This is a genomic window from Methylocystis sp. L43 (assembly GCF_015709525.1).
Classification (GTDB): domain Bacteria; phylum Pseudomonadota; class Alphaproteobacteria; order Rhizobiales; family Beijerinckiaceae; genus Methylocystis.
In genome coordinates this window covers 112265-169935 of the sequence record NZ_JADNRA010000031.1, presented here as the reverse complement: position 1 = coordinate 169935, position 57671 = coordinate 112265, and the positions used below count along the sequence as shown (strand labels likewise).

General features: G+C 62.0%; 47 protein-coding genes (2 of these 47 running past the window's edge). 22 read left to right on the top strand and 25 right to left on the bottom strand.

The genetic code is table 11. The features are described 5' to 3' along the window. The 4 genes from IYX23_RS12270 to ispH all read right to left on the bottom strand — a co-directional run. Positions 1-777 carry the start of an OmpA family protein gene (locus IYX23_RS12270; RefSeq protein WP_246716736.1) on the bottom strand. The gene continues 975 nt to the left of window position 1, outside the view, so only the first 777 of its 1752 coding nucleotides appear in the window; the start codon lies at positions 775-777; the stop codon falls past the left edge of the window. Positions 778-968: 191 nt separating this feature from the next. Further along, the gene (gene rnhA, locus IYX23_RS12265; protein ID WP_196393018.1) at positions 969-1445 is read right to left on the bottom strand and encodes a ribonuclease HI; all 477 of its coding nucleotides are present in this window, start codon (positions 1443-1445) and stop codon (positions 969-971) included. After that, positions 1442-2407: a homoserine kinase gene (gene thrB / locus IYX23_RS12260; RefSeq protein WP_196393017.1), complete on the bottom strand. Its 966-nt coding sequence runs from the start codon at positions 2405-2407 to the stop codon at positions 1442-1444. The genes rnhA and thrB overlap by 4 nt, the downstream gene beginning before the upstream one ends. Positions 2408-2436: 29 nt before the next feature. Beyond that, entirely contained in the window at positions 2437-3405 is a 969-nt protein-coding gene (gene ispH / locus IYX23_RS12255) for a 4-hydroxy-3-methylbut-2-enyl diphosphate reductase (RefSeq protein WP_196393016.1), read from the bottom strand. 297 nt (positions 3406-3702) lie between these two features. Here ispH and IYX23_RS12250 point away from each other — a divergent pair, with 297 nt between their 5' ends. Next, positions 3703-4572 carry a DUF937 domain-containing protein gene (locus tag IYX23_RS12250; RefSeq protein WP_196393015.1) on the top strand — a complete coding sequence of 290 codons (870 nt, stop codon included), beginning with the start codon at positions 3703-3705 and terminating at the stop codon, positions 4570-4572. Positions 4573-4757: 185 nt separating this feature from the next. Continuing rightward, on the top strand, positions 4758-6146 hold the full coding sequence (locus IYX23_RS12245) for a glutamate--cysteine ligase (protein WP_196393014.1): 1389 nt from the start codon (positions 4758-4760) through the stop codon (positions 6144-6146). Between the two features lie 27 nt (positions 6147-6173). On the opposite strand, the gene IYX23_RS12240 is transcribed toward IYX23_RS12245, so the two are convergent. Next, complete coding sequence (locus IYX23_RS12240) at positions 6174-6497, bottom strand: hypothetical protein (RefSeq protein WP_196393013.1); 324 nt, start codon at positions 6495-6497, stop codon at positions 6174-6176. Positions 6498-6755: 258 nt separating this feature from the next. Then, positions 6756-7511, bottom strand: a complete 756-nt coding sequence (locus IYX23_RS12235; RefSeq protein ID WP_348643655.1) for a 16S rRNA (uracil(1498)-N(3))-methyltransferase — start codon at positions 7509-7511, stop codon at positions 6756-6758. 122 nt (positions 7512-7633) lie between these two features. Here IYX23_RS12235 and IYX23_RS12230 point away from each other — a divergent pair, with 122 nt between their 5' ends. Both IYX23_RS12230 and ubiA read left to right on the top strand, forming a co-directional pair. After that, the gene (locus IYX23_RS12230; RefSeq protein WP_246716735.1) at positions 7634-8095 is read left to right on the top strand and encodes a hypothetical protein; all 462 of its coding nucleotides are present in this window, start codon (positions 7634-7636) and stop codon (positions 8093-8095) included. Further along, positions 8092-9048, top strand: coding sequence for a 4-hydroxybenzoate octaprenyltransferase (gene ubiA / locus IYX23_RS12225; protein ID WP_196393011.1), 957 nt, complete (start codon positions 8092-8094; stop codon positions 9046-9048). The genes IYX23_RS12230 and ubiA overlap by 4 nt, the downstream gene beginning before the upstream one ends. A gap of 38 nt (positions 9049-9086) precedes the next feature. Here ubiA and IYX23_RS12220 read toward each other — a convergent pair whose 3' ends face one another. Genes IYX23_RS12220 through IYX23_RS12205 form a run of 4 tightly spaced genes read right to left on the bottom strand, consistent with a single transcriptional unit; the run spans position 9087 to position 12439 of the window. Continuing rightward, entirely contained in the window at positions 9087-9290 is a 204-nt protein-coding gene (locus IYX23_RS12220) for a hypothetical protein (RefSeq protein WP_018408807.1), read from the bottom strand. Between the two features lie 49 nt (positions 9291-9339). Further along, positions 9340-10527: an ABC transporter permease gene (locus IYX23_RS12215; protein WP_348643654.1), complete on the bottom strand. Its 1188-nt coding sequence runs from the start codon at positions 10525-10527 to the stop codon at positions 9340-9342. Next, a complete protein-coding gene (locus IYX23_RS12210; RefSeq protein ID WP_196393010.1) occupies positions 10524-11453 on the bottom strand; it encodes an ABC transporter ATP-binding protein in 930 nt (309 codons plus the stop codon). The genes IYX23_RS12215 and IYX23_RS12210 overlap by 4 nt, the downstream gene beginning before the upstream one ends. Continuing rightward, positions 11450-12439 (bottom strand): HlyD family efflux transporter periplasmic adaptor subunit, encoded by a 990-nt coding sequence (locus IYX23_RS12205; protein ID WP_196393009.1) that lies wholly within the window; start codon positions 12437-12439, stop codon positions 11450-11452. The genes IYX23_RS12210 and IYX23_RS12205 overlap by 4 nt, the downstream gene beginning before the upstream one ends. Before the next feature lie 177 nt (positions 12440-12616). Between IYX23_RS12205 and IYX23_RS12200 the strand changes: the two genes are divergently transcribed. The 6 genes from IYX23_RS12200 (at position 12617) to IYX23_RS12175 (ending at position 19726) form a co-directional block, all read left to right on the top strand. After that, positions 12617-14293: an electron transfer flavoprotein-ubiquinone oxidoreductase gene (locus tag IYX23_RS12200; RefSeq protein WP_196393008.1), complete on the top strand. Its 1677-nt coding sequence runs from the start codon at positions 12617-12619 to the stop codon at positions 14291-14293. A gap of 104 nt (positions 14294-14397) precedes the next feature. After that, positions 14398-15189: a YdcF family protein gene (locus IYX23_RS12195; RefSeq protein ID WP_196393007.1), complete on the top strand. Its 792-nt coding sequence runs from the start codon at positions 14398-14400 to the stop codon at positions 15187-15189. Between the two features lie 396 nt (positions 15190-15585). Next, entirely contained in the window at positions 15586-16254 is a 669-nt protein-coding gene (locus IYX23_RS12190; RefSeq protein ID WP_246716732.1) for a hypothetical protein, read from the top strand. A gap of 142 nt (positions 16255-16396) precedes the next feature. Further along, positions 16397-17128: a response regulator gene (locus IYX23_RS12185; RefSeq protein WP_196393006.1), complete on the top strand. Its 732-nt coding sequence runs from the start codon at positions 16397-16399 to the stop codon at positions 17126-17128. 2 nt (positions 17129-17130) lie between these two features. Continuing rightward, positions 17131-18423: an ATP-binding protein gene (locus IYX23_RS12180; RefSeq protein WP_210330592.1), complete on the top strand. Its 1293-nt coding sequence runs from the start codon at positions 17131-17133 to the stop codon at positions 18421-18423. A 46-nt stretch (positions 18424-18469) separates the two neighbouring features. Beyond that, positions 18470-19726, top strand: a complete 1257-nt coding sequence (locus IYX23_RS12175) for a glycosyltransferase (protein WP_246716731.1) — start codon at positions 18470-18472, stop codon at positions 19724-19726. 185 nt (positions 19727-19911) lie between these two features. Here IYX23_RS12175 and IYX23_RS20270 read toward each other — a convergent pair whose 3' ends face one another. After that, a complete protein-coding gene (locus tag IYX23_RS20270; RefSeq protein ID WP_246716727.1) occupies positions 19912-20292 on the bottom strand; it encodes a hypothetical protein in 381 nt (126 codons plus the stop codon). 45 nt (positions 20293-20337) lie between these two features. Between IYX23_RS20270 and IYX23_RS12170 the strand changes: the two genes are divergently transcribed. Next, entirely contained in the window at positions 20338-21243 is a 906-nt protein-coding gene (locus IYX23_RS12170) for a glycosyltransferase family 1 protein (protein ID WP_246716726.1), read from the top strand. Positions 21244-21469: 226 nt separating this feature from the next. Here IYX23_RS12170 and IYX23_RS12165 read toward each other — a convergent pair whose 3' ends face one another. From IYX23_RS12165 to IYX23_RS12155, 3 genes are read right to left on the bottom strand one after another with little or no spacing between them, the layout of a single operon-like run. Continuing rightward, positions 21470-24553 (bottom strand): efflux RND transporter permease subunit, encoded by a 3084-nt coding sequence (locus IYX23_RS12165; protein ID WP_196393003.1) that lies wholly within the window; start codon positions 24551-24553, stop codon positions 21470-21472. A 16-nt stretch (positions 24554-24569) separates the two neighbouring features. Further along, positions 24570-25751, bottom strand: a complete 1182-nt coding sequence (locus tag IYX23_RS12160) for an efflux RND transporter periplasmic adaptor subunit (RefSeq protein WP_196393002.1) — start codon at positions 25749-25751, stop codon at positions 24570-24572. Then, positions 25741-27435, bottom strand: a complete 1695-nt coding sequence (locus IYX23_RS12155; protein ID WP_246716725.1) for an efflux transporter outer membrane subunit — start codon at positions 27433-27435, stop codon at positions 25741-25743. Before IYX23_RS12155 ends, IYX23_RS12160 begins: the two co-directional genes overlap by 11 nt. 244 nt (positions 27436-27679) lie before the next feature. Here IYX23_RS12155 and IYX23_RS12150 point away from each other — a divergent pair, with 244 nt between their 5' ends. The 7 genes from IYX23_RS12150 (at position 27680) to IYX23_RS12120 (ending at position 36734) form a co-directional block, all read left to right on the top strand. Continuing rightward, positions 27680-28369 carry a TetR/AcrR family transcriptional regulator gene (locus IYX23_RS12150; protein ID WP_196393001.1) on the top strand — a complete coding sequence of 230 codons (690 nt, stop codon included), beginning with the start codon at positions 27680-27682 and terminating at the stop codon, positions 28367-28369. Positions 28370-28765: 396 nt separating this feature from the next. Further along, entirely contained in the window at positions 28766-28888 is a 123-nt protein-coding gene (gene kdpF, locus IYX23_RS12145; protein ID WP_196393000.1) for a K(+)-transporting ATPase subunit F, read from the top strand. 31 nt (positions 28889-28919) lie between these two features. After that, on the top strand, positions 28920-30629 hold the full coding sequence (gene kdpA, locus IYX23_RS12140) for a potassium-transporting ATPase subunit KdpA (RefSeq protein WP_196392999.1): 1710 nt from the start codon (positions 28920-28922) through the stop codon (positions 30627-30629). A gap of 12 nt (positions 30630-30641) precedes the next feature. Next, the gene (gene kdpB / locus IYX23_RS12135; protein ID WP_196392998.1) at positions 30642-32708 is read left to right on the top strand and encodes a potassium-transporting ATPase subunit KdpB; all 2067 of its coding nucleotides are present in this window, start codon (positions 30642-30644) and stop codon (positions 32706-32708) included. A gap of 12 nt (positions 32709-32720) precedes the next feature. Then, the gene (kdpC, locus tag IYX23_RS12130) at positions 32721-33320 is read left to right on the top strand and encodes a potassium-transporting ATPase subunit KdpC (protein WP_196392997.1); all 600 of its coding nucleotides are present in this window, start codon (positions 32721-32723) and stop codon (positions 33318-33320) included. 28 nt (positions 33321-33348) lie between these two features. Then, positions 33349-36048, top strand: coding sequence for a sensor histidine kinase KdpD (locus tag IYX23_RS12125; RefSeq protein WP_196392996.1), 2700 nt, complete (start codon positions 33349-33351; stop codon positions 36046-36048). Continuing rightward, on the top strand, positions 36045-36734 hold the full coding sequence (locus IYX23_RS12120; protein WP_196392995.1) for a response regulator transcription factor: 690 nt from the start codon (positions 36045-36047) through the stop codon (positions 36732-36734). Before IYX23_RS12125 ends, IYX23_RS12120 begins: the two co-directional genes overlap by 4 nt. Before the next feature lie 63 nt (positions 36735-36797). Here IYX23_RS12120 and IYX23_RS12115 read toward each other — a convergent pair whose 3' ends face one another. The 9 genes from IYX23_RS12115 to IYX23_RS12075 all read right to left on the bottom strand — a co-directional run bounded on the left by IYX23_RS12115 (position 36798) and on the right by IYX23_RS12075 (position 52150). Beyond that, positions 36798-37466 carry an ATP-binding cassette domain-containing protein gene (locus IYX23_RS12115; RefSeq protein WP_196392994.1) on the bottom strand — a complete coding sequence of 223 codons (669 nt, stop codon included), beginning with the start codon at positions 37464-37466 and terminating at the stop codon, positions 36798-36800. Next, positions 37463-38542, bottom strand: coding sequence for an ABC transporter permease DevC (gene devC, locus IYX23_RS12110; protein ID WP_348643656.1), 1080 nt, complete (start codon positions 38540-38542; stop codon positions 37463-37465). The genes IYX23_RS12115 and devC overlap by 4 nt, the downstream gene beginning before the upstream one ends. An 89-nt stretch (positions 38543-38631) precedes the next feature. After that, entirely contained in the window at positions 38632-39651 is a 1020-nt protein-coding gene (locus IYX23_RS12105) for an HlyD family efflux transporter periplasmic adaptor subunit (protein ID WP_196392992.1), read from the bottom strand. A gap of 51 nt (positions 39652-39702) precedes the next feature. Then, positions 39703-41070 carry a glycosyltransferase gene (locus tag IYX23_RS12100; protein ID WP_196392991.1) on the bottom strand — a complete coding sequence of 456 codons (1368 nt, stop codon included), beginning with the start codon at positions 41068-41070 and terminating at the stop codon, positions 39703-39705. After that, positions 41061-41981, bottom strand: a complete 921-nt coding sequence (locus tag IYX23_RS12095) for an SDR family NAD(P)-dependent oxidoreductase (RefSeq protein WP_196392990.1) — start codon at positions 41979-41981, stop codon at positions 41061-41063. The genes IYX23_RS12100 and IYX23_RS12095 overlap by 10 nt, the downstream gene beginning before the upstream one ends. A gap of 43 nt (positions 41982-42024) precedes the next feature. Next, positions 42025-42939 carry a ChbG/HpnK family deacetylase gene (locus IYX23_RS12090; protein ID WP_196392989.1) on the bottom strand — a complete coding sequence of 305 codons (915 nt, stop codon included), beginning with the start codon at positions 42937-42939 and terminating at the stop codon, positions 42025-42027. Positions 42940-43156: 217 nt separating this feature from the next. Continuing rightward, positions 43157-44188, bottom strand: coding sequence for a 3-oxoacyl-[acyl-carrier-protein] synthase III C-terminal domain-containing protein (locus tag IYX23_RS12085; protein ID WP_196392988.1), 1032 nt, complete (start codon positions 44186-44188; stop codon positions 43157-43159). Between the two features lie 55 nt (positions 44189-44243). Next, complete coding sequence (locus tag IYX23_RS12080) at positions 44244-50603, bottom strand: type I polyketide synthase (protein ID WP_196392987.1); 6360 nt, start codon at positions 50601-50603, stop codon at positions 44244-44246. Positions 50604-51364: 761 nt separating this feature from the next. Then, positions 51365-52150 (bottom strand): response regulator transcription factor, encoded by a 786-nt coding sequence (locus IYX23_RS12075; RefSeq protein ID WP_196392986.1) that lies wholly within the window; start codon positions 52148-52150, stop codon positions 51365-51367. Between the two features lie 790 nt (positions 52151-52940). Here IYX23_RS12075 and IYX23_RS12070 point away from each other — a divergent pair. After that, complete coding sequence (locus IYX23_RS12070; protein ID WP_196392985.1) at positions 52941-53333, top strand: hypothetical protein; 393 nt, start codon at positions 52941-52943, stop codon at positions 53331-53333. Between the two features lie 10 nt (positions 53334-53343). Here IYX23_RS12070 and IYX23_RS12065 read toward each other — a convergent pair whose 3' ends face one another. Together IYX23_RS12065 and IYX23_RS12060 are read right to left on the bottom strand one after the other, a co-directional pair. Then, positions 53344-54150 carry a DUF3108 domain-containing protein gene (locus IYX23_RS12065; RefSeq protein ID WP_246716723.1) on the bottom strand — a complete coding sequence of 269 codons (807 nt, stop codon included), beginning with the start codon at positions 54148-54150 and terminating at the stop codon, positions 53344-53346. 115 nt (positions 54151-54265) lie between these two features. Beyond that, positions 54266-54682, bottom strand: coding sequence for a hypothetical protein (locus IYX23_RS12060; protein ID WP_196392983.1), 417 nt, complete (start codon positions 54680-54682; stop codon positions 54266-54268). A 95-nt stretch (positions 54683-54777) separates the two neighbouring features. Here IYX23_RS12060 and sseA point away from each other — a divergent pair, with 95 nt between their 5' ends. From sseA to glnA, 3 genes are all read left to right on the top strand, one after another. After that, positions 54778-55653 (top strand): 3-mercaptopyruvate sulfurtransferase, encoded by an 876-nt coding sequence (gene sseA / locus IYX23_RS12055; RefSeq protein ID WP_196392982.1) that lies wholly within the window; start codon positions 54778-54780, stop codon positions 55651-55653. A gap of 182 nt (positions 55654-55835) precedes the next feature. Beyond that, a complete protein-coding gene (locus IYX23_RS12050; RefSeq protein WP_014890136.1) occupies positions 55836-56174 on the top strand; it encodes a P-II family nitrogen regulator in 339 nt (112 codons plus the stop codon). Between the two features lie 110 nt (positions 56175-56284). Continuing rightward, positions 56285-57671 carry the 5' portion of a type I glutamate--ammonia ligase gene (gene glnA / locus IYX23_RS12045; protein WP_196392981.1) on the top strand. 23 nt of this gene lie beyond the right edge of the window, so the window shows 1387 of its 1410 coding nt (coding positions 1-1387); it begins with the start codon at positions 56285-56287; the stop codon falls past the right edge of the window.

Here is a 57671-nt window from a genome sequence, read left to right as displayed (position 1 = left end):
GCTGACCGCGGCGCCGGCGCCGGCCGCGGCCGCCATCGCGACGACCTGTTTGCGTAGATCGTCGCTGGGCAGGTGGCCGGAGAGACTGATGACGCCATCACGCGCCGCCGCTGAAAACACATAGGGAGAAACACGCGGCGGGGATACTTCCACCTTTACCGCGCTCGCGCCGAACGGCGACGCCTTGAGCGCGGCGAGCGCATTGTCGTAATCGGCCGCGCTGCGCGCTTCGCCGGAAACAGCCAGAGTCGCGTCGGTCATCGTCGTCGTCGCGGGATCGAGTTCGGCGAGGCGGCGCACGGCGAAAGACGCGAGATCGGGGAAGGATTGCGGCGCGCCGTCGGCATAGGCGGCGGAGTCCGACACTTCCAGGCCTAGGGCGGCGATCTCGGCGCGCAGCCTTTCGCGCGCGCCCGTCGGCGGGACGGCGCCCGAGATTATGGCCTTGCCGCCGCGGCGTTCGAGTCTCAGCACGAAGGGCGTCGCGCGCGAGAGAGGCTGCGTCGCATCGATGATGCGCCGCGCCGGCGTTTCAACGCCCAGCGCCGTCAAAAGCTGAGCTTTCACGTCAGGCGACAGCGAAATGCCGGCGAGGACGGCGTCGCGGCCCGCGACGCGGACCTCCGGCCTGTCGATCGCGTCAGGCGACTGCGCGACTCGCGACAAGATCGCAGCGCGCAGATCGTCCTCTAGACGAGGCGTCACCGCGCCCTGCGCAAAATAGGCCAGTCCAAAAAGGACCGGCAGTCCAATCCACCATTTTTTGGGAAGGTGCATCGACGTCTTGCCCCCCATCGAAGAGAGAATCAGCAAAGACGCGCTTAACTAACCGCACATGGTCGTTTTGCGCGGCGACGTGTCAATATGATGGCAAACAAAAATGGGGAACGCGGCCGCGCCGCGCTCCCCGAAGGCGAAGAAGAGTCCTGGTCGACTTTGAGATAGGGTTCGCGGTGGGATCGGCAAGACTATTTCGATGAAGCGCGTGCGCTTGCAGGCGGCCGGCCGGGGAGGAACGGCGCCATGCCGGCGCGCGCCAATTCGTCGGCGCGCTCGTTCATGTCATGGCCCGAATGGCCTTTGACCCAGTGCCAGTCGACGTCGTGCCGCTCCGCCGCCGCTTCCAGCCTTTGCCACAGATCGACGTTCTTGACCGGTTTTCGGTCGGCGGTGCGCCAGCCGCGCGCTTTCCAGCCGTCGATCCACGAGGTGACCCCGCTGCGCAAATATTGCGAATCGGTATGGAGATCCACCGAGCAAGGGCGAGTCAGAGTCTCAAGCGCCATGATGGCCGCCATCAGCTCCATGCGATTATTGGTGGTGAGCGGCTCGCCGCCGTTGATCTCTTTTTCGCGATCGCCAAAGCGGAGAATCGCGCCCCAACCGCCCGGCCCCGGATTTCCCGAGCAGGCGCCATCCGTCCAAATCTCGACGCCGCGCGTCATGAATTGAGGCCATAGACGCGCGCGTCAGGGGCGGATTGGTGAAACCGAAGCTTGACGAGATATTCGCGCGGGTCCTTGGGACGCACCAGCGCGCCCGGCGGCACGTTGAGCCAGTCGACGTAGCGCGTAAGCAGGAAACGCAGCGCGGCGCCGCGCGCCAGCGTGGGAAAGGCCGCGATCTCGGCGGTTGAAAGCGGCCGGAGCCGCCGGTAGGCCTCGAGCAGCGCAGCGCCCTTGTCCGGTTGATAGCGAAGCTCGGCGTCAAAGCACCAGGCGTTCAGGCAGATCGCCAGATCATAGGCGTAGGCGTCGGTGCAGGCGAAATAGAAGTCAATCAGCCCCGAGATTCGCTCGCCGAGAAAAAAAACATTGTCGGGGAAGAGATCGGCGTGAATGACTCCGCTCGGCAGGTCCCGCGGCCAGTTTCGCTCCAGATGATTGAGCTCCGCGTCGACGAGCGCGCGCAATCCGGTCGCGACCTCTTCCGCTCGCGATGCGCACGTCGAAAATAGCGGCCGCCATCCTTCGACAGAAAGCGCGTTGCGGCGCCGCTGCGCGAAATCGGCGCCGGCGAGGTGCAGTTGCGCGAGAGTCGCGCCGAGCGCGGCGCAATGCGCGGTCTCCGGATGGTGGATCGAATAGCCGTCCAGAAAAGTGACGATGACGGCGGGTCGGCCGGCGAGGCGCCCCAGCGCGAGCCCGGCGCGGTTCTTCACCGGCAGCGGGCAGGTCACGCCCCGCGCCGCGAGATGCTCCATGAGGTTCAGGAAGAATGGCAAATCGGCTTCGGCGACGCGCTTCTCGTAAAGCGTGAGGATGAAACTGCCGGCGCCGGTATGGAGATAATAGTTGGAATTTTCGACGCCCTCGGCGATGCCTTTGCAGGAGAGCAGCGGCCCGAGATCATATGTCGCGAGAAAAGCGATCAGCTCCTCGTCGTCAACCTGCGTGTAGACGGCCATGTGCGCCGACCGTTCACTGCGGGCCGCCCTCAGGCGATCGCCCGCAGCTCCTTGGGCAGAGGAAAGGACACGTTCTCATCGGCGCTGGAGATGGTCTCGACGACAATGTCGTAGCGTTCGGCGAAGGCGTCCATGATTTCCTCAACCAAAACCTCGGGCGCGGACGCCCCGGCCGTGATGCCGAGCGACGATATGCTGCCAAAAATCTCCCAGTCGATCTCGCCCCGGCCCTGCACGAGCTGCGCGGGCGCGCCGGCGCGCTCGGCCACCTCGCGCAGCCGCTGCGAGTTCGACGAGTTGGGCGAGCCAACCACGATCACGGCCTCGACATGCGGGGCGACCTCCTTCACCGCAGCCTGGCGGTTCGTCGTCGCATAGCAGATGTCTTCCTTGTGCGGGCCAATGATCTTTGGAAAGCGCCGCATCAGCGCGCTGACGATCTCCTGGGAGTCGTCGAGCGACAGCGTCGTTTGCGTCACATAAGCCAGATTCGTTTCGTCATCGAGTTTGAGCCGCCCAATGTCTTCCACGGATTCGACCAGCACCACCGCTCCGTCCGGCAGCTGTCCCATCGTGCCCACGACCTCAGGATGGCCGGAATGTCCGACGAGCAACACCCGGCGGCCGCGCCGCCAGTGAATTTCGGCCTCTCGATGCACTTTGGTGACGAGTGGACAGGTCGCGTCGATGGCGAGGAGTCCGCGTCCCGCCGCCGCGGCCGAAACTGCTTTGGCGACCCCATGCGCCGAGAAGATCACCGGCGCGTTCGTGTTCGGAATTTCGTCGAGCTCCTCGACGAAAACCGCGCCCTTCGCCTTCAGCGATTCGACGACGTAGCGATTGTGAACGATCTCATGGCGCACATAAACGGGCGGCCCAAACTTGGCCAGCGCCCGCTCGACGGCGTCGATTGCGCGCACGACGCCGGCGCAAAATCCACGCGGCGAGCAAAGCAGTATCTTGAGCGGCGGCTTGGTTGGCCGGGGGTGAACGTTCATCTTCGCGCCTTTTGGCAGAGGCGGCGCGGAAGCGGCGAGCCGCTCAAGCGCCAAACGCGGCCATCCGGATCACCCGGCTGAATGCCGGCAAGCAATGTCGCGCATGCGCGACGGTGTCAAGGCGCCGGCGCAGCGCGCATCCGCTGCGGGAACCCATCGGCGAACGCGGACAATGCGTTGCTAATTTCGGTGCGCCGCAACAAGTTTCCAGCTCCGCAGTCGATTGGCGAGACCGCCGGACTGTGACACCATGACGGCGGGCTCGGCGTCCGGGCTCGCGTGAACGGAGCTGCGCGCATGTCCTATCTCGACGAGATTTTGCAGTCCGCGCAAGGCGGCCAGTTGGTCTCCAATCTGGCTCAGCGCTTCGGCCTCTCCGACGAACAGATGGACCGCGCCATCAAAGCCCTGGCTCCCGCGCTCGAAGTGGGCCTGAGCAACGCCGCGGAACAGCCGGCGCTGTTCGAAAAGGTTTTGGGCGATATCGCGTCCCCGCTGCGCGCGGGCGCCTTCGACGACCCTGGCGCCGCGCAGGACGCGGACTCTCTCGCCCAGTCGCGACAGCTGCTCGCCGATCTCTTCGGCTCGCCGGCGGCCGCTGGGCAGGTCGTGCAGGTCGCGGCCCGCGAGTCGGGGCTGCGTCCGGACATTCTCTCGCAATTGCTGCCGGTGCTCGTTTCCGTGCTCATCGGCGGGTTATTCAAAAATGTGAGCAACCGGGGCCTCGGCGGCGTGCTCGGCCAGCTGGTCAGCTCAGGCGCGCTCGGCTCCATTTTGGAGCAGATGCTCGGCGGCGCGCGCACGCCGCAGCCCGAACCCGCGCCGATGCCGACGCCTCGAGGCGGCGCAACAGGCGGCGGCGGACTGCTTGGCGGACTTCTGGGGTCGATCCTGGGCTCCCTGCTCGGCGGCCGCCGCACCGCGCCGGATTCTTATGGCGGACCCACAAGCGACGCCGGCGGCCTGGGTCGCGGCGGCCCGCTTGACCTCGACCGGGGCGCCGGGCGCTCTCAAGGCATGCCCGAGGACATGGACCAGGCGTCGATTCAGCAGGCGATCGAAGAGATCCAGAAGACGCTGCAGATCGGACGCAGCAGCGGCGGCGAAAACGCCGGCGCCCGCTCGGACTTCGAAAGCATTCTCGGCCAGATGTTCGGCAAGCGCTGAGAGGCTGGCCGGCCAAGCTCGGAACACCCGCCCAAGTTCGAGACCTTGACGCCCATCGCGGCGGGGACGGCCGGAGGCTTGCGCAACGCCCGCTTTCCTGCAATCCATCGGCGCGATTCCTTCACCCGCGAGTCGCGTCCGCGCCGCAGTCGCGCATCTCCTCTAACACGGAAAACTCCCCGTAGATGGCCCGCGACGTATCCGATACGACGCCAATCACGTCGCGCAACATGCTGGTGGAATGGCTCGAATCCGGCTCCAAGACCGGCGTCGCCCCGCTGCTTATCGGCACGGAGCACGAGAAGTTCCCCTTCTATGCGGCCGACGATTCGCCGGTCCCCTATGAGGGCGCCGGCGGCCGGGGCGGCGTGCGCGCGCTGCTTGAGGGCTTGCGCGACACGCTCGGCTGGGCGCCCATCCTCGACCGGGACGCGCTGATCGGTCTCTATCAGTCCGACGGCGGCGGCGCGATTTCGCTCGAGCCGGGCGGACAATTCGAACTTTCCGGGGCGCCGCTGGCCGACGTTCACGCCACGCATGACGAGCTTGACGCGCATTTCGCCGCCCTTGCGCCCGTGGCCCGCGCGCTTGGCGTGCGCTTCCTCGATCTGGGCGCAAGCCCCAAATGGTCGCGCGCGGAGACGCCGACCATGCCCAAGCAGCGCTACGCCATCATGCAAGCCTACATGCCGAAAGTCGGCGCGCTCGGGCTCGACATGATGTTTCGCACGGCGACCGTGCAGGTCAACATCGACTTCGTCGACGAAGCCGACATGGTGCAAAAAACGCGTGTCGGCCTCGCTTTACAGCCGCTCATCACCGCGATGTTCGCCAACTCGCCATTTCTCGACGGCAAGCCCACCGGCCGGCTGTCGCAACGCTCCTATATTTGGCTCGACACCGATCCGAACAGAACCGGCATGCTGCCCTTCGCCTTCGAGAAGGGATTCGGCTTCGAACGCTATGTCGACTATGCGCTTGACGTGCCGATGTATTTCGTCAAACGCGGCGACGTCTATCACGACGTGGCGGGAGCCAGCTTTCGGGACTTATTGGGGGGCCGGCTTCAGCAGCTGCCCGGCGAGCGCGCCACAATGTCCGACTGGGCCAATCACCTCTCGACGATCTTTCCGGAGGTGAGATTAAAGACCTATCTCGAAATGCGCGGCGCGGACGCAGGCCCGCGCGCCCATTTCACCGCCCTTCCCGCGCTTTGCGCCGGCCTGTTCTATGACGCCGCCGCGCTCGATCAGGCGCGCGAACTGACGAAGGGGTGGAGCGCCGCCGCGCGTCAGGCGCTGCGCGCGGATGTGCCCGGTCTGGCGCTCGATGCGAGAATCGAGGGCCGCAGCCTGCGCGATGTTGGGCGCGACGTTCTCGCGCTGGCGAAAGGCGGCTTGCGCCAACGCGCCCGCCTCGACGCCAAAGGGCGCGACGAGAGCGTTTTTCTCGCGCCCCTGGAAGCGATTATCGAAGACGGACGCACCTTGGCCCAGCGGCGCTTGGACGCCTATTACGGCGGGTGGGGACAGTCGATCGACGCCGCCTTCACCGATTGCGTGCTGCCGCAATAATATTGGGAGCCGGCGCCGACGCGACGGTTAGCGTGGGAAGAGGTCGTGCAGCCCGAAGGGCGCCATCGGCGGCAGCGAGGAGCGCGCAGCAGCATGCTGCATGCCGTCACGACGCATATCCGTGTAACCCAATGGGGCGACAGGGGTGCGAGGCATAGAGACGCGGACGTGGCCGCCGAGCCGAACACAACCGTTTGACCCCGCGACTGCGACATAATCGGCGCCATAACGCGCGCATTGGCTGACATTATCGGCATGCGCCGGCGAAACGGCGATGGCCGTGAGCGCGATGACGCCGAAAAAGCTTGCCGGCAGAAGACGGTCACTGCGGCTGATGTTGTCTAGGGTCATGAGTTTTGGGCCTCATTTCCGAAAGTTCGCGCGCGTCGCGCGAGATTTCAGGAGCCTTGCGATCCCGACAATGTCTCGATACGCCGTAAATGCGCTGGCGGCGACGAGAACCTCCTCGCCTTAGAGCGGCGCATTCCGGCGCTGCAAACCAACTAGAGCCAAACATCGTGGCAGGATCGTGTCTTGAACGCTCACTAGCGAAACCTGTCGGCCGCCATGTGAGAACTACGCTTTATTTTCTATTTATTTATTTTTGGTTTAGACGGCGTCCGCGGCCCAATCGCCGATTGCCGCCTGGACGATCGCCAGAGCCGCGACGGCGGCGGTGTCCGCGCGCAATACGCGCGGTCCGAGCGAAAGGCGCGCGACGTTTGGCAGGCCGGCGATGGCGGCCCGTTCGGCCTCGTCGAAGCCGCCTTCGGGTCCGATGAGCACGCTGACGCCCTCTCGCGCCGTGCGGCCCTCGAGCGCGTCCAAGGGGTTGGCGAGCGCGGCGCGTTCGTCACAAAAGACCAATAGCCGCCGTGCCGGCCAACGCGCGAGAAAATCAGGCAGTTCGACGGCGGCGGCGACTTCGGGCACGGCCAGCACGCCGCACTGCTCGGCGGCCTCGATGACATTGGACTCGAGCCGCCCCGAATTGAGCCGGCGCACCTGCGTTCGGCGCGTCATCACCGGCAGGAGACGGCCGGCGCCCATCTCAGTGGCCTTCTGCGCCATGTAGTCGAGCCGCGCCTGCTTTAGCGGGGCGAAACAATAATCGAGGTCAGCGCGTTCGGTCTGGGCCCGCAGTCGCTCGCCGACGCGTAATCTTGCGGAGCGTCGCGAGACATTCGCGAGCGTCGCGCGAAATTCGCCGTCGCGCCCATTGAACAGATGGATCGCCGCGCCCTCCCGCATACGCAGGACATTGAGCAGATAGTTCGACGCCTCAGCTGAAGGCGCGAGTTCGACATCCGGCGCGAGATCGTCACGAACGAACAAGCGCTGCGCAGTAAAATCATAAGCTGACACAATGGCTTCCCAAGCGGAGACGCGAGCGCAAGGCGCGCTCGCCATGAAGCCGCCGCTTTGTTGCGTGCAGGTTCGCCAAAACTTGCGTCGCCGGCAAGCCTGCTGGTAATGCTGCGAGCCTGATGAGCGGACCAAAACACATGATCGTCGGCGCTGTCGATATTTCCCGCGCTGTCGCGGGGCTTTCGCTGTTTGCGATGCTGCTCGCCTCGACCGGCGCGCATGCGCAAGCCTGTCAGGAAGATTTCCGGAAACTCACCGAGAAGCGCATGGCGGGAATCGAGGCGCTCAACAATCTGGGAAAGGCTGGCAAGGGCAAGATGGATCCCGAATCCGCCTGCCCCGCGGCGAAACGTCTCGTCGCCGTCGAAACCGAGATGATGAATTACATCACCAAGAATAAGGAATGGTGCAACATTCCTGACAATGTCGCCGATGGCTTCAAGGAAGCGCGCGCCAAGACTCAGGGCTTCGCGTCGCAGGCCTGCGCGGCCGCAGCGAAGATGAAAGAGATGCGCGATCAAGCGGCGGCTGGGGGCGGCGGCATGATGGCGCCGCCAAAGTTGCCTGCCGGACCGCTGTGAGCGTAAGGCCAAGCGGCGATTCGGCGGGAACGACCGCGCTGCCCGACGCCGTCACAGACCATCCTTTGCTGCGCCGCGCGCCGGCCGCGTTCCTGCCCTATGTCCAGCTTGCGCGCCTCGACCGGCCGATCGGCTGGTGGCTGCTGCTGCTTCCCTGCTGGGAATCGAGCGCGCTCGCCTCCGCGTCGCTGCGCCAAGGCCCCAACGTCTGGCATTTGGCGCTCTTCTTTGTCGGCGCCGTCGCCATGCGGGGCGCCGGCTCGACCTATAATGATTACGTTGATCGCGAGATCGACGCCAAGGTCGAGCGCACGCGCCTGCGACCGCTCGCGAGCGGTCGCGCGACGCCCGCGGCGGCGGTGCGCTTCCTCGTCGCCCAATGCCTCGTCGGCCTCGCGGTGCTTTTGTCGTTCAACGGGCTCACGATCGCCCTTGGACTGATCTCTCCGCTGATCGTGCTGATTTATCCCTTCGCGAAGCGCTTCACGTCCTGGCCGCAAGCCATTCTCGGATTGGCCTTCGCCTATGGCGCGCTGCTCGGCTGGACGGCGTGCACGGGCGAATTCGGCGCGCCGGCGCTTTTTCTCTATGCGGCGGCGATCTCATGGACAATCGGCTTCGACACGATTTACGCGCTTCAGGACTTGCGTGACGACGCGATCGTCGGCGTGCGCTCCACGGCGAGATTGTTCGGTCCGCGCGTGCAATTGGCGGTCGGCGCGCTCTACGCCGTGTCCGCCGCATGCGCCGCCTTCGCCGTTTTTCTGGCGGGCGGCGGATGGCTCGCCTATCTCGGGGTCATCGCCTATGCGGCGCATCTCGCATGGCAAACCGCGCAGACCCGACAAGATGTGGCGCCGATCACCGCTCTGCGCCTGTTCCGCTCCAATCGCGACGCGGGTCTGCTGCTGTTCGCAGGCTTTTTTGCGCAGAGCCTCGCCTTTCTTTTCTAATCTAAGGGGCGTAGGGCGACGCGCGATGCGGAACTGCTCTACTTCTCGAGTTCCTTTTTCCTGTCGAGACAGGAGTCGATTTGTTTTTTGTCGAGCTCCCAATAGGAGCCGCCGCAGAGCGCCTCGTAGCGACTGCTGACGAAGAAAGACCAGATGTAATAGCCGGTCAGCACCACCGCGGCGACGGCGGCGATTTTCATGATGATGTTAAATCGCGTTTCCGCGTCTTGGGTTTCCGACATTGTTCGTCTCCGCGCCAATGTTAGGCCGCCGAAAATTGCGTCGTCAACGTCAGTCCAGCGTCTGCCGGAACCGCATCACCGCGACGCTCATCGCAACAAGCGTGAAGGCCGCAAGCGCGCCGGCGTCGACGGCGAGATCGCCGAAGTTAGAGCCCTTCAACATCACCGAGCGCACAATGCGCAGATAATGGGTAAGCGGCAGCGCCTCACCCGTATATTGCGCCCACATCGGCATCCCGTGGAAAGGAAAAAGGAAGCCCGACAGAAGCATGCTCGGCAGAAAAAAGAAGAAGGTCATCTGCATCGCCTGCAGCTGATTTACCGCGACGGTCGAGAAAGTGTAGCCCACCGACAGATTTGCGACGATAAAAAGCAGAGTCAGCACGCTGAGCGTGAAGAGCGAACCGACCACCGGCACCTGAAACAACAAGGAAGCGACGATGAGGATCGTCGACATCTGCACGGCGCCGACGACCACATAAGGCGCGATCTTGCCGAGCATGATCTCGACCGGGCGCACCGGCATGGCGAGCAAGGCCTCCATCGTTCCGCGTTCGATTTCGCGCGTGACCGACATCGCCGTATACATCAGCATCGTCATGGTCAAAATCGTGCCGATCAGTCCGGGCACGATGTTGCGGCGCGTCTCTCCAGCCGGATTGTAGCGCCGATGCACGCGGATCTCGTAAGGCGGCGCGTTCTGCGCAAGCGACGCCAGCGGTCCGGTCAGTTCACGGTCGAGCGCCTGATTCGCGGCGCCGAGCGCGGCGGCGACCGCGCCCGAGGTCGCCGTCGGGTCCGTGGCGTCGGCGATGAGAAGCAGCCCCGGTTTTTCGCCGCGGATGAGCTGGCGAGAGAAATCGGGCGGAATTTGAATGACGAACTGCACCTTGTTCGAGAGGATCAATTTGTCGGCGTCGGCCTCACCGCGCGCGACATATTTGATGTTGAAATAATCGGTGGCGCGCAAGGCGCCGATCAGCGCGCGCGCGATCGGGCTGTCGTCGCCCGTCAGCACGGCCGTCGGCAGATGTTTGGGATCGGTGTTAATCGCATATCCAAAGAGCATCAGCTGAATGATCGGAATGCCGACGATCATCGCAAAGGTCGGCCGGTCGCGCCGAAGCTGAATGAACTCCTTGACGAACATCGCGACGAAACGCTGCCAGGACTGGGCGAGCGCGCCGCGTCGCGCCGGACGGGGAACGACGCGCGGCAGGCCTTCCTGCGTGCTCACTGGTCGGCTCCAGCGCGAGTCATCAAATCAATGAACACGTCTTCGAGCGATGGCTCGTCGCGTCTCCAATGATGAAGCCCTTCGGCGCTATAGCGCTCCGCGACGCGCTCCATCGCGGCTTCATCGCGCCCGCCGACGTGCAGCGCCGAGCCGAAGCGCGCAACCATGTCCACGCCGGGTTGACGTTTCAATTGGCTGCTGAGCGGATCGAGGCCCTCGCCCGTCACCACCCAAGTCGAGAGATTCGCGCTGGCGATGATCTCCGGAATCGTGCCCGAAGCGAGCAGCCGTCCATTGGCGATATAGGCGATCTGGTGACAGCGCTCCGCTTCGTCCATGTAGTGCGTCGAGACGAGCACCGTTAAGCCTTGCGTCGCCAGATGATGGATCTCGTCCCAGAAGTCGCGGCGCGCCTTGGGATCGACGCCCGCGGTCGGCTCGTCGAGGAGGAGCAGCGACGGGCCCGGGAGGATGCATGCGCCAAGCGCCAGTCGCTGCTTCCAGCCGCCGGACAGTTCGCCGGCGAGCTGATCGGCGCGCGCGACGAGCCCCAGGCGCTCCAGCGCCGCTTGAGCCGCGTCCTCCGGCGCTTCGAGGCCGTAGACGCGCGCCACAAATTCCAGATTTTCGCGAATCGTGAGATCGCGATAAAGCGAAAAACCCTGCGTCATGTAGCCGACATAACGCTTGATCTCCTCCTGCTGGCGGCGGATGTCGTAGCCAAGACACCTCCCCTCGCCCGAATCGGGCGTCAGCAGGCCACAGATCATGCGGATCGTCGTCGTCTTGCCGCTGCCGTTCGGGCCGAGAAAGCCCTGGATGTGACCACGCGCCACCTGCAGCGTGAAATTGTCGACGACCTTCTTGGCGCCGAAGAATTTGGTCAGCCCGCGCACGTCGATCGCGATGTCGCTGTCGACGCTCATTGCGCCGTTCCCGTCGGCTCGGGCGCCGGCCTGACCGCGACCGGCATGCCAAGGGGCAAGGCGCGCGCCGCGCCTTCCAGGCGCGCTTCGGCCTTAAAAACGAGTTTCGCGCGCTCCTTGTCGCTGAAGATCACGGGGGGCGTATATTCCTGCCGGCTGGCGATATAGCTGACGCGCCCAAAGAGATCATCGGCGCAGCCGTCGCAAGTGACGCGCATGCGTTCGCCCAGCGAGATCTTCGGCAGCTCTGGCTCGGAAACAAAGAAGCGCACTTTGCGATTCTCGGGCGGCAATAGCGCGACGACCGGCTGTCCAGCGTTAACGATCTCGCCGGGGCGGAAAAAAACGTCTTGCACGACGCCGTCGGCTGGCGCGACCACGCTCTGGCGCGTGATGCGGATGTTCAGCGCGTCGAGTTGCGCGCGCGCCTGCTTTAAGCTTGCTTCCGCGGCTTCGATCTCCTGCGAACGGCTCGCCATGCGCCCCGCCTCGACTTGCCGGCGCGCTTCCTTCACGCTCGCCTGGTCGCGCGCGCGGGCCATCGACGCGCGATCGAGCGCCGCCTTTGCGACATGGCCTTCGGCGTAGAGCTTTCGCTGCCGCTCATAATCAGCGCGGGACAATTGGAGAGCGGCTTCGGCGCGCTCCAGCGCGGCTTGCAAAACCGCGATCTGCTCGGGCCGATTCATCGCCGCCCGCAGATTTTCGACTTGCGCCTCGAGTTGGGCAAGGCGCGCCGAGGACTCGTCGCGCACGCGATCGAGAAGCGTCGTCGACATCGTGAACAGCGGATCGCCCTTTTTTACCTGGGCGCCAGCCGAAACCGCAAGGCTCGAGACCCTCTCGGTCTCGTGAGGGCCGATGTAGAGCATCTCTCCTTCGACATAGCCCAGAAAGATGTCGGCGGGAATCGCCGGACGATAGGCGACGCGCCAAACGACGATGGCCAGGAGCGCCAGCGCGATGAAGACCGCGAGCCGCTTCATGCGGCGTAGGCGTAGAGCGGATCGAGCATGGCCTTATTATGCACCTCATCCCGCCGCGCGGCGAACCTCGCCGCGAGGGCGCCTCCAACAAAGCTCCTCCCGAAGGCGAAACTCCTTTTGCCGCGGCGGCGGCAAAAAGGCTAGAATGCCTCCAAGAAAAGGCAAAAGGGATTGAAAATGGCTGAAGATACGGAGCTGCCGCCACGCGAATCTATGGAATATGACGTGGTCGTGGTCGGCGCAGGACCGGCTGGCCTCGCCGCGGCGATTCGCCTGAAGCAAGTTGCGCCGGATCTCTCCGTCGTCGTCATCGAGAAAGGCTCCGAGCCCGGCGCGCATATTCTCTCCGGCGCGGTCATCGATCCGATCGGCCTCGACCGGCTTCTGCCGGAGTGGCGCACGCGCGACGACGCGCCGCTGAAGACTCAGGTGCATACGGACCATTTTCTCCTGCTGTCGGAAAAGGCCGGCATTCGCATTCCCAATATGTTGATGCCGCGGCTGATGAACAATCACGGCAATTTCATCGGCTCGCTCGGCAATGTCGTGCGCTTTCTCGCCTCGGAAGCCGAAAACCTCGGCGTCGAGATCTATCCTGGTTTCGCCGGCGCCGAAGTTCTTTACGGCGACAAGGGCGAAATCGTCGGCGTGGCGACCGGCGACATGGGCGTGGGCCGCGACGGCAAACCGAAAGACAGCTGCACCCGCGGGATGGAGCTCAAAGGCAAATATACGATCTTCGCCGAAGGCGCGCGCGGTTCGCTCACCAAGCAATTGCTGGCGAAATACGACCTTTGCGCCAACAGCGAGCCGCAGAAGTTCGGCATCGGCTTCAAGGAGCTTTGGCGCATTCCGAAAGAGAAGCACAAGGATGGACTTGTGCAGCATTCCTTCGGATGGCCGCTTGCGGCCGACACCGGCGGCGGCTCTTTCCTCTATCATTTCGACGACGATCTCGTGTCGATCGGTTTCGTCGTGCATCTCAACTATTCAAATCCGACGCTCTCTCCCTTCGACGAGTTTCAGCGCTTCAAGACGCATCCGCTGATCGCGCCGACGCTCGAAGGCGGCGAACGTCTTTCCTATGGGGCGCGCGCGCTGACGGAGGGCGGGTGGCAGAGCGTGCCAAAGCTCGTCATGCCGGGCGGCGCGCTGGTCGGCTGCGCCGCGGGCTTCATGAACGTGCCGCGTATCAAAGGCTCCCACAACGCCATTGTTTCGGGCATTCTGTGCGCCGAACATATCGCGGCGGCGATCGGCGAAGGCCGCGCGCATGACGCGGTGGACGCCTATGACGCCGCTTGGCGCGCCTCCGAGATCGGCCGCGATTTGAAGCCCGTGCGCAACGTCAAGCCGCTCTGGTCGAAATACGGCACCTATCTCGGCGCGCCGCTCTTTGGCCTCGACATGTGGACGAATGAGCTGTTCGGCTTTTCCTTCTTTGGCACGCTCAAGCACGGCAAGGCCGATTACGAGACCTTAAAGCCGCTCTCGGAAGTCACGCCGATCGTCTACCCGAAGCGCGCCAGCGATGTCGTCTTCGACAAGCTGTCCTCGGTGTTCGTCTCGAACACCAATCACGAGGAGGATCAGCCGGTTCATCTGAAGCTTGCTGATCCCGCGATTCCGATCGCGCGCAATCTCCCGATCTACGGCGAGCCCGCGCGACTCTATTGCCCGGCGGGCGTCTACGAAGTCGTCTATGCCGATGAGGCGACGCGCCGCGATCCGCGCTTTGTGATCAACGCGCAAAATTGCGTGCACTGCAAGACCTGCGACATCAAGGACCCGGCGCAGAACATCACCTGGGTGCCGCCGGAAGGCGGCGGCGGACCGAACTATCCGAATATGTGATCGGTCGCGGCGAAGGCGTCGTTACGGGCGAAGCGAAGCCGTCCGCAACGCCTTCGCTTCCGCCGCTTTGCATGCGATGACGCGCCGGGAATCTGCGTGAACCGATGTTCTTCATCGTCTCGAAAATCTCCGCGTTCGTTCTGGCGCCTGTCCACTTTTTCATTTTTCTCGCCGTCATTGGCGCGACGCTGCTGTTCTCGCGCTGGCGAACTTGGGGACGCGCGCTCTCGACCGTCAGCGCGTTCGCCTTGCTGCTGATGGCCTTCGGACCGCTCGGCGGTCTCCTTGCGGGTCCGCTCGAGGCGCGTCTTCCCCCTCCGCCCGACGATATGCCGGCGCCCGACGGCGTTATCGTGCTCGGCGGGACGATTGACGAGCGGCTGAGCGCCAGCCGCAATCGTCCGACGCTGGTCGACGCCGCCGAGCGCCTGACCGCGCCAATCGCGCTGAAGCGCAAATATCCGGGCGCGCGTCTCGTCTTTACCGGCGGCTCCGCCGCGCTGCAGGCTTCGCCCTACTCTGAAGCCGACGCGGTGCAGCGCTTCTGGCGTGAGATCGGACTGGACCAGGGCGACATTCTCTACGAGCGCCGCTCGCGCAATACTTACGAGAACGCCGTCTTCACGCGCGAACTGCTTCGTCCCAAGCCCGGCGCGCGCTGGCTGCTCGTCACCTCGGCGATTCACATGCCGCGCGCCGTCGGCGTGTTCCGTCAGGCGGGCTTCGATGTGATCGCCTATCCGGTCGACTATCGCACCAGCGGCGACTCCAGACTCGAATTCCCGCGTTTCGCGACGAAAGCGCTCGGCCTTGTGGAATTCGCCGTGCATGAGTGGGCGGGACTCGTCGCCTATCGGCTGACCGGAAAAAGCGATGCGCTGTTTCCCTCGCCTTAGCCGGTCGGCGCCGGCGCAGTGATCTGAGGCGGCACTGATCTACCTCTCTATGGCGGCACATAAATGCAGATCCGCCCAGCTGTCAGAAACAAACTGAAACTGGCCAGCCGGAATCTCGACACTCCTGTGCGGAACATTCGCGCGTCCACTTGCCCGGCCAAGCCGTGAGCAATAAAGCTGTTCTGCCAGGCATCAGAGACTACAGTGATAAACGCTTTTGATATCGCCTGCCGCATTCGATACTTGCTAAACAAACGCAAAAAACTTGCATTATTTACGCACCACAAATGCGCATCGACCTGGTTGACATCGATTGTTGCGGACATTTGTCGCGAGAATAATTTGAAATACATCGCGATCCCATGGGGACGACAATGCTCAGAGTCAGGATATACTATGGAAATGGCGCTCAACTCGGGCAATGATGTCATTGTCGTACTGAACGCTGACTATTTCAGCATAAAGAATCATATTTCTGCGGACATGCAATGCATGCACGTTATAAGGAATCCTTTGAGTGTCGTCGTCTCCGCATACTACTCCCACCTCCGAACACATCCGATCGATGGATGGGACCTCCTGATTGGTCAGAGGAGTGTTTTGAGTGAAGTAGACCAAGACGTCGGCATGGCCTTGACCTTGGCGTTTCTGGAATCGCGTCACTTTCAGCCGGAGACGAACGGTCCTTTGTGCGATATGATCTCGTGGAAGTATGACGACTTACGGATCGTTACATTGCGCATGGAGGACATAACCGCAAACGCAGCGAACTTCTTTCGCGAACTGTCTCGAACGGAGGTCTTGAGAAACGCGCTGATGCCTGATCCTGATAGGTTTTCGTTCGCCGCGATGACCGGCCGGCAACAGGGCGTGATAGATCTCTCGTCGCATTATCGTTGTGGAAGCAGCACTGAATGGCGAGATGCTTTGCCGAGAGGCGTTATCTTATATGTCCTTCATCAATATCGAGATTTTCTGCTACGGTTCTATCCAGAAGTTATTTTCGAAGCTGACTCCTTGAGCGCCGCCAGCGTTCGTTCGAATTCAGACTGCCTGCGGGCGTGAGGAGGCGAGAACGCCAACGATTGGAGGCTGTCATTCGCTGCGTTGCTGCGCGCAACAAAACGAAACAACCGCGCCAGAATCTCGACACAGCTGTGCGGAACTCTCGATTTGGAACTCGCCGCTGGCTCGAAGCCGCGAGTAGGTGAACTCTCTGACCTTGAACACACCCGCATCAAGCGCGGCCGATAGGCGGCGGATCCTCGTCGTAGAGGACGACGAGGATATTAGATCGCTCTTATCGACATACCTCGGCGACAACGGGTTTAAGGTGATGCTTGCCCGTGACGGCAAACAGATGGACGAAGTTCTCGCGAGCGCGCAGGTCGATCTGATCGTGCTCGACGTCAACCTTCCGGACGAGGATGGATTTTCCATCTGCATGCGCTTGCGGAACACGGGAAGCCCCCCATTGATCATGCTGACCGCGCGCGGCGAAGACACGGACCGTATACTTGGAATCGAACTCGGCGCCGACGACTATTTGGTCAAACCTTTCGTTCCGCGTGAACTGCTCGCGCGCATCGGGGCCGTCCTCCGGCGGACTGCTCCGGATCTTGAACCGTCCCCGCAATTTAGCGCCTATAGCTTTTCTGGATTCCTCCTGGACTCTTCCGCACGGCGCCTACTGGGTCCGACCGGCGTGCGGGTGATCCTCACGAGCGCGGAATTCGACCTGTTGCTGACGCTCTGCCGAAATCCCGGAAAAATATTCTCGCGCGATGAGCTGAAGGCGTCATCCACGACCGAGCGCAGCGTGGACATCCTGATAAGCCGGCTCCGTCAAAAGATCGAGGACGACCCGCGAGACCCAGCGCTCATTCAGACCGTTCGGTCGATGGGCTACACATTCAGGGCGAAAGTCACCTCAAAGTGAGAATGTCTGCGCTCCGAAACATCAATGTGCAGCTGGCGCTTCTCCTGCTTCTATGCGTCGGCCTGTTCCACGCAGCCGTGACGACGATCATCTTCCTGTCCGAACCCGCTCCCGGCCACCCTCGCGACCTGAGCGCCTCCATTGTCGTGGCGGCTTTAACCGCTTTGGACGCCGCCTCCGCAGCGGAAAGGCCAGCCATCGCAACAGGTTTCAACGAGAACTTTCCGGGGTTTCACGTCGCGCTCTCAGAGCCAGGAGTCGTCACGCGCAACGGGGCGCAGCCAGTTTATTTTCGTTTTCGCCTCCCCGTTGGAGTCGAGATCGCAGCGCACGATGACAACAAGCGATTTAGCGGGTCGTTGCACGATGGGCAGCAATTCCTGCTCGACGCCCCGATCCGGCCTCCCGGGTTTCCACGGTTCGCGATCGTCACCCTGGGCTTCGTCGCGGTGAGCTTGTTCATATTCTCCCTATGGGCCGCGCTGTCGCTGACGCGCCCCCTCACGAAATTCGCGAACGCCGCCGAATCCTTCGGACTTGACAGCGTGCCGGCGCAGCTCGCGGAGACCGGACCCGAAGAGGTCCGAAAGGCGACGCGAGCCTTCAACCGCATGCAGCGTCGCATCGCCGAAATGGCCTCGCAGCGAACGCGAATGCTGACGTCGGTCAGCCATGATCTTCGGACGCCCATCACGCGGATGCGTCTTCGCGCCGAATATATTGAAAGCAGCGACACGAAAGCGAAACTGCTGCGGGACCTCGACCAGATGGAGGCTATGGTCGGCGGCTGCCTCGACTATCTGCGCGGTGGTTTCCAGCAGGAGGTCGTCGCGCTGGATCTGGCGAGCCTGTTGCAGGCGATTGTCGATCAGTTCGTCGATGTGGGCGCCCATGCACGCTACGACGGAGTGGATCACGTCAACGTTCTGGGTAGCCCGGACGATCTGCAACGCGCGTTCTCCAACCTCATAGACAATGCTGTCAAATACGGAGAAAGGCCCGAAGTCAGGCTGATCGAAAGCGATGACGCGGCGGTCGTCGAGGTCGTCGACAGTGGTCCGGGCATTCCTCAGGCAAAGAGGGAATTGATGCTCGAACCTTTCGAGCGAGGAGACGCAGGCGCGTCCTCGAACACAAACGAAGGCTTCGGGCTCGGCCTGGCGATCGCGCGGGCCATCGTCGAAGCCCACTGCGGACGCCTGACGTTGGATGAGCGAACCGGCGGCGGCCTCATCGCGAGAGTGTCGCTGCCCAAAACCGACCTCGAAACAAATCGAAACGAATCGAGCAAATAAATGTCCCCTGAGAGTTCGACCTTGACGCCCAAAGGGGATCGTCGGGATGTCGATACATCAATTAGGTCCAGGTCGCGCCGCGCTATCAGGAAAAACAGTCGCCGTCGTGCATCCTGCGTGGCATTCCTGCGGAACGCATCAGGTTATCGCTAGTCAAATAAGCGCCTACAAAAAACTCGGAGCGCGTGTGCTTTCCATCGCGCTTATGGACGATGTCACGCCCTCCGTTGGCCGCGGCGCACGCTGGAAAGAGTACAGGCTTCATAGTCAGGACCTCGCCGCCGACGAGAGATATGAATCGTCCGCCACCATCCCCGACCTCTTCAAGACCACGCTCCTGAAGGACGGCTGGTGGCCCTTAACGCATGGCGACCAGGCAACCTGGCTGGTGGAGCTGGTGAAGCGCGCGCCCCTTCCCGAAGCGCTCGATACGAACGCTATCGACCTGATTCACGCCAACCACTTCTTTGTACAGCCTTTCGTCGAGAAAATGCGCGCGATGCGCCGTATTCCCGTCGTGCTCGACACGCACGACATTCAGGCTCGCCAATACGAGCTCCGCAATCGCGCTGGGTTTAGCATTCCGCCTTACGCCGGCTATAGGAGCATGCTTGCCGTCGAACTCGAGTGGATCAAGCGCGCCGACATTTGCATTCACTTGAATTCGGAGGAGCATGCGGCGTTCGAGCAGCTTTTGCCTCTGGCTCAACACGAACTGATCTATCCCTCGATAGCCTCCGCGCATCCTCGCGCCAATGGCGACCGCGCGATCTTCGTCGCAGGAAACAACGCGGCCAACTACATCAGCGTTCGCTGGTTTTTAAAGTATATCGTACCGCGCGTGCCTGAACTATCGATTTCAATTTTTGGCGATATCGCCGATGGCGTGAAGAGCCGTGACACAGTACTGTATAAAGAGCATCGCCATCTCTTCCGTGGCAGAGTAGCTGAAATACAGTCTGCCTACGCCGATGCAGCTTTAATTCTCCTCCCGACCCGAGAAGGGCACGGCCTTTCGATCAAAACCGTGGAAGCACTCTCCAGCGGACTGCCGATCGTTGCGACATCGAAGGCTTTCAGGGGAATGGGGATCGATCCGTCACAGCTTCGCAACGTGTTCATCGCAGACGACGCCAGAGAATTCGCCGCCGCCATGATGAAGCGTCCCGGGATGAGTGAACGAAGCGATCCGATGACGAGCGATACGCGCGCATTGTACGAAGAGAAATACTCATCTGAGCGTTATGCGAGCCGGCTTGGCGACGTCGCAAGCAAATTAATGGCTCGTTTGCAAACGAAGTGAGCCGATGCAGTCGCCGCCCTCTCTCGCCGCGAAACGCGGCGGCGCAGAAAAGCAATATCAAAGCCCCCCCAATCTTCTGAAGCGGCGCGTCCGCGCATTCGGCGCATACTCCAGAGAAGAGCAAGATGCAGCAGCCAATTGAACACGAAAGCGAGGTCGCCCTTTTTCTCGCGTCGCAGATTCAGCTAGAGAACCTCGAGATCCAACGCAGACGCATGGCGGATGCGCTCGATCCAGTAACCGCTTTCGCCTATTTCAAATTGAGAGAACTCTACTGGACCGTGACCAAGCAACTCGGACTTGGCCATCTGCACGATGGATCGAGCACTCAGGATCGCTCGAGACAAAGGCGTCGACCTCTTTTGCCAAAAGAACTCGCCTCGGACGACACGCTCGCCTCGGCCAGATCTTGCCGTGTCTTCATTGATGTTACGCCAACGCTCCGCGTCGGCGGGAAAACCGGCGTTCAGCGCGTCGTTCGCGAAATAGCCAAGAGATCGATCCGAGATCGATTTGCACTTCCCGTAGTTGTCGAAAATGGTGAACTTCTTCCCTACTACGATCATCCGCTGCTCCCGACCTCGATTACGTTCAGGGAAGGCGACAAATTCATGCTCCTCGACGCAAGCTGGGGCATGCTTTCGGAACATCTGCCGCTCATTCAGCGTCTCACCGATGTCGACGGACAGCTCATAACTGTCCTGCACGACCTGATCCCCTTGATCCATCCGCTCAGCGTCACCCCGCGAATGACTGAGGAATTCAGCGAGTGGTTCGAAAAACTCGTGCTGAAAAGCGATCGCATCATATGCGTCTCAAAGAGCACTGCGATGAATTTCGTCGCTTACGTCGCTCGCAAAGACCTCGCCACAAAGCCGCATCTTCGCATCGGCTGGTGGCGACTGGGCGCGGATTTCGACGACAAAGATGATTCCGAAACTTCTTCCGAGGCCAAAATTGTGACGACAAGCGAAACGCCTTACTTTCTAAGCGTAGGCACTCTTGAACCCCGAAAATGCTATCCGATAGCGCTTGACGCGTTCGAACGTCTTTGGTCGCGCGGGATCGACGCCCGTTACGTCATTATTGGTCGAGCAGGCTGGCAAAGCGAATCTCTCGAACATCGGATCAAACAACACTGCGAATTTGGCCGACGCCTCCTATGGCTCGATAAGGCGAGCGACGCCGATCTTCATCACTGCTACGCCCATGCGCGCGCATTGGTTTATCCGTCAATGATCGAAGGATTTGGCCTCCCGCTTGTTGAAGCGGGTCATTACGGAGTTCCCGTTATCGCCTCGGATTTGCCCGTGTTCCACGAAACTGGCGGAGATCACGTCCGCTATTTCAATTTACTCGACTCGATCGACTTGGCCGACAAAATCGAGAAGCTCTATCGAGAACCGATCGAAAAAGAAAAAATGCCTGTTTATTCCTGGGACGATTCTGCACGCAGTCTCGCACATCTTATTCTGAATGACGCCTATCAGACCGACGCTGAGTCGGTCCCCTCCTGATTTGCAGTCCAACGTTTTTCCATGTGGCAAGACGCTCGCGCTTCAACTTTTCCTCGCAGCCACCGCGTCCGCCAGGCGTGGTTTTGCGAAGCCGATCTCGCGCAACGAGATTAGGCTCCATGTCACGCATGTAACGACGTTGACGAGATAGATAGTGGTCGGCGAGTCGCGTCAGCCTTACGCAACATGTTCATGGATCCTCTTTAACAACGATCTCCGACCGTATTTATGGATGCGCTGGCGACACAAGATCGAGCGCGGCCTTCTTTCCTAACCCTGAATGGTCCGCCGCGAGCACGAGATAGACTGCGGGCAGAACAAACAGCGTGAACAGGGTGCCGATGGAAAGGCCCGACGCTATCACCAGACCCATGTTGAAGCGCGACGCCGCGCCCGCGCCCGCCGCCATGACGAGCGGCAAGACGCCGAGCACCATCGCCGCGGTGGTCATAAGGATCGGACGCAGGCGAATGGACGTGGCCTGCAGGATCGCTTCCCGTTTCGACATGCCGCCGTGCTGCAATTCATTGGCGAACTCCACGATCAGAATGCCGTGTTTGCTGATCAGCCCCATCAACGTCACCAGACCGACCTGCGTGTAAATATTGATGCTCGCGCCGCCAAAGCCGAGCATGATGAAAACCAGCGCGCCGGCGATCGACATTGGGACGGATACGAGAATGATCAGCGGATCGCGGAAGCTCTCGAATTGCGCGGCCAGCGCCAGAAAGATGATGATGAGGGCGAAGCCAAACGTCACCGCGAAGCCGCTCGACTCCTGAAAGAACTGACGCGAGGGTCCGGCATAGTCGATCGTATAGGTCGCGGGCAACGCTTGGCGCGCGACCTCTTTCAGCGCGTCGAGCGCCTCGCCGGCGATGACGCCCGGCGCGGCCACGCCAGAAATCGTCACCGAATTAATCTGCTGGAAATGATTGAGTGACTCGGGAACGATCGCGGTTTCGAGCTTGGCGACGGTCGAAAGCGGCGCCAAGGAGCCGTCCGCCGTCTTGATGTAATAATTCAAGATCTGATCCGGATTTAGTCGAAACCGTTGGGCGACCTGCGGAATGACTTTGTACGAACGGCCGGCGAGCCCGAAATATTGCGTATAGCCGCCGCTCAGCGCGGTGGTGAGCGCCCCGCCGACGTCGATCATTCTCAGGCCGAGTTGCGCGGTCTTTTCCCGGTCGATGACAAGCGACAACTGCGGCTGGTCGATCTTGAGATCGGTGTCGAGGAACATGAACTTTCCCGTCGCCAGAGCTTTCGACAAGAATTCGCGGGAGATGCCGTCCATCTTCTCGAAAGGGTCGGTGCTCTGGAACACGAATTGAATCGGCAAGCCCATCGAGCCGGGGAGCGGCGGCGGCTGGAAGGCGACGAAGCGCACGCCCGCAACGGCGCTCAGCTCCTGCTGGAGCATATGCTGCAAGGCCTCCGCGCCGACCTTGCGCTCATCCGCGGGCTTGAGCACCACGCCGGTCAGATTCGCCGCCGGCGAATTGATCTGGAACACGCTGTCGGTCTCTGGGTGCTTGGCGATGATTTTATATGCCTGATCGGCGTAGTACAGCTTTTGCTGGAGAGTGGCGTTTGGCGCCGGAGTCGCCTGCGCCAGAATGATGCCCTGATCCTCGTTTGGCGCGAGTTCGCTCTTGGCGCTGGCGTAGAGCCAATAGATGCTCGAAAGCACCAGCCCGCCGAAGACGAGCGTCACCGGCACGTAATTGAGAGAGGAGTCCAGCAGGCGGTGATAGCTGTCCCGGACGGCGTCCATCCGCGCGTCGATGTAGCCGACGATGCGAGACTCAAGCGTCTGCTTCCCCCGCTCAGGGGCCTTGAGCGCCAAAGCGCAGCTCACCGGCGACAAAGTGAGCGCGACAATGCCCGACACGGTGACCGCCGCCGCCAGAGTGAAAGCGAATTCGACGAAGAGCGCGCCGGTGAGGCCGCCCTGAAAGCCGATCGGCACATAGACGGCGATCAGCACGATCGTCATCGCGATAATCGGCCCCGCGAGCTCCCGCGCGGCCAGCAGCGCGGCGTCGACAGGCGTCAGGCCTTCTCCGAGATGCCGGTTCACGTTTTCGACGACGATGATCGCGTCGTCGACCACGAGGCCGATCGCCAGCACCAGCGCGAGAAGCGTCAGCAGATTGATCGAGAAGCCGAGAGCGAGGAGAAACGTCAGCGAGCCGATGAGCGAAAGCGGAATTGCCATGATCGGGATCAGCACCGAGCGCCATGATCCCAAAAACACGAAGACGACGGCGGTGACGATGAGGACCGCTTCGATCAGCGTGTGAATCACCTCGTCGATGGAGCTGTTCACGAAATTCGTCGTGTCGTAGACAATCTCGCTGTTCAAGCCTTGGGGCAGCGCTTTGACAATGTCGGGATAGGCGTCTTTGACGCCTTTGACGACATCGAGCAAATTCGCGTTCGGCGCCACGAGAATGCCGATATAGACCGCCTGCTTGCCGTCGAACGACACCGAGGATTCATAATCGTCGGCGCCGAGCGTGACATTGGCGACGTCGCGCAGCTTCACATTGGCGCCGTTCACCTGCTTGACGACGAGGTTACGAAACTCCTCGAGTGAATGGAGCGACGTCGCCGCCGAGAGATTGACCTGAACCCATTGGCCCTTGGTCGAGCCGAGGCCGGCGATATAGTCATTGCTCTGGAGGGACGCCGCCACTTCGCTGGCGGTGAGCCCATAGGCGGCGAGCTTCACCGGATCGAGCCAGGCTCTGAGCGCAAAAGTCTTGCCGCCGATAAGCTCCGCCGTCTGCACGCCCGGCACCGATTGCAAACGCGGCTGCACGACGCGGATGAGATAGTCCGTCACCTGGCTCGGCGTGAGGATGTCGCTGTTGAAGCCAAGGTACATGGCGTCGGTCGTTTGGCCGATCTTGACGGTGATGACAGGACGCTGGACGGTCTGCGGCAATTGGTTGAGCACCGAATCGACCTTGGTGCTGATCTCGGTCAGCGCCTTGCCGGAATCATAGTTCAGGCGCAGATTGGCGGTGATCGTGCTCACCCCGATCTGACTCGTCGAGGTGAGATAGTCGATGCCGTTCGCCTGCGCGATGGCGTTTTCGAGCGGCGTCGTGACGAAACCGGCGACGGTCGCCGGATCGGCGCCAAAATAGTACGTCATCACCGTGACGACGGCGTTTTGCGTGCGCGGGTATTGCAGCACGGGCAAAGTCGCCAGCGATCTGAGGCCAAGCACCAAGATCAGCAGGCTCACCACCGTGGCGAGCACCGGACGGCGCACGAAAATGTCGGTGAAACGCATCTTGCGAAATCTCCGTTCACTGATCCAGGGGCTTGGGATAGGCGTCGACAGGCGGTGACGGCTCTTGCGAAAGGGCGAGCGGCGCGCCGTTGCGCAGCTTGACCTGACCCGCCGTGACGACCGTGGCGCCTTCGGGCACCCCTTCAAGCACCGAGACTTCGTCGCCGCGCGTCTCGCCGAGCCGAACGAAGGCTTGATGCGCGACAAGCCCGGGGCTTTGCGGCGCCTTCTTATCGGCGCTCTCCTTGCTTTTTTGCGCAAGGAACACCGAATTGCCGAAAGGCGCGTAGACGATCGCCGTTTGCGGCAGCGTGATGAGGCGCTGGGGCTTGCCGGTCGCGATTTCCACCGAAGCGAACATGCCGGGCCGCAGCTTGCGTTCGGCATTGGCGAGGCTCGCGCGGATCTGCACGTTGCGGCTTGCGAGATCCACCTTGGAGCTGATGGCGTCGATCTTGCCCGTAAAGCTCTGGCCGGGAAAGGCGTCGACCGTCGCGGCGATGGTTTGTCCGACCGAGACGCCATTCAAGTCCTGCTGCGGCAGGACAAAGTCGAGAAAGATCGGATCGAGCGCCTGCAAGGTCACGATCACCGTTCCGGCGCCGATATATTGGCCAAGATCGATCTGACGGATGCCGAGCCTTCCGGCGAAGGGCGCGAGCAGGGTTTTTTGCGCGATCACCGCCTCCTGCTGAACGACCTGGGCGTTGGCGCTTCGCAGATTGGCGATGTCCGTATCCACAGTCGCCTGACTCGCGGCGCGGATTTTGAGCTGCGACTGGTCGCGGCGCAGGTTGATGGCGTTGAGCTCCGCGGTGGCTTTCAAGGCTTCGAGCCGGGCGTTGTCCGTATCCTTGCGCAGCTCGATGAGAATTTGCCCCGCCTTGATGTCCTCGCCCGACTGGAAGTGGATCTTCTCAACGATGCCGGAGGTTTCGAGCGAGAGGTCCGCGCCATTGACGGCGCGGAATGTGCCGATGGCGGAAAACTTCGGGCGCCATTCCCGATAGGCGGCCGTCGTCACCGACACGGTCTGCGGCGGATTGGCCATGGAGGCGAGGAACCGCCCGATCATCATCGAGCGGAAACTGACGAAACCGTAAAGGCCTGCGAACACGAGGGCGACGATCGCCAGCATGATCATCATGGGCTTGAACATCGATCCGAGACGGTCTTGCAAAAGCGTGTTAACGGGCACGGGAGCGCTCCTCAGCCTCGGCGCGTATCGCCGCTGCGATCGGCAGGGTTGAAACGAGGTCAGTGGGTTTGGGAAGCGACGCCGGCGTCTCGTCGAGGCGATTCCACCACCCGCCGCCGAGCGCCTGCATCAGCGCCGCGGTATCCGAGAAGCGCGCCGCCTGCGCCTGGACGCGATTGAGACGGGCGTTGAGCAGGGTCTGCGCGGCGTTGAGCACCGTCGGATAGGTCGTCGAGCCCGCCAAATATTGGGCTTGCGAAATATCCAGGCTTTCGGCGGCGGCCTTTTCCGCCGCAACCTGCGCACGCAGCGTCGCCGCGTCATGCTTGATCGACTGCAAGGCGTTGGCGACATTCTGGAAGGCGCTGATCACGGTGGCGCGATATTGCGCTTCCGCCTGTTCCAGCGCGGCCAGCTTCGCCTCGCGCTGATGGAATAATTTGCCGGCGTCGAACGCCTGGCCGGAGAGCTGCGTCGCAAGATTGTAGACCGAGGTTTGCGGCAAGAACAATTGCGCGAAATTCGACGCCTGACTGCCGCCATTGCCCGTCAACGTCAGCTGCGGCAGCATATTTGCCGTGGCGACGCCGACATTGGCGCTCGCCTGATGCAACTGAGCCTCCGCCGAAAGAACGTCCGGGCGCTGGCGCACCAGATTAGACGGCAAGCTGAGCGGCAGATCCCGCGGTAGATGCAGATGCTCAATGTCGATCGCTTCGCCCTTATCGTCATTGGGAAAGCGGCCGAGATAGGCCATGAGCTGATTGCGCGTCTGCGCGCGCGCTTTTTCGAGCGGCGGCAGCGTCGCTTGCGCCTGAGCGACGAGCGCCTTTTCCGACACCACGTCGGCCGCGCTCACGGCGCCGAGCTCGAAGCGCTTTTGCAATATGTCGAGTTGCTTCTGATAGGCGGCGATGAGATCGCGCGTGACCTTGATCTGCGAGGCGTAGGAGGAATCGGCGATCGCAGCGGTCACCACATTGGCGGCCAGCGCCAGATAGGTCGCCTCAAGCTGGAATCGCTGATACTCGGCCGCGGCGAAATCGCTCTCAACCGTGCGCGTCGTCTTGCCGAAGACGTCGGGCGTGAACGACACGGCGACATTCGAATTATGCAGCGTATAAAGGAGCGCCGTCGCCCCGCTCGACGACGAGCCTTGCGATCCGCTCGACGAGGAGCTTTGCGAGAAGCCGCCGAATTGCGCCGTCGTCATTTGCGTGCGCGCCACGCTCTGGGTCAGAGTGGCCGACGGAAAGAAGGACGCCGCATCGGCTTCCGTGGTCTCGCGCGCCTGGCGAAGCGCCGCTTCCGCGGCCGCGATGTTCGGATGATTGTTGACCGCCTCGGTCACGAGCGCCGAAATCTGCTTCGAGCGGAACAGTCGCCACCATTCCCCCGGAATGTCGCGGCCAGGAACGAGCCTTTGTGCGCCGCCGCCCGCGATGGCCGCCGACTGGGTGATGTTAGAAGGCTTGCCTACCGCATAGCCCGCGCCCAGGGGTGCATTGGGCGCAGCAAAGTCGGGGCCTACAGCGCAGCCGGAAAGAAACGCGGCAACCAGAAGCCCCAGCGCCGCCGCCCTGCCCTTCGAACTCGCCTTCGGCCTTTCCAGCAGAAGAACAAGGCGGTCTCCCCAATGCGGGTTGAGCAACGGCCGGAATATTTGAGGCGCCCTCCAGCTCATATCGGACCCAGGTAAAACTGAACGGTTCAGTTTTATGCTTGCCCTTTGGCGCGTGTCAACGTTAAATTGAACTGGGTCGTTTAGTTTGAAACTTTTCAAAAGTGGGCCGATAGATAGGTCACACCACCGGATTTTGCCGGTTCAGGCTCGGAGGCGTGGGGAAGAGCGGATGGCGCGGGGGCAGAGCCTTGAAGCAAGAGTCGGCGGCGTCGCTGCTGTAAAGACTGAAATTGAGGATCCCGCCATGAAGAGCCCCTCGACGGATCATGCGGCGGCAGGATCGACAGAGGCGCATGTTGCGGGACGGAAGGAATGTTCCGTAATCGAGGCGGCGCGAAAATTGTTCCTCGAACAGGGCTTCGCCGAGACGAGCATGGACGCGATCGCGCGGTCCGCTTGCGTGTCGAAGGCGACGCTCTACGCATACTTTCCCAGCAAGGAAGCTTTATTCGCCCATTTGATCGAAGCGGAATGCCGCCTGAAAGCCAGCAGGCTGCAGATGCCCGATCTCGACATCGGACTTGTCGAGGCGCTTCGAAGCTTCGCGCTGCAGTTTGTCGACGTGTATTTGACGCCGGAGTCGATGGCGTTCTTTCAGGCGATATCCAGTGAGCGCATGCGTTTTCCGCAACTCTGCAGACTGTTCTTTGAAAGCGGTCCGAAAAACGAACTCATGCGAGTCGCGGCGTTGCTCGAAGAGGCCAAAGCCCGCGGCCTCCTGACGTTCTCGGACGCGACTGAAGCCGCCAGCCATTTTCTGAGTCTTGTCCGCGGGGATCTGCCGCTTCACACGGCGCTTGGTCTCGAACCCAGAACCGAAACCTCCGTTGACGCGATGGTCGACGCCGGAATTGGCGTCTTTCTGAGGGCATACAGACGAGCGGAAACTTCCCGCGTTGGAACGCGACGTCGCAAGAGGACCGCTTCAAATTAATTTTAAGACGGCGCACCCGTTCAATTGCCTAGCCGATCCATTTCATTAGCTCACCACCCCAGACGACCGGCGAGCGAGCGCCCTGTGAGCAGCCTCGACCGACCGAAATCCTAATAGCGCCCTTACATCATTCGCGCGCAAATTGCGGTTCGTCATTCTCGTTTGGTGAAGACCGAAGCGAGAACGCGACATTAAAGTGAGATGCGCTCATGCCTCTATCTCTCATTGGCCTCGGCGTCGCGGCCACTATCTTTGTGATCGCGAACAATCTGTTTCACGAGATGCGCGCGCGGCGTGCGCGCATTGATTCACCGCGCCAGTGAGCGCGGAGAGGACACATGCTCGATATTCTGTACGTTGGCCTCGGTCTTTTCCTGTTTGCGGTCGTTGGCGCCTATGCGCGGGCCTGCGGGCGCCTGTAGGAGAACCCGCATGTTTGAACCTGTCATTGGACTGATCGTCGCCGCTCTTCTCGGCGCCTATCTCGCTTATACGCTGCTTCATCCGGAAAAATTCTAAAGGGAGGCTCGGCATATGCCGGGCGTTCGCCATGACTTCCATTGGGCTGGCGCAAATCGCCATCGTCCTGCTTGCCGTTATTGTCGCGGCTATTCCACTCGGCGGTTACATCTCCCGCGTTTTAGCGGGCGAGCGCAGCCTGCTCTCTCCCGCCCTGTCGCCCATAGAGCGCGCCTTCTACAGACTCGCCGGCGTTGATCCTGCACATGAGCAAAACTGGCTTGCCTACACGACGGCGATGCTGGCCTTCAGCGCGATCGGCTTTGTTTCGCTTTACGCGCTCCAGCGGCTGCAGGCTTATCTGCCGCTCAATCCTCAGAGCTTTAGCGGCGTTCCTTCTGATCTCGCCTTCAACACGTCGCTGAGCTTCGTCACCAACACCAATTGGCAGAACTACAGTGGCGAGTCGACGATGAGTCACTTGACGCAGATGCTCGGCCTCACCGTGCACAATTTTGTGTCCGCTGCGACGGGACTCGCGATGGCGTTTGCTCTGGTACGCGGCTTGTCTCGCGCGGAGTCGCCGACAATTGGCAATTTCTGGGTCGACCTCACCCGTTCGACGCTTTACGTGCTCCTGCCGCTCTCGATCGTGGTTGCGCTCGCCCTCGTCGCTCTCGGCGTTCCGCAGACGCTGCAGGGTTCGATCGAAGCGACGACGCTCGAGGGCGCGAAGCAGACGCTCGCGATAGGACCTGTCGCCAGCCAGGAGGCGATCAAGGAACTCGGAACCAATGGCGGCGGTTTTTTCAACGCCAATTCCGCCCATCCATTCGAGAATCCCAACGCTCTTTCCAACATGCTGGAGATCTGGGCGCTGCTCGTTATTCCCTTCGCGACGGCCTTCGCCTTTGGACACGCCGTCTCGGACCGTCGGCAAGGTCGTGCGATCGCCATCACCATGATGATCGTGCTTGTCGCCGGCGTTCTGGTCGCTTACGGGGCCGAGGCAAGCGGGAACCCCCTGCTGACCGAGATCGGCGTCGATCCTTCGCCCGGCAATATGGAAGGCAAGGAGGTCCGCTTCGGCCCTGCGATGAGCGCGCTATTCGCCACGTCGACCACGGGCACGAGCTGCGGCGCGGTCAACTCGATGCATGACTCCTTCATGCCGCTCGGCGGCCTCGTGCCCCTGTTCAACATGCTGATGGGCAGCATTGCGCCGGGCGGCGTCGGCGCCGGGCTCTATGGGTTTCTGGTGTTGGCGATCATCGCCGTTTTCATCGCCGGGCTCATGGTCGGCCGCACGCCCGAATACCTCGGCAAAAAGATCGAAACGCGCGAGATGAAGCTCGCGATGCTGGCGGTGCTGATCTATCCGCTCACGGTTCTCGTCTTCACGGGCGTTTCAGTCATGCTTCAGACCGGCCTCGCCAGTAGGAACAATGCAGGTCCGCACGGACTCTCCGAGATTCTCTACGCATTCGCTTCAGCGACCGATAACAATGGGTCCGCCTTCGCAGGACTGAGCGGCAATACGCTTTGGTACAACACGACGCTGGGCGTCGCGATGCTGCTTGGACGTTTCGCCTTCGTCATTCCCCTATTGGCGATCGCAGGTTCATTCGCGGCCAAAAAGAAGGGCGCCGCTTCAGTGGGGACTTTCCCGACGCATGGACCACTCTTCATCGGCCTCCTGCTCAGCATCATCGTCGTTCTCTATCTGCTGCAATATTTCCCGGCGCTCGCGCTCGGCCCCATCGTCGAGCATTTCGCGCTGCTTGCCGGAAAAACCTTCTAAGGAGCATGTCAGATGTCGCATAAGGTCGCCGCTCCCGGCTTATTCGACGCCGCGATCACGAAGCGCGCCGCCGTCGACGCCTTCAGGAAGCTCGATCCGAGGCGCCTCGCGCGCAATCCGGTGATCTTCGTCACGGAAATCGTGTCGGCGGTGGTCACCGCATTATTTGTGCGCGATCTCATTGCGCAGAACGGCGCCGCCGTCTTCTCGGGCCAGATCGCCGCCTGGCTGTGGTTCACCGTGCTATTCGCCAATTTCGCCGAAGCGGTGGCGGAGGGACGCGGCAAAGCGCAAGCCGACGCTTTGCGTAAGACGCGTAGCGATTCACGCGCCAAGCGGCTGATCGATCCGCAAAACAAAAGCGGGATAAAGGACGTCTATGAAGGCGTGTCGGCGCTCGATCTGAAGCCCGGCGATCTGGTGCTGGTCGAAGCGGGCGAACTCATCCCCGGCGACGGCGAAGTGGTCGAAGGCGTCGCCTCGGTCAATGAATCCGCGATCACAGGCGAGTCCGCGCCGGTCATTCGCGAGGCGGGCGGCGACCGTTCGGCCGTCACCGGCGGCACGACGGTTCTCTCCGACTGGATCAAGGTGAAGATCACCATGGCGCCCGGTTCGACCTTCATCGATCGGATGATCGCGCTCGTCGAGGGCGCACAGCGGCAGAAAACGCCGAACGAACTCGCGCTGTCGATTCTCTTGTCTGGGCTGACTATCATTTTTCTTATCGTGTGCGTGACGCTTTGGCCGCTTGCGGTCTACTCTGACGCAGCGATTTCTGTCACCGTGCTGATCGCGCTGCTTGTCTGCCTGATCCCGACGACGATTGGCGGACTCCTGTCGGCGATCGGCATCGCCGGCATGGATCGGCTGATCCGCTTCAATGTCATCGCGACCTCGGGTCGCGCCGTGGAGGCGGCGGGCGACGTCGACACGCTGCTGCTCGACAAGACCGGCACCATCACCTTCGGCAATCGCATGGCGGATGATTTCATTCCGGTCGAGGGCGTCTCGGAGCATGCTTTCGTCGAAGCGGCGCTGCTTGCCTCGCTCGCGGATGAAACGCCCGAAGGCAGGTCGATTGTCGCTCTGGGCAAGACCGTCCTTGGCTCAACGAGCATTCTTGACTCTTCAACGCCAAACCTCGGACCGGACGCGCAGATCGTCCCCTTTTCGGCGCATACGCGCATTTCCGGGGTGGATCTTCCCGGCCGGACGCTGCGCAAAGGAGCCGTCGACGCCGTCGCCACGGAAGTCAAATCCGTTCCCGTCGATTTTGAAGGCGCTGTCGAGCGCATCTCGCGCTCGGGAGGCACGCCGCTCGCCGTGTCGGAAAACGGCATGCTGCTCGGCGTCATTCATCTCAAAGACATCATCAAGCCCGACATAAAATCGCGCTTCGCCGCCTTGCGCGCGATGGGCGTCAAGACGGTGATGGTCACAGGCGACAATCCGATCACCGCTGCGGCGATCGCCGGAGAAGCGGGAGTCGACGACTTCATCGCGCAAGCGAAGCCCGAAGACAAACTCGCCTATATCCGCAAGGAGCAGCAGGGAGGCCGGCTGATCGCCATGTGCGGCGACGGCACCAATGACGCGCCGGCGCTCGCTCAGGCCGACGTTGGCGTCGCCATGCAGACCGGCACGCAAGCGGCGCGCGAGGCCGGCAATATGGTCGACCTCGACAGCGATCCGACAAAGCTCATCGAGATCGTCGCGATCGGCAAACAGCTGCTGATGACGCGCGGATCGCTGACGAGTTTCTCAATCGCCAACGACGTCGCCAAATATTTCGCGATCATTCCGGCGCTGTTTGTCGTCGCCTATCCGGAACTGCAAGCGATCAACATTATGAGGCTCGCCTCGCCGCAGTCGGCCATACTCTCGGCGGTGATCTTTAACGCGCTCATCATTATCGCGCTCATCCCGCTCGCGCTGAAGGGCGTCCCCTACCGGCCCGTGGGCGCCGCCGCCTTGCTGCGACGAAATCTGCTGATCTATGGGCTCGGCGGTCTGATCGTGCCCTTCATCGGCATCAAGCTCATCGACCTCGCCGTTTCGGCAATTCATCTCGCGTAAGGAGGCCCCCAGATGCTCTCCCAAATTCGTCCGGCGATCGCGATGATCGTGCTTTTCACGGCGTTGACCGGAATCGCCTATCCGCTCGCGATCACCGGCGTTGCGCAACTCGCCCTGCCGACGCAGGCGAATGGAAGCCTGATCGAACGCGACGGAAAAGTGATCGGCTCGACGCTGATCGGACAGAATTTTGCCTCCGATCGCTATTTTCATGGCCGACCCTCGTCGACGACAGGCCCCGACCCAGCTGATCCTTCCAAGACGGTCGACGCGCCTTACAACGCAGCGAACTCGATGGGCTCCAATCTCGGGCCGACGTCGAAGAAGCTTGTCGACCGTGTCAATGCGACGATCGAGGCGGAATTTTCCGCCGGCCGGATTGACTTCGTCGCCGCTGACGCCGCGACGACGTCCGCCTCCGGCCTTGATCCGCATATTTCACCGCAGTTCGCGCTGGCGCAGGCGGGAGCCGTCGCCAAAGCCCGCAATCTGCAGGAGGCGCGGGTGCGCGCCGCCGTCGCAGCGAATGTCGAAGGGCGCGTTCTTGGCGTGATCGGCGAGCCGCGCGTAAATGTGCTCTTGCTGAATTTGGCTCTTGATCGCCTAAAATAAAGGTGATGCCCTAGAAGGTAGACGTTTCGTGGCCCGCGAGGACGGAGACTTCGACCGCCGACCCGATCCCGATGCGCTCCTTGCCCTGAGCGACAAGGAGAGTAAGGGGAAGCTTCGCGTCTTTCTCGGCGCCGCGCCCGGCGTCGGCAAAACCTACGCGATGCTGGCGCGCGCGCAGACGGCCAAGGCTGAAAGCGTCGATGTTGTCGTAGGGGTAGCGGAAACTCACGGGCGCGCTGAGACGCAAGCGCTCCTCAACGGTCTCGAGACGCTGCCACGCCGCAAATGCGAATATCGCGGTCGGATCATTGAGGAATTCGACATCGACGCGGCGCTGGCGCGAAAACCTCAGCTCGTCCTCGTCGACGAACTCGCGCATACCAACGCGCCAGATAGCCGCCATCCCAAACGCTGGCAGGATGTCGAAGAGCTGCTTGACGTCGGCATCGACATATGGACGACGCTCAACGTTCAGCATCTCGAAAGCCTCGCCGACGTCGTATCGCGCGTGACAGGCGTCGCGGTGCGCGAGACGGTGCCGGACCGCGTCCTGCAGAACGCTGCGGACGTCATCCTTGTCGACATCACGCCGGAAGAACTGCTGCAGCGGCTGAAGGATGGCAAGGTCTACATCCCCGAGACGGCGAAACGCGCGACGCAGAATTTTTTCACGCCGCGCAATCTCACGGCCTTGCGCGAACTCGCCTTGCGGCGAACGGCTGAACGGGTCGACGATCAAATGGTCGACTTCCTTCGCCAGGGGGCGATCGAGGGTCCATGGGGGACGGCGGAGCGTCTGCTTGTTTGCGTCGGCCGCGACGCAAAATCCGAGGAGGTGGTTCGCGCCGGCGCCCGCCTCGCCACCGGCCTTAACGCGACATGGATTGCGCTATACGTCGAGCGCGCCGGACAGGAAGAACAATCTGCGGATGTCGTGCGAAATGTCGACCGTTCATTGCGTCTGGCGGAGCGGCTCGGCGGTGAGATCGCGCGCGTCTCGGGAGACGACCTCGTCGGCGAAGTGCTGCGCTATGCACGACGCGAGAATATTACGCAGATTGTGCTCGGCCGATCGCCGGCCCGGCCTTTCTCCCGATTTTTACGGCGTTCGCTAACTGACGAAATTCTTCGGCAATCAACGGATATTGCGGTTCACGTCATCGTTCAGGAGGACGACGCGACTCACGTCAGACGCGGGCCGAAATTTCCGACCATGTCAGAGAATTGGCTTGGCGTCGGCGGCGCCGCAGTGTCGGTCGCGATTACGGTGATGGTTGGATATGCGCTCGACCGCTGGCTCGGACTTGCCAATCCGTCGGTGATCTTCCTCCTTCCCGTCGTGCTTTGCGCCGTCGGCTTGGGAATGTGGTCCGCGATCATGGCGGCGATTCTTTCCTTTCTCGCCTGCGACTTTTTCTTTTTCAATCCGCGCTACGAACTCACCATTGCGCAACCACAGGAGTTTCTTTCACTCCTTGTCGCGCTGGTCGTCGCCGTCATAACGGCGATGCTCGCGCGCAAGATGCGCAACTACGCTCAGAATATGCGCCAGCGGTCTCAGGCCATGCAGTCGCTGTTTGAATTTTCTCGCAAGCTTTCGACGACAACGACGCTCGACGACATTCTCTGGGTGTCCGCTTCTCAAATTCAGAACGCCGGCGACGCATCCTGCGTTGTGCTGCTGATGCCGGAAGACGCCGGCTTGAGACTGGCGGCGGCCTGGCCGCCCGTCGATCAACTGGACGCCGGCGAACTGGCGGCCGCCCGATGGGCGCTGCAAAAATCCGAGCCCGCCGGATGGCGGACGGATACGCTGCCCAATGTTCGGTTTCAATTCCGACCACTCGCGACGGCGCGCGGCGTCGTCGCGGTTTGCGGGATCGAACCCAAAACGCCCGACGAGCCGCTTTCCGCCGCCGCGGAAAGCACGATTTCATCACTCATTGAACAGACGGCGATCGCGATCGACCGTTCGATGCTCGTCGGCAACTCGGTCAAGGCGGCGGCTCTCGAAGAGAATGAAAAACTGCGGACGATTCTGCTCTCCGCCCTGTCGCATGATCTGCGCACGCCGCTGACCTCGATTACCGGCGCGGTGACGAGCCTGCGCGAACTTGGCGAGAAGCTTCCGCCGGAGGATCGCAAAGACCTTCTGCTGTCGATCGAGGAAGAGGCCGCACGTCTGTCGCGCTTCATCGCCAATATGCTCGACATGTCGCGCATCGAGTCGGGCGCGCTGGCGCCGCGCAGCGATCTCGTCGATGTGGCCGAGGTGATCCGCAGCGTCCTCGAAAGAGCTAAGAAAACTTTCCCTGGCAAGGATACTTCGATCAGCATCGCGCCCGACCTTCCGCCTATTCGCGGCGACGCCAATCTGCTCGGACAGGTTCTCTTCAATCTGATCGATAATGCGCATAAATATGGCGGACCTGCCGGCGCGATCATTCACGCCCGGCGCGAAGGCGGCGACGTCGTCATCACCGTGACCGACGAAGGGTCCGGCGTAAAAGCAGCTGACATCGAGCGCATTTTCGAGAAATTTTATCGCAGCGGGCGCGTTGACGGCCGCAAGGCCGGCACCGGGCTGGGCCTCTCAATCTGTCGCGGACTGGTCAAGGCCATGGGCGGCGCCATTACCGCGCAAAGCCCTGCCGTTCGTCGCCGCGGAACAAGGATCATCATGCGCTTCCCCGTGGCAAGCCGGCCCAAACAGGAAACGGCGGCATGAGCGGCGCGCGCGTCCTCGTCGTCGACGACGAACCTCAAATACAGCGCGTCTTGCGGCCATCGTTGACGGCGAGCGGCTACGCGGTGCTTGAAGCCGGGACCGGCCGCGAAGCGCTGGCCGCCATCTCGGCCGGTTCGCCCGATCTCATCATCCTCGACCTTGGTCTTCCCGACATGGACGGCAAGGAGGTGTTGCGAAAGCTACGAGTTCTCACACGAACGCCGGTGATCGTACTCTCGGCGCGTGACCGGGAGTCCGAAAAGATCGCGGCGCTCGACCTCGGCGCGGATGATTACGTCGAGAAGCCATTCGCGATGGGAGAGTTGCTGGCGCGCATGCGCACGGCCTTGCGTCATTCACAGGACATGGCTTTGGAGTCAGAATGCGTCGCCGCCAACGGGCTTGTCGTCAATGTGCCTAAGCGCGTGGTGACGAAAAACGGCGCGCCGGTGAAACTGACCCCGAAGGAATTCGAGCTGCTGGCTTTTCTCGCGCGACATTCTGGCCGTCCGTTGACGCACAGAGAAATTCTCAAGACCGTTTGGGGTCCGGCGCATCAGAACGACAGCCAATATCTGCGCGTGTTCATCGGCCAGCTCCGCGCGAAGATCGAGGAAAACGCCGCGACGCCCAAAATCATCGTGACCGAACCCGGCGTCGGCTACCGATTGATTGAGAGCGACTAGGACTTTGTGCGAACTGACGTTCCCGCCAGAAAACGCACTGAAGGCTTTGGTGCGACGTAATCGTTATTTGATGATCCCATCCTCGAGGGTGATGATGCGATCGGCGATATCCAATATTCGATAGTCGTGGGTGACGATCAAAATCGTCGTTCCATTCTGCTTGGCGAGGCTTCTCAATATCTCGACCGCCTCATGGCCGCTATTCTTATCGAGAGATGCGGTTGGCTCATCTGCGAGCACGATCTTCGGCCTGGAAACCAAGGCGCGGGCGATCGAAACGCGCTGGCGCTGTCCGCCAGAAAGCTGCTGGGGCCGATACTCCAGACGCTCCTCTAGTCCGACCTGAGTCAGAATTTGACGCGCGAGCCCGACGCGTTCCTTTTCAGAAAAGCAATCATGCAGCTCAAGCGCCATGCAGACGTTCTCTGTGGCGGTCAGCGAGAGGAAGAGATTGTGCTGCTGAAAAATATATCCTGTCTGCCGCCGCACAGCGATCCGCGTGCTGGTTTCGCTTCGCACCAGTTGCTCGCCGAGCACGACGACGCTTCCGGAGGTCGCAAGCCTCAGTCCTCCCAAGATGGTCAACAGCGTCGTCTTTCCGGAGCCAGAGGGCCCGGTGAGAATAACGATTTCGCCGGTTTCGATGGAAAGATGAATGTTTGTCAGGACCTGACGACGCAACTCGCCTTGTCCAAAAGCAAAATTCAAACCTTTCACGTCGATCATGCTCATGAAAACATGTCGGCCGGATCCGTCGATTTCAATTTGCGTATCGCCAGCAAGCCAGCCAGCGCGCACATTGTCAGAATGAAAAAGAAGACGCTGGCGATACGCCCGATGGTCATAGGGAACGGGATGAAAATAGAGCGCTCCGCCACTTGATAGAGCAGCGTGGACAGCGCCATGCCCGGCAGAAATCCGAACACCGCCAGATATATGGAAGAAGCAAAGACAATGTTTCGTAGATAAGATTGGCTGTATCCCATCGCCACCAGCGTGGCGTATTGGGGAATGTTGTTTCCAATATCCGTGAACAAGATCTGATAGACGATCACCATGCCAACGATCAGGCCCATGAGCGTGCCGAACCCGAAAATGAAGCCAAGCGGCGCGGAATTCTCCCAGTAGGCTTGTTCGAAGCGGACGAGCTCTTCATAGGTCAATACCTGCACCTCCTGCCCGACCAGTCGCAAGAGCGCGGCTTGCGCCGCGGCGATGTCGGCGCCGGGCGCCAGCAGGACGAAGCCGATATCAATCTGATCAAGGGATCGCGTTGGAAAAACGCGATGAAAGTTAAGATCGCTCATCACGACATTGCCGTCGGCGGCGAAAGTGGTGCCCATATGAAAGGTGCCGACGAGCTTTACCTTGCGACCGTTTATTTCGGTGATGTCGCGCCCGGAGGCGATCAACTCCTTTATCGGACCAAACTCCGGGCGCGAGGTCACGTCGAATAGCGCCGTATCCTGCCGCTGCAGCTCGGATCTGAACGTCGCAAATTCGTCGATATGAATAAGTTCGGCCGTGGGATCGTACCCATAAATCATCAGCGTCCGCTGGATATGGGTGTCCATATTCTTGAATTGTCCGAGCGACATGTAGAGGGGCACGACTCGCCGCACCGCCGGAAGGCCCAAGGCGCGCATCAGGGTGCTTCGTTCGAAGGAGACGGGGCGCCAGAGGGCTTCCGTCTGCTTGTGCAGCAGAAACAGCTGGCCCTGCATCTTCAGCGGCGCCGAAGACGCGCTGGTGTAAAGCGAATCTCGAAAGCCCAGTTGCATGAACACGAGCACGCAGGCGAACAGCACGCCCAAAGTGGCGGCAAGAAGTTTGGGCTTGTCGTATATGAGCTGGCGCCACGCTAATCGAGCGGCGAAGAGCGCCGGGGGTAAACCGCTCACTTTTCTATTTGCACCTGAACCTGACGGAAGAGCTGGTGCCGAAGCTGTTCGATCCCCGGGCGCTCTAATGTCAATCGCACCTCGACGATCTTATTGTCCCGATCTGCGAGCGGATCAGTGTCGTTGACCCGATTTTTGCGCACGAGAAAAGCGATCTCGCGTACCTTTGCCTGGTACGGCGCGCTGACCTCTGGAAGCTTCACAATCGCCTTCTGACCGACTCTGACCCGTGGAATGTCGGTCTCGTAAACTTCGGCGACGACGTCCAGCTCGTTGAGATTCGCAATGTCGGCCACGCCGTTGGGACCGATGCGCTCGCCGGGGCGCGCATTGATCTTGATGACGACGCCGTCGATCGGCGCGGTCGACACCGCCTGCGACAGCTGCGCCTCCTTGAGCTCCAGATTGGCCTCGCCCTGCTGAATGCTCGCGGTCGCGACGTCGACATCCGCCTTGGCCTTTTTCAGGCGCAGCTCGACGCCATCAACCACGGAAAGCGTGGCGGAGCCGGACTTGTACAGGCTCTTCTTGCGCTCGGCGTCCCGCTGAGCGCTCTCGAACTCGGCCTCAGCTGCCAGGAGACGCGCCTTAGCGGCGCTGATCTCCGCCGCGGCGAGCGCCACTTCCGCTCGGCGACGACGCCAGTCGGAGAGCACCGCGATCCGGGTCCCCGCCTTGATGGATTGGCCTTCCCGCACCAGTATTTCGCCGACGACGCCGCCGGTCGCGGCCGCCTCGTTCGAAACTCGGATGAGTCGCGAACGCGGTTCGATCCAGCCCAGCGCGCCAACCCCGAGGGCCGCGGGAGCCCACGTCGCCTCCTTTATCGGTTTGGCGGGCGCGTCGTCGGCGCCCACGAAATATCTTGCCCAGACGAAAAGCGGCACGCCGATGGTCAACGCTGCGATGAGAAGGATTTGGAGGATCAATCGCAGGGAAATGCGATTCCGCAGCAAACGTTCCGCCCGATGCAGAGCCGCGCCATCCGACATGCCGAAACGAAATTCGTGGTTCATTTCACCCGCCGCCATGCCGTTATCGGGATTTAGACATTGCCGCCGCAGTCCTCAGACGCGCTCTATTCCAGGCTCACCTTCGACAACGCAACCGCTTATTCCTCGTCCTGAACGCCTGAGCCTTTGCGATATTAACGCCGCGGCGGACTCCGCGCCATCGTTTAATGCGATTTCATCAGCGACCGCCCTCGCACGGTCAGCATAACTAGCCGATGACAAGAGCCATTCAATATTCCGCGCCAATTGATCAGCGGAGACGTCTTTAGCCTTCAGCGTGCGCGCAACGCCAAGTCGCCTCAGGCGCTCAGCGATATCGAATTGGTCGTTACAAAAGGGGGTGACAAGTTGTGGCTTGCCGGCGCGAAGAGCCTGCCCCACAGATCCCATTCCGCCGTGATGAACCACAGCGCAACATCTGGGAAACAGCAGCGAATGCGGGACGTAGCCGTGCACGGAAATCTCGGAAGACATCTCTTGGCGCAATTTGTTCACATCGGCGCTATCCGCCAAAAGAATAGCACGCCTTTTGAGGGATCGAGCTGCGATGGCGCAGGCTCGAAAATAGTCTATCCGATCAATCGCGACGAGGCTCCCGAGCGTGAAGACGATAGGTTCGGACCCTGAGTCCAAAAATTCTATCAAATCAGACGGAAGCCCCCCTGGGTCGGACGCGCCCACTGGCGTGTTGCACCCATCGTGGAAACTATGTCCAACAACAATTTCCGACCTTGTCCGCTTGGAAGCCGGGGGCATCAGGAGCGAACTGAATAACCCGATCGTCGCTGCTGCGCCCGGAGCGCCCACCAAAAGCTCAAAACCGCGCGCGCCAGGCAAACCCAGTTCATCTCTGAATCGCGCAAGCGGCGAAGCCAGGAGAGTCAACGCTGCTACGAGCGTTTTTAGCAGGAGCCAGTTATATCCAGCGGCGAGCGGCGACCGAGATGTCATGAACGGCGCCGGCGTCCCTAACGGAGGATTGTCCGCAGAAAATAGCAGCATGGGCGAAAGAAACACGTTGAAGAGAGGAAGGTTGCGCTGTTCCGCAGCGGCCTTAGCGCCGAACGCCAAGCAATGCGTCACGACTCCATCAACATCCTTCGTCAGTTCCATGACGTCACGGTAGGCGTCGCGAAGATGTGGAAACATCACCTGATCAAATAGAAATCTTTTACTCCGCGACATTTTGGTCGCGATCTCGCCCTTCTGCATATTGAGCCGCGATGAGATTTCTCCCAGATCCGGTCGCATAGGGCGGAAGTCGAGCCCTTCGCTCTGCACCAGATCCCGATATTCTTCTGACGTGGCGATGACCGGGACGCACCCGTGCCGCTGCAGCGCGCGCCCTAGTCCAATAAACGGATTCACATCGCCAAGCGTGCCAAAGGTCGCGATAAGGATCTTCGGGCGGTCTAGGGCCATTGGATCACTTCTTTTTTGGCGGCGCGGCTCGAGACCAGCGGCCGCCGAATTTTATCGAAACCGAAATGGCGGGCCATCAGCCAGTCCATGAGGCGCGGCGGTATGAGCAGCTGTGCGTAGTAGTGTAAGGCGCTGCTGCCGAGCACGAGGATGCGCATCGGCGGCCGCGACCCGACGAGCGCGCGATGGACCGCTTCGGCCACGAGCTCTGGCCCGACTGCGGTGCGCCCCTGGTCCACCGCCCATTTCTGCACGCGGCGCGCGGCTGGGCCGTAGATTGTCCGGTCGAACGCGTCGAAGGCGGCCGAGTCGGCCTTGTCCCAGATCGGCGTGGCGATCATGCCGGGCTCGATCACCACGACTGCGATCCCATAGACCGCCAATTCGCGGCGGAGCGCGTCGGACATGGCTTCGAGCGCGAATTTCGAGGCGCTGTAGGGTCCCATCAACGGCCCGACCATCCGGCCCGCCACGGAGCTCATGTTGACGATGCGGCCCGGCGGCTCTCCCTGAGAAGCGCGGGCGCCGAGCAGCGGCGCGAAGGCCTGCGTCACCCGAATCTGGCCGATGACATTGACCTCGAGTTGGCGGCGCAGCTCTTCGACCGGCACATGCAGAAGCGGTCCCGCCACGGCCATTCCGGCGTTGTTGACGAGCCCCGCCAGCGTCCCGCCCTGAAGCCGGTCCTCGACCGCAGCGGCCGCCCGCGCGACCGCATCGCCGTCGGTCACATCGAAGAAGAGAGGCGCGTAATTTTCGCCGAATTGCGCCTTCAGACGCTCGGCGTCGGCGGCCGTGCGCACCGAGCCGAAAACCAGGAAATCCTTTTCGACGAGCAGCCTGACGCAGGCTTCGCCGATGCCCGTCGATGCGCCTGTAATGACGACGGCCCGCTTCGCGCCCTCGCTCATGCGGAAATCGCCTGCGCTTTGAGCAGCCGCGGCAGGGCGTCGCTCATTGAGGCGTCCCCTCGCTCATCATCCGTTCGCCGCTTCGCGATGGGAGCGGATGGGGCTCGCTGAGGCGCGCGAGCCTTAATCCTCGCTCTTCCAGCATGTCCGGTAGACGCGGCGAGAGCAGGAAGGCCAACTCCTGCTCGCGGGTGACGGTCACCCAGTCTTGGGCTCTGAGTTCGTCGTCGACATGGCCGGGATGGCACATGACGAGATGGCGGCGCCCCGGCGCGCGAAGATAGGTCTCGAAGGCGCGTGCGTAGTCCTTCCCCGGATCGAAAACCGAGTGGCCGGAGAAACCCTCATTGGTCACGAAGCCCTGACGCAGCGCGGCGCGGCGAAAACCGGAAGACAGGCCCTGCACAGCGAGCGCCAGGGCGAGCGTTTTGGGCGAATGGGCGCCGCGTAGGACGATGCGATGCAGCTCGTCGCCGGCGTCGCGCAGCCAAACCCGACCGGCGAGCCCTCGAGCCGCCAAGGCCTCGATCAATGCGTCGCGGACGCCCGGCAGCCCATGCACATGTTGATGGCCGTCGACGTAATCCGGCTCGCGGCCCATCACCGTCTCGAAGCGGTTCAGCTGGCGATCGATCTCAGCGCGTATCTCAGCCAAGGGAAGCTTGCGGCGCAGGGCGAGGCGGACGACGGTCGAGACCGGCGGAAAGCTCCCCTCCGAAGCGAAGGTCGGCATCGGTCCCAGCGGGCGGCCCAGCGTGAGATTGAAATGCAGGCCGACGTCTGCGTCCCGGCAGCGCCGGCGCAATTCGACCCCCATGGCGGGCCAGCGTGGGCCATTCACCAGCGCCGAAACCGCCGTCAGCCGGCCGGCGTCCAGCGCCTCGAGAATGCCGATGCTCACCCCGTAGGACAGGCCGTAATCGTCGGCACAGATCGCGACGATGCGGTCGTCGCTCATTTCTCGCGCCCTTCGATCGCGCGCGGCCGTTTGGAAAACAGTCGCGCGAACGAAGGACCGGGATCCCTACGAATGAGAGAGGCGCGAATCCACTCCGCAACGATCCGGGATCGGCGCTGGCTGTCTGAGAAACGGGTCGCGACGAAGCATCCGACGCCATAGGCGCCGGAGTTGATGACGATGGCGGGCAATCTCGTGATCATCATCGTGAGCTGCTTCAGTAGGTGAAGGAATATGCCGAAAACGACATGCCGGCGCTGGCGACGACCGCGGCGAGTAGGTCGCCACGCGCCACGCGTTGTTCTTCGATCGCGAAGGCCATGGCCGCGGGCACCGAGCAGGAAACGAGATTGCCGCAACGCGGGTAAACGTTCGACACCAGATGCCGCAGGCTGAACATATCGGCGAGGTCGTCGCCCGCCTTTTGCGACGCCGCGTGAGGGAAAATCGCGCGGAGCTTGTCGAGCGGCGGATTGAGGTCCTGAAACACCTGAATCAGCTCGGGACCGGCCGCCTCGAACAATTCGTAACCGTAAGACGTGAACCGGTTGCCGTTCTTGCCGATGCGCTCAGTCTGATTGCAATAGCCTTGAAAGCCGTTGACGGGGATCGTGCAGAGATCGGCGAGATCTGGCCGGGAGCGGAACTTGAATTTCCACTCGTTCGTCGGATCGGCTGAAAGGATGGTCGCCGTAGCCGCCTCGCCGATCGTGTATGTCGGGAACGTCCAGGTCAACTCTCCCTCGTGCCGCAGGGCGAAATTGCCAAGCCGATTGCCGGTGACGCTGAACTCGGCGTTGACGATCATCGCACGCTTGCTGCTTCCCGACTGCAGGAAGTGATAGATGATCTGCGCGCCCCGCGACCAGCTGTTGCAGGCGTCCAGCACATCGAAGCAATGCGCATTCTTGAAGCCCAGCGCATGCGCCACGAGATAAGCGCCGGCCGGCTCGATGAATCCACGTCCGACGCCAACATAGACGAGCGTGTCGATGTCGTCTTTGGTACATTTCGCTTCTTCCAGCGCCGCGTCGATGGCGCCGGTCAAGACGCTCAACGGCGTTTCGTTTTCCTCAAGCGTGTAACGCGTCTGCGCGCCGCTGTAGGTCAGCCAGCTCTCGATTCTCTTTATCGCCGCGTCGAGATCGCCGTCATACGTCGCTTCGCTGCTTTCACGGACAATCTGAAGGATGTCTTCATTCGACAGCTTGCGCGACGGCAAGGCGGCCTTCACGGCTTCAATGCGCATTTGTTATGTTCCTCGAACTCAGCAGGTGCAGATCTGATAGACTGGTCAGTTGCTGTCAGCCTAAACGCTTCAGCAAATCTCGACCGAGCGACGCGACGGTTCGTCCCTTCATGAGCTCCATGAGAGAAACTTCGACGCCCAGCGTCGCTTTGACCGCGACCTGCAATTCAACGGCCATCAACGAGTCGATGCCCATATCGGACAATTGAGCGTCTATATCGATGCGATCGCAGGGGATGCGAAGAGTCTCTCCGACGACGCGACGAACGACGCCGACAATGTGCTCGCCGCGCTGTTCCGGCTCAATCTGCGCCAGTTCAGCGCGGACCCGGTCGATGACGCTGTCGGACTCGTCGCGGGCCTCGCTGACAAGAGGCGCGAAGCGGGGAGCCGAACTCGCCGGATGGGTGGACGCCCACTTGGACCAGTCGACGTCGACATAGGCGAATTGCGCCGTCCCCTGAAGCAGAGATCCTTCCAGATCCTCGAGCGCCTCCGTGGAAGAAATTGGCTGGATGCCTGCCCGCGCGAGGTGCTGCGCAACCGTCTTGTCGCGCGTCAGCATTCCGACGTCGCCGATCGCGCCCCAATTGACGCTTTGACCGGGAAGGCCGAGCGTCTGCCGGTAGTGCGCGAGCATGTCGAGGAAGACGTTGGCCGCGACATAGTTTCCTTGCCCAGGATTGCCGATGAGCGCCGAAATCGACGAAAAACACAGGAAGAAGTCCAACGGCGCGTTGCGAGTCACATGGTGCAGATTCCAGGCGCCGACCGCCTTGGGGCGATAGACCGCGTCGAACCGTTCGTCGGTGAGTCCAGAAAGCACGGTGTCGTCCAACACGGCCGCCGAATGCACCACGCCGCGTAGCGGCGGAAGCTCGAGGTCGATCCGCGCCATCATCTCCGCCACGTCGGCTTCGACGCTGACGTCGGCGGCGATGCTCACCACGTTGACGCCTTGCGCTTCGAGCGCCGTCACCGCGCGTCGCGCCTCGCTGGAGGCGGCGCCGCTGCGGCTGACGAGGACCAGATTCTCCGCCCCTTGCTGCGCCAGCCAACGCGCAGCGTTCAGGCCGAAGCCGCTGAAGCCGCCGGTCACCATGTAGGTGGCTTTCGGCTGAATCAGCTTTTTCTCGACTTCCTCCGGCACGACTTCGACGCGCGCCGGGTCGCTGAACGACAGGACGATTTTACCCGTCTGCTTTGATTGCGCCATGAACCGGAACGCGTCCGCGGCCTCGTGCAGCGGGAAGACGGTCACAGGCGTGGGGCGGAGATCGCCTTGCTCGAACCGGTCCCAGATCTGGGCGAGAAGTTCCCGAATCGCACTCGGCTGCTCGGCCATGAGTCGGTCGAGATCAATCGCTGCAAACAGGAGATTCTTGTTGAAGGGCAGCAGCGGCAGGCGCGCGTTCTCGACGATGTCGCGCTTGCCGATCTCCACGAAGCGTCCGAAGGGGGCCGTCACCTCCAAGCTTTTGATCAACGTGTCTCCCGCGATGGAGTTGAGGACGACGTCGACGCCCCGGCCGCCAGTCGATTTCAGGACGCCGTCGGCGAATTCAAGGCTGCGCGAGTCGAAGACCTGCTCCACGCCCAGCGTGCGCAGATAATCGCGTTTCGCCTCGCTCCCCGACGTGACGAATATGCGTGCGCCGATTGATTTCGCGACCTGGATCGCCGCGAGCCCCACGCCGCCGGCGGCGGCGTGAATGAGCACGGTTTCGCCAGCCTTCAGCCGTGCGATGTCATGCAGGGCGTAATAGGCGGTCAAGAAGATGACGGGAACGCTGGCGGCCTCTTCAAACGTCAAGGACGAAGGCTTGCGCATGGCGAGCAGGCAATCGACGGGCACGCGCACATGGGAGCTGAAGGAGCCTTTGAACGAGCCCATCAACTCGTCGCCGACCTTATAGGCCGTCACCCCTTCGCCGACGGCGGTGACGACGCCCGCCGCCTCCATGCCGAGTTCCGCGCCGTGATAGGAGCCCTCCAAAGCCTTGGCGGGCAACATGCCCAGGACCTTCAGCACGTCCTTGAAGTTGAGCGCTGCGGCCTTGATTTCGATTTCGATTTCGCCTGCGGCGGGAGCCGGCCGAGGAGCCTCCTCGAAGCGCAGGCTCTCGAGGCGGTTCTCGGCTCCCCGCGACAGGCGGAAGGCCTGTACGGAGGTGGCGGAGACGGTGCGTGTCTCGGGCTCCTCCTCCTCCTGGCGGAGAGCGGCCGCCGGAACAAGCCGCTGCACGCGCCGCACATCGCCCCGCAACGCGACCTCAGTCTCGGGATCGTCGCTGAGGATTTGCCGAGCGAGGAGACTGCGGCTCGCCTCAAGGGGATCGACGTCGACGGCGGTGCATCTGAATTGGGGATTTTCGCCGGCGATCGTGCGCGCCAGACCGATCAGCGCGGCGTGCGCCAGATTCACCGTCTGCGAACCCGGCAAGGGCTGCGCGAGCGACGTCACGACGAACAGTCTGGGGGAAGCATCCTCGCCCGCGTCCCGACCTTCTAGCGCTTGCGCAAGGCGGAGGAGGCGCTTGGCTTCGCCAAGATCGCTCACCGCATCGTGCGCGCCTGGCGTCGATTCGCCCAGGAAGACGATGGCGCTAAGCTGCGGGCTTTCGTCGACAAGCTTGAGCGCGGCGACGACGTCCGTCAGCGACTGCGAATCCACCGTCCGAACTTTGGCTCCGGTCTCTTCAAGCGCGGCCGCGAGTTCTTTGCAAGAGTTCGGATTTGCGGCGAAGAGCAGACAGTCTCCGGCCTGTTGATCGGTTTCGCTGAGCGGCTTGACCTCCCAAGCGAGCCCGTAGGATCGGCTTTCAAGCCGCTCTTCTGGCGTGAGCTTTTTCGTGTGGAGCGCCTTGCATCGGACGCCGAGGACTTCCGCCGCGACGCTGCCATCCGCGCGATAGAGAATGAGGTCGCCTTCGAACCCTTCCGAGGAATGATCGTTCACGCGCCCGTGCGCCCAGAGCGGGGCGCCGCTTCCAGCGTGAAAAACCACTCGACCAACGCCAACCGGCAGATAGGTCGATTCCTGGAGCTTATCGCCGATCGCGCCCACAAGCGTTTGGATGGCGCCGTCAAGGAGCGCCGGATGAAGCCGATAGGCCTCAAGCTCCTCCGAGGGCCCCTGAATCACCTCAAGCTCCGCCAGTATCTCGTCGCCGTTCCGCATCAGACTGCGAATCGTGCGGAAGTGCGGACCATACGCCAGCCCATGCGCGGCCAACCGATCATAAAGCTCGGCGACGTCGACCGACTCCCCTATTCTCTCCTTCACCTGCGCCAAAGACTCGGCGCCGCTGCGAGGCGACGGCAAGGCGAGCACCCGGCCCACCGCATGCAGCGTCCATGACTGGGTTTCGTCATCCGTCTGACCGTAGATCTGGAACTCCCTCAAGCTCCGATCGTAGGTCGCCCGAACAATCGGATCTTTGAGAGTCGGGAAGACGAGCGGCCTGAGGAACGAAAGGTCTTCGAGCGTGTAACTGGCCTGTCCGCCGTCAAGCAGCGACGCCATCGCCAGACCCTGCTCGATATAGCCGGCGGCCGGAAAGATGATTGATCCCTCGATGACGTGATCGGCCAGATAGGAGATCGATGGCCTGCCGAGATCATGCTCCCATGTCGGCATGGGCGACGACACGCGGCTTCCCAGCAGCGGGTGCTCCGTGTGGCCAAGTCGATCGATCGCGGCGGCGCTCGTCTCGTTCCAATAATATTCCCGCTGCCAGGGATACAGAGGCAGCTTCACGAAGCGCGCGCCGGCGGGAGAAAGCGCGCGCCAGTTCACGTCATAGCCGTTCACATAGAGCGCGCCGAGAGCGGCGAGCACCGTCGCGCGCTCAGGATGCTCACGGCGTAAGGTGGCGATCGAAACGCCGCCCGCTTCGCTGGCGCGCAGAACTTCCTTGATCGACGTCGCGAGCACGGGATGCGGGCCGACCTCGAGAAAGCCGCTCAGTCCGTCGGTCACCATGGCGACCATCGCATCGGCGAACAGCACAGGCTCCCGCATGTTGCCGCACCAATATTCCGCGTCCAAGTCGGACCCTTCGACGCGACGACCGGTGACGGTGGAATAGAGCGTCGTGTGCGGCGTTTGCGGGCGAAGCCCGCGCAGCGACTCCCGCAGCTCCGGCTTCAGCGCCTCCATCTGGGGGCTGTGATAGGCGACTTCGACATCGAGGAATCGATTGAATATTTCGTCCTTTGCGAGCTGCTCGGCGATTGACGCCAGCGCTTCGCCATCGCCAGCCAGCGTGACCGTTGACACGCTGTTGATCGCGGCGACCGAAACTGTATCCGGATAGGACTCCAGAATGCGCTCGGCCTGCTCTCTGTTGAGACCGGTCGCCAGCATGCGCCCCTTGCCGGCGGCCAGCTGCTGAAGTCGGCTGCGATGATAAGAGACAGCGACGGCGTCCTCGAGGCTGAGCGCCCCCGAGACATAGGCGGCGCTCACCTCGCCGACGCTGTGTCCGACCACCGCCGCCGGATAGACGCCCCAGGAACGGAGAAGTTCGGCCAAGGCGACCTGCACGACGAAATTTGCGGGTTGCGCGATACGCGTCTCTTTGACCCGTGAGCGGCTTTTTTCCTCGCGCATCTCCTCGAGAATCGAGAAGCCGGCGAGCGGGCGGAAGATCGCGTCGATCTCCTCCGCCGCCTTGCGGAAGACCGGTTCATTCTCGAGCAATTGCCGGCCCATGCCCCACCATTGTGGCCCCATGCCGGTAAACACGAAAACCGGTCGCGATTCGGCTCGCCGAGCCGCCTTGCCCTGAATGACGTGGTCGCTATAGCCATGTGCGGCGAACTGCTCGAGCTCCGTCGCCATTTCGGCGGCCGAAGCGGCGACGACGCTCAGTCGGCATTCATGGGCGGAGCGTCGGATTCGCGCCGAATGGCAAATGTCCTCAAGCGCCGCACGTCTGCCGCGCGAGAGCATCTGCGCATAAGAGCGGGCGAGAATGGTGAGCACTTTGGGATCGCGGCCGGAAAGGGTGAGGATCTGCTCTCCCGCCGACCCATCCTTCTTCTCTTCCAACCGCGGCTTCTCTGCGCGCTGAAGGACCACATGCGCGTTGGTGCCGCCAAAGCCGAAAGAATTGACTCCGCAAAATACGTCCTCATCGCCCTGCGAAAACGGCTCGAGGCTGGTCGGCAAGCGAACGCCGAGTTCCTGGAAGGGAATCTTCGGGTTGGGATTCTGCAGATTGGCTTGCGGCGGCACGGCCCCTCGATCAAGACAGAGCGCCGCCTTGATGAGTCCGGCGACGCCCGCCGCCGCTTCGAGATGACCGATCGTCGATTTCGCCGAACCGATCAGACAGGCCTCGTCAGCGTCGCGGCCGGCGCCGATCGTGCGTCCAAGCACGCCGGCTTCGATCGGATCGCCCACCGGCGTCCCCGTGCCATGCGCCTCGACGTAGCGCACACTGCTGAATGGCACGCCGCTTTGAGCGTAGACACGCCGAATCAGCGCCTCCTGCGCCTCGCCGCTCGGCATTGTGATGCCGTCGGTGCGCCCGTCCTGATTGACGCCCGTGCCGCGTATCGTCGCGTAGACGTGATCTCCATCGCGCATGGCGGCGGCATAGGGCTTGAGCAGGATCACGCCGGCGCCCTCGCCGCGCGCATAGCCATTGGCGCGTTCGTCGAAACTCTTGCAATAGCCGTCCGGCGCCAGGAAGTGGCCCTTGCCCATGATCATCGGATACTCGGGACGCAGCATGACGTTAACGCCGCCCGCCAGCGCCATGGAAACATGACCACGCCAAATATCCTGGCAGGCGAGATGCACGGCCACGAGCGACGAAGAGCAGGCGGTGTCCACCGAAAGGCTCGGGCCGCGCAAGTCGAAGAAGTAGGACAGGCGATTCGACAGCAGCGTCATCAGCGCGCCGGTGCCCGAATGGATGCTGATATTCTCCCGATTAAACGGGCTCAGCTGATCGAGCATGCTGTCGAGCGTGAAGCCGCCAATGTAGACGCCTGTTTCGGAGCCCGCGAGCGTTTCCGGAACGACGCCAGCGTCCTCCATGGATTCCCACGCCACCTCCATGAGCAGTCGCTGCTGCGGGTCTATATGGACCGCCTCACGCGGCGATATGTTGAAGAACGCAGCATCAAAGCGATGGACCGCCTCGTCGAGAAAGCCGCCTTTGCGAGTGTAGATCTTGTTCGGTTTATCGGGATTCTCGTTATAGAACCGATCCAGGCTCCAGCGGTCTTCAGGCACCTCGCGGATCGCCGGGCGGCCGGAGACGAGGAGGTCCCAGTATGCGTCTGGACTGTTCGCGCCTCCGGGGAACCGGCATCCCACGCCGATGATTGCGATCGGCTCCAACTCTCCGATCTCGCCGCGAAGTCCCGATTGCTGAAGGTTCAGATTGCGTTCGTCCATGGGATATCTCTGGCTGTGCGCAGGTGGTTGGGATCATGCGTCGCCAAAGCGCGCATGCGAGGCTCTTTTATTGAAGTCCTAAGCAATCGGGTCAGGCCTTAAAAGCGGCGCCGACCTGATTGTTTGGGGATAGGATGTATATTTCGCGCTGTTGCCTCCAAATGCATGTCCGAAATGGATAATTAGGCATCCGAGATTCTCCGATTAAAAACAATTAGAGGGTATTCGACCGGCAACATCCACAGGTTAAAGTGCACTGCAGCATGTCCGCTAATTGATGGTAAGTCGCAAGTCAATAGGATGGGCTAAATGCTCGCCAATTTCTTTTGAGCGACTGTCACAAGAGTGACAAAAACGGTTCAGTCGCAAATTGGACGCATTTAAATCTAGCGCGGGAGCGTATTCACTGTGCACTCGTGACCGGAAACCCGGCAGGCGCGCTTAAGCGCTGGGCGGATGAACTCCCCCGAGCCCTCGGCGCTTCCTCATCGAAATCGCACCTACGCACGATCAGCTGAGACAGCGCGCCACTCGTGATCGGCGCAGGGGTGATGGCAAAATCGCCGCCTCGACCACCCATCCATTCGCGACAGCGCATCGTCTGCGGGAGATCGGGCAGATCGGCGTCGACCGCCTCGCTCGCACGGGACAGGCTCTGCTGGGGATGTTGCGCCGTCGGGAGGCGGCCTCGACTGCGCCCTGATCAGCGCGACGATGGAACGGCTGGATCAAGTTTTTGCCGCAAAGCCGCGCTGCCGCGCTCAGTCCGAGCGATGCCGGCGTCCGCGCGACGAGCCCGCTGGCTCCATGCTGCGCCCGCCGGCGCCGCCTGGATATGCGCCGTGCTTCATCTCCAAAAACAGCGCGATCGCCTGCGCCCGATTGCGCACGTCGAGCTTTTCGAAAAGATTGCGCAGATGAAATTTGATCGTGTTGATCGAGACGCCGAAATCCTTGGCGAGCTGGCTGTTGGTGTGCCCGGAGCCGAGCGCCGAGAGCAGGCTGCGCTCCCGCAGAGTTAGATTCTCCAGCGGGTCGCTGCGCATCTTGCGGATGTCGACGAAGGGAAACACCATGTCGCCCGCCGCCACCGCCGCAAGCACGTCGAGGAGCCGCTCCGGCGGTGCCCGCTTCGAAACGAAGCCCGCGCCGCCGAGCTGCAGAGTCTCGGCCGGCGCGGCGGGATCATTGGTGCCGCTGTAGACGACGATTTTGGGCGCCGCGACTTGACGCGACAGGGCGCGCAAGACGTCGCGGGCGTGCAGCGTCGGCAATTGCCAGCCGATCACGGCGATGGTGAATTTCTGCTGGCGCGCCGCTTCGAGAAACTCTTCACCGTCCGTCAGCTTCGCCACAAGCGTGAATCGCCGGTCGTCGGACAACAGCTTGTCCAGCCCTGCGAGGATCAGCGGGCTCTTATCGGCGATGGCGACGTCGATGCGATCCGCCTCTATTGTCGTGCGGGCGCCGTCGGCGCCATTCGGCCGAGCGGCGCGCGCGCCGTCCCTCTGGTCATTCGCGGCCCTAATCGAAGAGGTAGGAGCCATTCAGCCTCCGCAGCCGCGCAAAGCGCAGCATATTGGTCAAGATCGCCCGCAGTTGCCCTCAGACCCCCATCTCCTGGGGGCCCGGCGGGTCGGCGCACCCTGCCCGTTAGAGGTGGGGCGTACGTCACAATAACGCAGGCTCCCACGGATGCAAGCCTCTTTGCGCGGCCGGCCCGCAAGCGAACGGACAAACAAAAACGGCGCGCTGGCCAAGGCCAGCGCGCCGCGCTTTGAAAGCTTCGTGAAGCTTGTTTTAGTCGTTGAACACCCAGCGGGCGGCGAAATACGCGGCCGCGCCGATGACGATGATCGCGATCATGCCGACCGGGGTCGCTGCATAGCTCGTCAGTTCAAGAATAGCGCCCATAGTTTCCTCCTTCTGTCACACACACTGCCGTTTCGCCACAAGCCGAGATTCAGGCTGCAATCCGCGATTGCGGCGTTGCTTTCTTCGTCGAATTGGTCAAGTGGAAAGCTTGGCTGACGCCGGCCCACCTCGGTCTTGGTTCAACATCGACCTCACCTAGGCGGGAACGCGTCTGCATCGCTATTCGGCCCTAGCCGCGCCCGGAGAGCCATAATGCTCGCAGCTCTCGGCCGCGGTTCCGAAATGCGGTGGTTTCGGAGTATTGCAGACGCAAAGCGCTGTCAAGCGATCGGCAGGGCCGCCGCTGCGCTGCATCGCCGCATCAAAGCTCATATAAGGGCTCAGTTTGCGCTTGCCGCCGCCGCGCGCCGACGACTATCTAAGGGAGCGCGGCAACAGTCCATCTCGCGAGCGTGAAGTCCGATGTTCAAGTTTTTCATCATCGCCGTCGCTGTCGCGGCCGCTGGATTTTCAACCTACTACGCGTTCCGACGCACGCCCGTCTGCACCGCCGACGGCAAGTATATGGCGACGCAAAGCGACTGCGAGGCATGGGGCTTCGCCCCTGACGTCTGCAAGCAGGCGATCGAGAAAGCGCGCGCAGTAGTGGCGCGGGCGGCGCCAAAAAGCGAAACGATGTTTCAGTGCGAGGTGCGCTTCTCCGATTGCTTCGAAGCGCAGGACGGAAGCTTTTCGCCGCGCCCGTCATTTTGTCTGCGCCCGAATAAGGACGCCGACCCTCTGGAAGTCAGATATCTCGAATATGAATCCGATCGCATGAACCGGAAAAAGACGAAGGAAGTTCGCGTCGAGTGAAATCAGCCGGTCAGCGCCTGAAATCGGCGCGCCGCTGTTCGATCTGGAACTCCGACGCGTCGATGACGAGCTTGCCGGCGGCGGTGCCGATCGCAATGTGAATCGGCACCACCACACGCGCGTCGGGAAGCGGCGCGAGCCAGACGCTGATGTCGTTGTTATTCGCCATATAGCGCGTCGCGGAACTGTCGGGGCGATGCCCGGCGATCGGCGTATAGCGCGCCGAACATACCGTGACGGGACCGGAGTAACCCCGCGTTTGCGCGGTGTGGGCGCCGGCATAGGCGAGCTCTACGTCGAAACGCGTGACGCCGTCGAAAACAGAAATGGTTCGGTTGCACGCCGAGGGACCCGTGAGTTCCTCTCCAGGCGGCACGCGCATGATCAGCGCGCTGACGGGATCGACGATGTGGCGCTTGGCGCTTTCCGTCACCGGGACGCGAGCTTCGGCGTCCCAGGGCGCGGGCCTCACGTCCACGGTGCGCACCGCATTGCCGACGAGCGACATCCGCACCGTGCGCGTCTCGTCGCTGTTCGAGGTCGTGTTGGCGTAATTCGCCGGCGACGGCCCGCCGGCGGTCAGGCCGCCGCTCGCGCTGGCGGCGCCCTTGGCGTTGTTGATGAGATTGGCGAGTCCTGTCGTTCGCATCGAGATCTCGACGCGGTAATTCTGCGCGTCGACGATGCCTGAAGCGGATGCGCTGCCAATGGAGAGCCCCATGAGGCTCAGAGCGTAATGCGCCTTGAGCATCTCCGCGGCGGCGGGCGTACAGAGCGCTACCGAGATCGCTACGAGGGCGCCGCCGCCGCGCGTCATAAGGCAAGAAATCCGGCCGGCCGCTGTCATGGCCTGGGCGCGTCGCTTATCGCTGGGCGTTCTTCGACCGCGCTGGAACGCTCGTTCGAATTCATGGCGCCCGCGGCTGTGAGGCTCAGGCCCATTCTTGCCACCGTCCGTCTTCGAAAATGCGCCATGCCCGCAACCCCGCCTTGGCGACGACGAGCCGACCCGCCTTGGCCTCGGCGACGAGATGCTTGAATACGAGAGGATTGCGCCAGGAAAACGGCTTTTCCGGGTCGCAGACGGCGTGGTATTCGTCGCTGTCGGGATCGTCCATCAGCAGCGTGCCGACCTTGTCGGGCCGCAGTTGGGACGAAAAGCTGCGCTCATCTTTCCATCGGCAGTAGTAGTCGCGGCACACGTCCGGACGCGTGTCATAAACGCCGCAGCCGCCCGTCAGCGCGCAGTGCTCGCAGAGCTTGCCTGCGGGCTTCTTGAACTCTTCGATTTCAAGAACCTTGCAGCAGAAGTAGCAGGAGCCGCAGGCCTTGCCTGGAATGTCGAGCATGTCGGTCAAGCGCCTGATGGCGTGAGAATCGAATCGGCGTATTGTGAACGCCGGACCGCCGGATGCAAGCAGTGTCAGGATCAGCGAGCCGAGCTATGACGCGTATGATCGACCCCGCCTCTCTTTTCGTGTCCGCCGGGTGGCTCGCCGAACGTCTCGACGCGCCGGATCTCGTTGTCTTCGACGCGTCGTGGCACATGCCGGCGACCGGCCGCGACGCGCACGCCGAGTTCCTTGCGGGGCATATTCCCGGCGCGCAGTTCTTTGATATAGACGCCGTCGCCGATCCGTCCACCGACCTGCCGCACATGTTGCCGAAGCCCGAAGTCTTCGCGGCGGAGATGCGCCGGCGCGGATTCGGCGACGGCATGCAGGCGGTCGTCTACGACAGCGTTGGCATTTTTTCCGGGCCGCGTCTCTGGTGGATGCTAACCGTTTTCGGCGTCGAAAAGGCGTCGATCCTTGCCGGCGGCCTTCCGGCGTGGAAGGCCGAAGGCCGTCCGCTCGAGCAGGGCGAAGCGCGCCAAAAGAAGGCAGCGGCGGAGTTTACGCCGCGTTTCGACGCGAGCCTGGTGGCGGACGCTGACACCGTGCGGCGCGCGCTTGATCTCGGCGGGCCGCAAGTGGTCGACGCGCGCGGCGCAGAGCGATTCCACGGATGGGCGCCTGAGCCGCGCCCGGGCCTGCGCGCCGGCCATATGCCTGGTGCGCTGAATCTCCCGTTTGGCAATGTCCTCGAAGGCGGAAAAATGAAGGAAAAGCCCGTGCTCGAAGCAGTCTTTGCCGCCGCTGGCGTCAATCCCGACGCGCCGGTCATCGCCACCTGCGGCTCCGGGCTCACGGCCTGCATCGTCAGCCTCGCGCTCGCCGCGGCGGGCCGGCCCCCGACCGCCGTGTATGACGGCTCCTGGTCGGAGTGGGGCGCTCGGGAAGACCTGCCCGCGATCACCGACCCTCGCCGTGACGCCTAGTAACTAGGCCTATCGCCTAAAAATAATGCAAACGGTATATCTCATAGGCGCCAAGTCTAAGTTTGGCGCCGGAACTTTGGCCATGGCGCGACCAGGGCGGCAATGTTAGAAGCTCGGCGGCTCTCCAGCAGAGCCAAAGTCGCTAGCGGGCCGGGGCTTAAGCTAAGCGCGCGGGGGATTTGATGAAAAAGGTCGAGGCGATCATTAAGCCATTCAAGCTCGATGAAGTGAAGGAAGCGCTGCAGGCGGCGGGCCTCCAGGGGATCACGGTCACCGAGGCGAAGGGTTTTGGCCGTCAAAAAGGGCACACGGAGCTCTATCGCGGCGCCGAATATGTCGTTGATTTCCTTCCAAAAGTTAAAATCGAGATCGTTCTGGCGGACGACGCCGTGGAGCGCGCCGTCGAGGCGATACGCACGGCGGCGCAAACCGGCCGAATCGGCGATGGCAAGATTTTTGTTTCTAACGTCGAAGGCGCGATCCGTATTCGCACCGGCGAGACCGGCGCGGACGCCATCTAGCACTGAGCCCCCGCCCCATGAGCTTTCTCGCCAACATCTTCAGACGCTCCGCCGCGCCCAATTCGAAAACAGCTAAACAGCAAGATCAGCAAAGAGAGGCATCGAACCACATGACAACGGCCAAGGACGTTCTTAAGCAGATCAAGGATAACGACGTTAAATACGTCGATTTCCGTTTTACCGACCCGCGCGGCAAGTGGCAGCATGTGACGTTCGACGTTTCGATTGTCGATGAAGAAGCTTTGACCGAAGGCATCATGTTCGACGGCTCGTCGATCGCCGGATGGAAAGCGATCAATGAATCGGACATGACGCTCCTTCCCGATCTGGATTCCATCTCGGTGGATCCCTTCTTCGCGGCGTCGACGCTCTCCGTCGTCTGCGACGTCGTGGAGCCCGCGACAGGCCAGCCCTACAACCGCGACCCGCGCGGCATGGCCAAGAAGGCGATGGAGCATCTGAAATCGACCGGCGTCGGCGACACGGCCTTTTTTGGTCCCGAGGCCGAATTCTTCGTCTTTGACGACGTGCGCTTTTCAGCCGAGCCCTACGATACGGGCTTCACGCTGGATTCGACCGAGCTGCCCTCCAATAGCGGCACGGCCTACGAAGGCGGCAATCTCGGCCACCGCGTGCGCACCAAGGGCGGCTATTTCCCGGTGCCGCCGGTGGACGCCGGACAGGACATGCGCGGCGAGATGCTCGCCGCCATGGCGGCCATGGGCGTCAAGGTCGAGAAGCACCATCACGAAGTCGCCTCCGCCCAGCACGAACTCGGTCTGAAGTTCGAGACGCTCGTCACGGTCGCCGACCACCTGCAGATCTACAAATATGCGATCCATCAGGTGGCGCATTCCTACGGCAAGTCGGCGACCTTCATGCCGAAGCCGGTGTTTGGCGACAACGGCTCGGGCATGCATGTCCATCAGTCGATCTGGAAAGACGGCAAGCCGGTCTTCGCGGGCGACAAATACGCCGGCCTCTCTCAGGAGTGCCTGTGGTACATTGGCGGCATCATCAAGCATGCGAAGTCGCTGAACGCCTTCACCAACCCGTCGACAAACTCGTATAAGCGTCTGGTTCCGGGCTACGAGGCGCCGGTGCTGCTCGCCTATTCGTCGCGCAATCGCTCGGCGTCGTGCCGCATTCCCTTCAGCTCCAACCCGAAGGCGAAGCGCGTCGAAGTTCGTTTCCCTGATCCGACGGCGAATCCCTATCTGGCCTTCGCCGCCATGCTGATGGCGGGCCTCGACGGCATCGCCAACAAGATCGATCCGGGCGGACCCGCCGACAAGGATCTCTACGATCTGCCGCCCGAAGAGTTGAAGGCGATCCCGACGGTGTGCGGCAGCTTGCGCGAGGCGCTCGAGAATCTCAAAGCCGACCACGCCTATCTGACCGCCGGCGGCGTCTTCAACGAGGACTTCATCCACTCCTACATCGACCTTAAGATGCAGGACGTGATGCGCTTCGAGATGACGCCGCATCCGGTCGAAT

Bases quoted from the DNA above. Each gene is read 5' to 3' on its own strand.
- rnhA (WP_196393018.1), bottom strand. From the start codon at position 1,445: ATGACGCGCGGCGTCGAGATTTGGACGGATGGCGCCTGCTCGGGAAAT.
- thrB (WP_196393017.1), bottom strand. From the start codon at position 2,407: ATGGCCGTCTACACGCAGGTTGACGACGAGGAGCTGATCGCTTTTCTC.
- ispH (WP_196393016.1), bottom strand. From the start codon at position 3,405: ATGAACGTTCACCCCCGGCCAACCAAGCCGCCGCTCAAGATACTGCTT.
- IYX23_RS12250 (WP_196393015.1), top strand. From the start codon at position 3,703: ATGTCCTATCTCGACGAGATTTTGCAGTCCGCGCAAGGCGGCCAGTTG.
- IYX23_RS12245 (WP_196393014.1), top strand. From the start codon at position 4,758: ATGGCCCGCGACGTATCCGATACGACGCCAATCACGTCGCGCAACATG.
- IYX23_RS12240 (WP_196393013.1), bottom strand. From the start codon at position 6,497: ATGACCCTAGACAACATCAGCCGCAGTGACCGTCTTCTGCCGGCAAGC.
- IYX23_RS12230 (WP_246716735.1), top strand. From the start codon at position 7,634: ATGAGCGGACCAAAACACATGATCGTCGGCGCTGTCGATATTTCCCGC.
- IYX23_RS12220 (WP_018408807.1), bottom strand. From the start codon at position 9,290: ATGTCGGAAACCCAAGACGCGGAAACGCGATTTAACATCATCATGAAA.
- IYX23_RS12210 (WP_196393010.1), bottom strand. From the start codon at position 11,453: ATGAGCGTCGACAGCGACATCGCGATCGACGTGCGCGGGCTGACCAAA.
- IYX23_RS12205 (WP_196393009.1), bottom strand. From the start codon at position 12,439: ATGAAGCGGCTCGCGGTCTTCATCGCGCTGGCGCTCCTGGCCATCGTC.
- IYX23_RS12200 (WP_196393008.1), top strand. From the start codon at position 12,617: ATGGCTGAAGATACGGAGCTGCCGCCACGCGAATCTATGGAATATGAC.
- IYX23_RS12195 (WP_196393007.1), top strand. From the start codon at position 14,398: ATGTTCTTCATCGTCTCGAAAATCTCCGCGTTCGTTCTGGCGCCTGTC.
- IYX23_RS12190 (WP_246716732.1), top strand. From the start codon at position 15,586: ATGGAAATGGCGCTCAACTCGGGCAATGATGTCATTGTCGTACTGAAC.
- IYX23_RS12180 (WP_210330592.1), top strand. From the start codon at position 17,131: ATGTCTGCGCTCCGAAACATCAATGTGCAGCTGGCGCTTCTCCTGCTT.
- IYX23_RS12175 (WP_246716731.1), top strand. From the start codon at position 18,470: ATGTCGATACATCAATTAGGTCCAGGTCGCGCCGCGCTATCAGGAAAA.
- IYX23_RS20270 (WP_246716727.1), bottom strand. From the start codon at position 20,292: ATGATCGTAGTAGGGAAGAAGTTCACCATTTTCGACAACTACGGGAAG.
- IYX23_RS12170 (WP_246716726.1), top strand. From the start codon at position 20,338: ATGCTCCTCGACGCAAGCTGGGGCATGCTTTCGGAACATCTGCCGCTC.
- IYX23_RS12165 (WP_196393003.1), bottom strand. From the start codon at position 24,553: ATGCGTTTCACCGACATTTTCGTGCGCCGTCCGGTGCTCGCCACGGTG.
- IYX23_RS12155 (WP_246716725.1), bottom strand. From the start codon at position 27,435: ATGAGCTGGAGGGCGCCTCAAATATTCCGGCCGTTGCTCAACCCGCAT.
- IYX23_RS12150 (WP_196393001.1), top strand. From the start codon at position 27,680: ATGAAGAGCCCCTCGACGGATCATGCGGCGGCAGGATCGACAGAGGCG.
- kdpF (WP_196393000.1), top strand. From the start codon at position 28,766: ATGCGCGGGCCTGCGGGCGCCTGTAGGAGAACCCGCATGTTTGAACCT.
- kdpA (WP_196392999.1), top strand. From the start codon at position 28,920: ATGACTTCCATTGGGCTGGCGCAAATCGCCATCGTCCTGCTTGCCGTT.
- kdpB (WP_196392998.1), top strand. From the start codon at position 30,642: ATGTCGCATAAGGTCGCCGCTCCCGGCTTATTCGACGCCGCGATCACG.
- kdpC (WP_196392997.1), top strand. From the start codon at position 32,721: ATGCTCTCCCAAATTCGTCCGGCGATCGCGATGATCGTGCTTTTCACG.
- IYX23_RS12120 (WP_196392995.1), top strand. From the start codon at position 36,045: ATGAGCGGCGCGCGCGTCCTCGTCGTCGACGACGAACCTCAAATACAG.
- IYX23_RS12115 (WP_196392994.1), bottom strand. From the start codon at position 37,466: ATGAGCATGATCGACGTGAAAGGTTTGAATTTTGCTTTTGGACAAGGC.
- IYX23_RS12105 (WP_196392992.1), bottom strand. From the start codon at position 39,651: ATGAACCACGAATTTCGTTTCGGCATGTCGGATGGCGCGGCTCTGCAT.
- IYX23_RS12100 (WP_196392991.1), bottom strand. From the start codon at position 41,070: ATGGCCCTAGACCGCCCGAAGATCCTTATCGCGACCTTTGGCACGCTT.
- IYX23_RS12095 (WP_196392990.1), bottom strand. From the start codon at position 41,981: ATGAGCGAGGGCGCGAAGCGGGCCGTCGTCATTACAGGCGCATCGACG.
- IYX23_RS12090 (WP_196392989.1), bottom strand. From the start codon at position 42,939: ATGAGCGACGACCGCATCGTCGCGATCTGTGCCGACGATTACGGCCTG.
- IYX23_RS12085 (WP_196392988.1), bottom strand. From the start codon at position 44,188: ATGCGCATTGAAGCCGTGAAGGCCGCCTTGCCGTCGCGCAAGCTGTCG.
- IYX23_RS12080 (WP_196392987.1), bottom strand. From the start codon at position 50,603: ATGGACGAACGCAATCTGAACCTTCAGCAATCGGGACTTCGCGGCGAG.
- IYX23_RS12075 (WP_196392986.1), bottom strand. From the start codon at position 52,150: ATGGCTCCTACCTCTTCGATTAGGGCCGCGAATGACCAGAGGGACGGC.
- IYX23_RS12070 (WP_196392985.1), top strand. From the start codon at position 52,941: ATGTTCAAGTTTTTCATCATCGCCGTCGCTGTCGCGGCCGCTGGATTT.
- IYX23_RS12065 (WP_246716723.1), bottom strand. From the start codon at position 54,150: ATGACGCGCGGCGGCGGCGCCCTCGTAGCGATCTCGGTAGCGCTCTGT.
- IYX23_RS12060 (WP_196392983.1), bottom strand. From the start codon at position 54,682: ATGCTCGACATTCCAGGCAAGGCCTGCGGCTCCTGCTACTTCTGCTGC.
- sseA (WP_196392982.1), top strand. From the start codon at position 54,778: ATGACGCGTATGATCGACCCCGCCTCTCTTTTCGTGTCCGCCGGGTGG.
- IYX23_RS12050 (WP_014890136.1), top strand. From the start codon at position 55,836: ATGAAAAAGGTCGAGGCGATCATTAAGCCATTCAAGCTCGATGAAGTG.